Consider the following 57671-nt stretch of genomic DNA (forward strand, 5'->3'; position numbering starts at 1 on the left):
GTGGCTGCATTTAGATTGCTTGCCTACAAGTATAAGGATCTGAGTAATTTTAATCCTGTAGGAGCTATTGCACTGTTTGGTGGCGCATACTTTACCAGTAAATGGAAGAGCTATGTTACCGTATTACTTGCCTTGTTTACTACCGACGTTATTCTTAACTATTTATATACCTCCAAGATAACGATATGGTATGAAGGTATTATAGGAGTATATGTGAGTTTTGCACTGATGGTACTTTTAGGTACTATGATAAAAAAGGTACGTGTAGTAAATGTACTTTTAGCTTCATTAGCATCGGTTTTGATACATTGGTTAATTACCGATCTGCCATGGCTTTATACAACATCTAATCTTTACCCGCATACCTTGGCCGGTTATGGCACATCATTAGTAAATGCTATTCCGTTTGAGTATAACATGATCTATGGTAACCTGGTGTTTGGGCTTATTTTATTTGGCGGCTTTGAACTGGCTAAAACCAGATACAGCTTTTTACGCACAAAAAAACAACTGGCACTTTAAGCTAAATAACTAATACAGAAAAGCGATTTGCCACCAGGGCAGGTCGCTTTTTTTATGGATATATAATTTTAGATACCAATGAAGAAACTGGTAGTATTAACAGGGGCAGGCATCAGCGCTGAGAGTGGTTTAAAGACCTTCAGGGACAGCGACGGGCTATGGGAGGGTTACAATATAGAAGACGTGGCTACACCGCAGGCATGGCAGCGTAATCCGGCTATAGTACAGCAGTTTTATAACGAGCGCCGCAAATCTGTGCTCGAGGCCAAACCCAATGCCGCCCATTACGCCCTGGCTCAACTCGAAGCAAGATACCAGGTAACCATCATCACCCAAAATATAGATGATCTGCACGAACGCGCGGGTTCCACTAATGTAATGCACCTGCATGGTATTATTACCCGTTCGCAGTCAAGTATCGACCCTGAGCTTACTTACCCCATTGACGGCTGGGAGATCAGGATGAATGAAGTATGCGAATTAGGCTCTCCCCTGAGGGCTCATGTGGTTTGGTTTGGCGAGGATGTACCTATGATAGGTCCCGCGGCGCGTATTTGTGCCGACGCGGATATTTTTATGCTTGTAGGTTCATCTTTGGCAGTATATCCAGCTGCCGGACTGATCAGCTATGTGCGTCCGGAGATCCCGAGATATATTATCGATCCAAAGATACCGGATGTAAGTGTGAGGGGCCAATTGATCAAAATACAGGAGAGGGCTACAGTGGGTGTGCCCACATTAGTTGATCAGCTTTTGAAAAAACAGTAATTCAAAGGGTAGAGCGGGCCCTCTGAAATTGGGTTTACATGGTTTACATAATTTATGGTTTACATTTGTTTATTTAATTGATAGTCAAATAGTTAATTTTTATTTTCGTCAAATATTGGGTTTACAGTGTAAACCATAATATTCTCTGCGAAATACCATTGGGAACAAGGGTTTTTGGAATATAGACTTTGGGAACAAAGAACAAGGACTTTGAGAACAAGCATCCAAGGATAAACACAATGAAGACATTTCAAAAATCCTTGCTCCATATATAAATCGTTAATTAATGAAAAAGTGCATATTCAATTGGAGCGGGGGCAAGGACAGCGCCTTAGCATTATACCATTGCCTGCAAAACCCCGATCTGGAGATCAAATACCTGGTTACGACCATCAATGATGCCGTCGACAGGATATCTATGCACGGTGTGCGTACGGAGCTCCTGATCAAACAGGCCGAAAGTATAGGCATACCTTTATATCAGATCAGGCTCCCCGAAATGCCGGGCATGCAGGAGTATGATGAGGTAATGCACCGGCACCTGACACATTTTAAGAACGAGGGTATCACCCATGCCATTTTTGGTGATATATTTTTAGAGGACCTGAAAGCTTACCGCGATGCCCGCATGAGCGAGGTCGGGTTATTGGGGATATACCCCTTATGGAAACGCGATACCAGCGAATTGATCAGCGAGTTTTTAACTCTTGGTTTTGGTACCGTTATAGCCTGCACCCAGGAGCGCCTGGAACGCATAGTAGGGAAGGAGATCAGTCGGGAGCTGATAGATGCACTACCAGACGATGTAGACGTTTGTGGTGAGAACGGCGAGTTTCACACCTTTACTTTTAAGGGGCCTATTTTTAAAAATACCATACCTTATAAAACGGGGGTGAAGATTTTTAAAGAATACAAAGCACCCCAAAATGCCGACGATTCCTGTGTTTCGCCATCAGACCCAAAACGTTCCGGATTTTGGTATTGCGACCTTATTTTGGCCTGACTTCCCATTTATTTGGCAAAATAGCTCACAAGATATAATTTTTTATATAGTTATAACTAATTATATAACAGTTACTTATTTATAAAATATAAAGTAATTATCCAATTATACAGAAATAATAAATTGTTTTTAGCCCTGAAATGACCAATTTGGCAGAATAAAATTCTGTTTTTAAGCTAATATAAAATTAAGTGACTGTACTTTAGGTAGTTATGAGTTATTTGATTAGTAGTTATACCGGTAGTAAGATTCTTTAAAGTCTGTTCGCATTTGGGTGAAGCGAGTGCCTACCTTTTTTAAAAACTCTTCATCGAGCAATTCAAAAACGCTGTTCACGCCATCAGTCAAATCCATTTCGGGGATCTTGTAACTCTGCTCCAGGGCACCTTGCTCTATCTTCACAATAAACTTTTGGTTCATGTTCAGAATGGATATTTTAAAATCAGGGTGCGGTAGTTCGGCAATAATTCTCATTTTATTAATTAGTGAATTTTGATTTATTGAATTAGTGAATTATATAATGAGCAAAGATTATTGGATTATTGGATCAAGGATCTTTGAATGAAACGCCTTTGTTATTCTGTCTTTTATCCATACTCCTAAAGTCCTTGTTCTTTGCTCTCCAAATCCTTGTTCTTTGTTCCCTGAATCCTTGCTCCCAAAATCCCCAAAGGATCTTTTCCATGGAGCGATCCAAAGCTTTCCAGTAGTTTGAACCTGGCGAAAAGCTCTTCGCTGTACCAGTTCTCGCTTCGGGTAAGTTTGATCACCTCGGCGTGTTCGCGGCTTTTATAGGCGAAGGCTTTTACATCATCCAGGCTTTGCCAAACCGAAAAGGTGGCTTGCCGGTAAACCGGTGCTTCGCCTATACCAAACGAGGTGATGTAACCTGGCGCATTGGTCATTAGGTTAGCTACCTCATCCACATGCGACCAAAAGTTTTTCAACCGGTTCATTCTGATCGTAGCCCGGGTAAGCACAGCTATTGGGCCGGCATGGTCTTTTACTTCCGGGTTACCAAAAGGCTCTTTGCCATCCCATTTACCATGGCTTTGTAAAGGCTCACAGAGTACTGTCCAGCCTTCATAGCCCAATATCTTCCACCAGCTGGAAACAAAGGAGCTGGCCTGAAATCTGTCAAAATCTTCGCGGCTGTCCCAGCAAGCTAATAGTCCCCATTGTTGCCAGTCGGGTTGAAGATCAAAAGTACCGTTATGGCCCGAACCCAGCAACTTATAAAAGCTGCAGCCTTTTTGCAACCACATCGGCAGGCGGTGTATGGCTATGGCCAACAATGCAAAAGGGACAAAAAGTTTCCGGTATCTGACGATGGTAAGGCTAACGATCATGTTTCTGCTAAATAAAACATTAATTATAAAACCCTCGCCAAAAAACTTTTTAAACCTCAAATTTTAACACTTTTCTGATCAAAAACAGGATAAAAACGGATCGAAAATTATCCGTTTTAATAAAGTTTTAATTTCATTTTAGACTTTTAACAAATTTTTGATGGGTTTTGAAAGCTTTAAAAAGTATTAAAAAATTGATAGTTAAATAGCGACACGCCAAACGTTCGGTTTCGGAGAATCAGTAGCTCTAATCCAGCGTCATTGCGAGGCACGAAGCAATCTCTACTTAGGCAAGTCAACTATGCAAGTTTGCTCTGTACAGCTTAGAGATTACTTCGTGCCTCGCAATGACGCGTTTGTTATGAGGCTTCTCCACCCTCTTTGCCGCAAAGCGGGAGAGAGGGTCGCCCAGCGAAGCGTAGGCGGGGTGAGTCGATGCCACGCGCCAGATCGCACCTTTATCCAATTCAACCTAAATATGATATCCGGTTGATGCACTTTCTCCTACACATTGCTATTTTTGTATCATGGCAGAGGATTTAAACATAACCACATCAACCGATAAAACCGAACAATATACCACGCTTATCCCACAGATAGAGGCCTTGCTTTATGGCGAGCCCGACCTGGTGGCTAACCTGGCCAATGTGGCCGCGGCTTTAAAGGAGCAGTTTAAATGGTTTTGGGTAGGGTTTTACCTGGTTAAAAATAATGAACTGGTTTTAGGTCCTTTTCAGGGGCCTGTGGCTTGTACCCGCATAGGCTTGGGTAAAGGTGTTTGCGGCGCGGCATGGCAGCAGGCCAAAACATTGGTAGTGCCTGATGTGGAAGCTTTCCCGGGACATATCGCCTGCAGTTCGCTTTCACAATCGGAAATTGTAGTGCCTATATTTCATGATGGGGAAGTGGTTGCTGTTTTAGATGCGGATAGCGAATTGCTGGATCAGTTTGATGAAACCGATGCCTTGTACCTGGAGCAAATTGTAAAGCTGCTGAACTTTGCATGAGCAGGATCTACCTGATAGCTGGTCTGGGTGCTGATACCCGGGTTTATAACAATATCGACCTGCATGATCATGAAGTAATACCTGTTGACTGGATAGAACCACATCAATCAGATACTTTAAATACATATGCGCAAAAGCTTATCCATCAATATAATATACAACCAAATTCTGTCATTATTGGCAACTCTTTAGGTGGAATGATCGCCGTGGAGATGGCCAAGCAGATCCCTGTAAAAAAGGTGATCCTGATATCGAGTATCAAAACAAGTAAGGAGGCTCCACGGTATTTTAACTTTTTCCGCGGCTTACCTGTTTATAAGATTATCCCTGGAAAATGGGTCACCTCATTGGGTTTTATGATCAAGCCTTTATTCGGACACATGAGCGCCGAGGATGCCTGGCTGTTTAGTGATATGCTGAAAAACTCATCGCCCACTTTTGTAAAATGGGCCATGAAGGCAGTACTGCACTGGAAAAATGATGTTATCCCGCCAAATCTCTTTCATATCACCGGCGACAAGGACCTGGTGTTCTCATTTAAACGCATATCCGATGCTACCATTGTTAAGGGCGGCACCCATATCATGATATTTGATAAGGCAAAAGAGATCAATAAATTATTAAAAAGTATACTTAAAAAATGAAGTTACCCGAAGCGTTTTACCTGGGTACCGATGTGGTAGCTATCAGTAAAAGTTTATTAGGAAAGTATTTATTTACCTGTATTGATGGTATAACTACAGGTGGTTATATTGTTGAAACAGAAGCTTATAATGGTGCTGTTGATAAAGCGGCACACTCTTATGGTAACCGGATAACCCCGCGTACCAAAACCATGTTTATGCAGGGTGGCATCGCCTATGTATACCTGTGTTATGGCATCCATGAAATGTTCAATATTGTAACTTCGACAGAAGGGCATGCCCAGGCTATCCTGATTAGGGCGGTACATCCGACCGAAGGAATTGAGGCAATGCAGGTAAGGCGCAACATGCCGGTGCTTAAACCAACCATTACCGCCGGACCGGGTTCTGTTGCCAAAGCCCTGGGTATAACCCGAAATATTAACGCTATCAGTTTGCAAAGCGACACCCTCTGGCTGGAAGATCGGGGGCTGAATTTTACCGACGAGCAAATAACCGTAGGTCCGCGGATTGGCGTAGCCTATGCCGGCGAAGATGCGCTGCTGCCGTATCGCTTTTATGTTAAAGGCGATATTTATGTGAGTAAGCCGAATAAGTAGTGGTGAGTGGTGAGTCTTAGCAATCGCTTGGCTCCTGCCGAGTGATCAATATTACCCGGCCTCCGGCCGCTCGTTTAATTTGCTTGCTTAATTCGCAGGCCGGAGGCCTGTCGATAATCGTCACTCGGCAGGAGCCGAGCGACTGCGCGGGGGATGATACTAAATTAACCAATTCAGTAAATCAATAATTCAGTAAATCACTAATTAATTATCTTTGGCCGATGAACTATCAGAACAGTTTAGCATTTGCCTTGGAGCAGGATGGACTTGATCCGCTAAAAAATTTCAGGAGCCGCTTTTTAATTCCGCAACATCAGGGTGTCGACGCGGTTTATTTATGCGGCAATTCTTTAGGCCTGCAACCGGCTTCGGCAGGGAAATATATAGCCGACCAATTGAGCACCTGGCAAAATCTCGCGGTGGAGGGTTGGTTCCAGGGGGATGATCCCTGGCTTAATTATCATAAACAACTTTCATCGTCCATAGCCAGTATTGTTGGGGCGCTGGAAAGTGAAGTAACAGTAATGAATTCACTTACAGTAAATCTTCACTTACTGATGGTAAGTTTCTATAAACCAAATGGTAAACGATTTAAAATTATTATGGAAGGAGGGGCTTTTCCCTCAGATCAGTACGCGATGGAAAGTCAAACCCGCTTCCATGGCTTTGATCCAAAGGAGGCTATTGTCGAGATCTTTCCACGTAAAGGAGAGCTTACTTTGCGCACCGAAGATATCATTCAAACCATTAATGAACATGCTGATGAACTGGCGCTGGTGATGTTTGCCGGCATCAATTATTATACCGGGCAGCTGTTTGATATGGAGTCTATCGCCGCTGCGGCTCATAAAGCTGGCGCGTATGCAGGTTTTGATCTGGCACATGCTGCAGGTAACGTTCCATTAAAATTGCACGACTGGGGCGCTGATTTTGCCTGCTGGTGCTCGTATAAATATATGAACTCAGGTCCGGGTGGTATCAGTGGTGTTTTTGTGCATGAAAAGCATTTCGATAATCAGGAATTGGATCGCTTTGCGGGCTGGTGGGGTTACCGGGAAGATAAGCGCTTTTTGATGGCGCCGGGCTTTGAGGCGGCCAAAGGTGCTGATGGCTGGCAGGTAAGCACAAGCCCTATATTGCTCCTGGCTTTATTTAAGGCTTCTATGGCTATTTTTGATGATGCGGGCGGTATTGGTATTCTGCGAGAGAAAAGCGTGGCTTTAACGGGCTATATGGAGTTTTTGATAAATGAGTTGAATAGAGTGCAGGGCGAGGAGGTATTTAAGATCATTACACCAACAGATCCGCAGAAGCGGGGTTGCCAGTTATCGGTAGTTTGTAAGCGGGATGCCAAAGCCATTTTTCAATGCCTGGCCGATAACGGCGTAATAGGCGACTGGCGCGAACCCGATGTGATCAGGCTAAGCCCGGTGCCGCTTTACAACAGTTTTCAGGATGTTTATCAGGCTGTACAGCAAATGGCTGAAGCTTTAAAATAGTGATGCCTGAACGAGGGAAGGACCCCGAAAATTTTGAATTTTGAATTTTTCACATCTTTGTTGTTTTAATTAAGGTGTTCAAGGATGCTTAGCAGTTTTTACTTTTGACTTAACAAAAATGGTTTACTATAATCCAAAAGAGTGGTTTTCTTTTATTTTCAAGGTTAATAAGGCCGATACCATGCGGGAGTTGTTTCCGCTGATGCTGGCCGTGGGTGCATACGCTGGTATTGTTACTTACCTGCTGATAGATTTCTGGCATCTGCCGGATACCAGTCTGCTCCGGAAGGTGAGCTACATTCATCAAACCATTGGTTTTGTGTTTTCGTTATTGCTGGCTTTTCGTATCAACTCAGCGTATGACCGCTGGTGGGAAGGGCGTAAGATCTGGGGCAGCCTCACCAACAACAGCCGCAACCTGGCCATTAAACTGAAACACCTGGTTGGCGAAAATGACGCCGCGTTTTTTAACTATACCATACCGCTTTATGCCCGTGCGCTCCGGGATCATTTAAGGGATAAGTATGTACCCGAGGAATCCGGGTTTATTACTATCGATCCGCAAAAACATGTGCCTAACCAGGTAGCCTCTGCTATTATCGAAAACGTGTACAAGCTTAATAAAAGCGGTGTAATTAACCCGGAGCAATTGTTTAGCATTACGGCAGAAATAACTTCATTTACAGATATTTGTGGTGGTTGTGAACGGATCAAAAAAACACCTATTCCTTTTTCTTATAATGTGTTCATCAAAAAGTTCATCTTTACCTATATCATGACTTTGCCCTTTACCTGGGCCTTTGATCTAAAGTATTTTATTATACCCGTGATTGCTTTTGTATTGTTTGTTTTTGCCAGTATTGAACTATTGGCCGAAGAGATTGAAGACCCCTTTGGCTATGACGCGAACGACCTGCCGCTCGACAATATCTGTGAGAATATTCAGAAACATGTGGGGGAGATATTGGCTTAACTGGGTATGTTCAAGGTAGCTTACGACCCCATATACGCGCACCCACTTCCCGAAGGGCATCGTTTCCCGATGCTGAAGTACGAGCTGATACCGGCGCAATTGTTGCATGAAGGCGTGATCAGCCGTGAAAACCTGTTTTCGCCTGATATGCTGACGGAGGATATCATCCTGCAAACCCACGATCAGGATTACTGGCACCAGCTACGCGACCTGACCTTGCCGCTAAAAGAGCAGCGCCGCATTGGTTTTCCATTATCCGCCCGGTTAGTAGAGCGTGAGATCAGGATAGCTCAAGGAACTATTGATGGATGCAGGTTTGCTTTGGATAACCGCATCGCCTTTAATGTGGCCGGTGGTACGCATCATGCGGGCAGTAATTGGGGTGAAGGTTTTTGCTTATTGAATGATCAGGCTATTGCAGCTAACTGGTTATTAAATAATAACCTAGCGTCATCTATCTTAATCGTTGATTTAGATGTGCACCAGGGTAACGGCACTGCTCAGATCTTTGAAAACGAGCCACGGGTGTTCACTTTCTCGATGCATGGCGCAAACAATTTCCCTTCGCGCAAGGAAACATCTGATCTGGATATCCCGCTGGCAGATGGGGTTGAGGATGATGAATATTTAAGCATCCTGTACGATACTTTGCCCGGTTTGATCCAACAACAAAAGCCCGATTTTATATTCTACCTGTCGGGTGTTGATATCCTGGCTACCGACAAACTCGGTAAGCTGGCCCTCAGTAAAGAAGCCTGCAAAGCCCGCGACAAATTTGTGTTTGAGCAATGCATTGCCAATAACCTGCCGGTGCAGGTAAGCATGGGTGGTGGCTATTCGCCCCAGATCAAAGACATTGTGGAGGCGCATTGCAATACTTTTAAGATGGCAGCTGATCTGTATTTTTAATCCCTCGCCAATATCGGTATCGTATTATCGCGACGGTGCTTTTTGCTGATGATGTTAAAGCGGATAAATAACAACACTGAGGCTGTTGCCAATCCCAAAGTTAAACCATACCAAACACCGTTAACCCCCAGGTTAAGCTTGATGCCTAACAAGTAACCGACCGGTAAACCTACCACCCAGTACGCCAAAAATGTAAAAATGGTAGGGATGTTTACATCGCCCATGCCGCGAAGTATACCGAGGCCTACCACCTGGGCACCATCAAATAGTTGAAAGAATGCTGCGATGATAAGTAGCTGTGCTGCAATATCAATAACTGCCTGATCCGAAGTAATTATCCATGGTAACAGGTGCCTGCCAAAGGTAAATATCAGGGCCGTAACAGCCATAAATGCCAGCACAATATGATAGTTAGAGATAGCCGACAACCGGAGATTTTGATGATGACCTGCACCAAAATAGTTGCCTGATTTAATGGCCGCCCCGGCAGATATACCACTGGCCATCATGTAGGTCATGGCGGCCAGACTGATAGCAACCTGGTGCGCAGCCTGCTGATCGAGCCCGATAACACCTACCAAAATAGCAGCGCCACCAAAAGCGCTTACTTCAAACGTATACTGCAAAGCTACCGGCGCGCCGATCTTCATGATCTGGATACCCCGCAAGCGGTCGATATTTTTAATGGCAAAGCTTTTCAGGTACTGCTTAAATATAGGCGACCTTAAAACATATATAGCCATCACAATAGCCATCACGCAACGATCAATCAGGGTGCTATAACCTACACCTTTGATCCCCATGGGATGTACACCAAATAAGCCTTTTACAAAAATCACCCCAAGGCATATATTCAGTAAATTACCCCATATAGAAATGAGCATGGCTTGTTTGGTAAAGCCCAAGCCTTCGGCAAATTGCTTAAAGGTATTGAATATCAGCAACGGGATGAGTGATAAACTGAGCAGCAGCAGGTAAGGCTTAGCCTCTTTAACTACCTGCGGTGATTGATCCAGATGACCGATGAGCAGCATGGTACCAAAGTAGATACCTGCAAACAGCAGGATACCGCTCAGCATATTTAAAAATAAACTATTGGAAAGGAGCAGACCGCATTCTTTAAAATTTCCCCGACCATTATTTTGCGCGATGAGTGGTGTTAAGCCATAAGAGATACCCATGCCGATAACCAGCGGGGTCATGAAGAGACTATTCACCAGTGACACCGCGGCCAAAGAAACCGTACCTGCAAAATGGCCCACAATAATAGAATCGGACATTTGAACCAGCGTATGCCCCAGCTGTGATATCACTACAGGGATAGCCAGTTTAAGGCTTTCGCCATAATAAGGTTTGTATTTCAGGAAAACGCTTTTCATTTATTGAGGTACAGGAGAGCAGAAAGCTTAAGGCCGAAAGCCAAAAGCTGCATTGCTGATTATTAGCAAACTTAATATAAATATTTTACGCTCCGGGTCAATCGCCGGTAATAGTTTGAAGTTTTTGTAGCTTTCTGCCTTCGGCTTTTGGCTTTAAGCTTATGAACTTACCGTATAAAACTCTTCCTTTTCAGTGGTATTAATACGGATAAGGCCCGATAATATCAGATCGACAAGAATACGCTGAGCCCGTCGGCGACCAATCTTTAGCAGTTCGGCACACTCTTTAATGGTGATGCGGGTATTTAATTCGAGGTATTGCAACAGCGATTTTTCATTTTCGGAGTATTCAATCAATACGCCTTCATCGCTTGATGATCGTTTAAGCACTTCTAGCACAATTTTGCTGGCCAGTACGCTTTTGTCCTTCACCCTTACATAGGCCCACCATTTGCCGTCTTCGGCCAGGGCGTAGTGCGGTTTCAGGTCGCTTGCGGGGGTATCCACAACCAGTACCAGTTTGTCGTCGACATAAACTTCATCAAATACGGGTTCCAAGGCAGGCCTGGCAAACATGTGCGCCGCTTTGGTGATCATATAGCGCTCCTCGTCTTCAGATTTTACACCTTTAATACTACCGTCATCGGCAACGCCTATCAATAGCTTGCCACCCTTGTTGTTGGCAAAGGACACCATGGTACGGGCAATTTTTTCGCAGCTGGTAATTGTTTTTTTAAAGTCGAGTGTTACACCTTCGCCCTCAAATATCAATTTTTTGATATGGTTCATGTTAGCGCTGTTATCCTGTCTGTTAAACTGATTACTGAGGTTTAATATAGGGGGTATGTATTTCCATCCATCTTTCAGCATGGATTATTGGGGTAAACCCAAACTGGCCATACAGGCCCTGCGCATCAAGCGTAGCTAATGACCATCTTCTTAAGCCTTGCAGATCGGGGTGTTTAACAATGGTTTGCACCAACCATTTGGACAATCCTTTTTGACGGAATTCGGGCAAAATAAAAACATCACACAGATAGCCAAAAGTGGCATTGTCGGTAACTACCCGTGCAAAACCAGCCTGAACATCTTGCTGATAAACGCCAAAGCACATGGAATTGGCAATGCCCTTTTCCAACACATCGCGACGGATACCCTGCGACCAGTAGGAGTCGTCATTCAGATAATTAAAGATCACATCAACGTTTAGTAAGCTTTTATCGGTAGATATCAGGAAGCCTTTTTTGATAAAGACCTCATCGTTCATATATGTAGTCATTAAGATAGAATTATAAGCTTGTATTGGTAAAATTTAAATTGCGCAAATACACCTCGTTCATTACTGATACGCATATTTCGCCATCTTTATTGTAAATATCAATAGGGTGGTGTGCCATATATTTGCCTTCGGTGTTTAATATCATTTCTGCATGTTCAATTTCTGCGTCGGTTAAAGTGATCGAAAAATAAAGATCGGATGCGCCTGGTTTTAAATAATGTATGGATGATGATTTTGACCATACCTTTAATTTATACCCCTTTTGAATAAGCAACTGGTGAAACAATACCGGGTAAAACGGATCGGCAGCCGAAAAAATAGTGCCGCCGAAAATGGCATTGTTATAATTTTTATTCAGGATGCTTTTGATGATCCTAACCTGAACACCTTTAAATCCCTTATCAAATTTCACCACCCAGATACGCTGCAACAAAAGAGGAGGGTAGAGACGCATCGCCCACGTTAACATTCGTTCAGATACTACCATAGCCCTTAAATATCTGAAATTTATAAGAAATTAATTGCATTTGTTATGTAAAATTAGCTTTGGGCTTGCTCTTTGATTACCTGATAAAAATTTAACTTAAACAATATTGTTCATGTACGGTTAATAGTATGTCTGAACAAAAAATGACAACTAATTCAAATACAGATAAAATGAAAAAGCAAATTTTAAGTCTGGCACTTGTCGCGACGATGGTAGGTGCAATAGTAGCCGGTTGCAGTTCTTCAAAAACAACCAGCGGATCAGATAGCACCAGCACTGATACCTCAAAAATGGCCCCGGCGGCAACCGATACAACTAAAAAGGATACCTCCGCAAAACCCGACACAACTAAAAAAGACACCACCAAAAAACCTGTTCACTAAAACAGGTTGATCAATAATCCCCGGATGAGTTGCTCATCCGGGGTTTATTGATTAAAACGCGCTCTTGATAACACCACCGTCGGCCCTTAACAAAGCGCCATTGGTTGCTGATGACAGCGGACTTGCTATATAAGTAACCAGGTTGGCGATCTCATCACTTTCTGTAAAGCGCTGAATGATGGATGTGCCGCGCATGTTTTTAAAAAACTCCGTTTCCATTTGACCGGCGGTCAGGTTTTTCTCAGCTGCAAGCTTGTCAATAAAGCCGCCTACACCTTCAGAACGGGTAGGGCCCGGTAAAACAGAATTTACGGTTACGTTGGTACCTTTGGTCAATTCGGCCAGGCCACGTGCAATGGCTACCTGCGCTGTTTTGGTCATGCCGTAGTGGATCATTTCCTCAGGGATCTGTATGGCCGATTCGCTGGAGATGAAAATAATGCGGCCCCAGTTTTTTTGCAGCATTTGATCAAAATAAGCCCTGGAAAACCGTACACCGCTCAGCACGTTCACTTCATAAAATTTAAGCCAGTCTTCGTCGGTTATATCTTTAAATGCTTTGGGTTCAAAAATAGCTACGTTGTTGATCAGGATATCAACTTCGGGTAGTTTGCTGATGATTTGATCGATATCGCTCTTGTTGGCCATATCACCGGTCAGGCCGTATACTTCGTTGTTACCGGTGTCCTTTTTGATCTGGTCTACCGCGGCTTTAACACGCTCATCTGTACGACCGTTCACATATACTTTTACACCTTCGGTGGCTAATGATTTAGCTATGGCGTAACCAATACCAGCAGTTGAGCCGGTTACTAAAGCTACTTTGTTTTTTAGTTGAAGATCCATGTTTTTTCTATAGTTGAATTGATGATTAAAAGTACCCAATGTTTCGTCAGCATATATCATTACAAACAAAAGATGGAATGGTGCTGACAAAATTGAAATTCTTCATTGAATAGAAGAGCGAGTATTTATTTAAAACTGTGACAATCCGATTATAATAAATAATACCAATCGGTATATTTTTGTTTTCGTAAATGATCGGTTGATCATTTGAACAATAAAAACCAACATGAAAGCAATTCAATTTAAAGAATACGGAGCATATGAAACCCTTAAATTAGTTGATCTGGATATCCCGGAACTAAAAGAAGGACAGTTATTGGTTAAAATAACAATAGCCGCGGTTAACCCGGTAGATAATACAATCAGAAAAGGCTTGATACCGCTGGCTAAAAAGCCACCCATGGTTTTAGGAAATGAAGCCGCCGGGGTAATTGTAAAAGGTAACAACGAATTTCCGGAAGGGACAAGGGTTACAATTTCGCCCTTTTCACCAGATGGCTCGATCAGGGGGATCATCATCGACGGAACCTGGCAGGAATACCTGGCCTTATATCCGCAGGAAGTGATCAAAACGCCGGATCATGTATCGGATGAAGAAGCTGCCACATTTCCGGTAGCCTTTTTCTCGGCGCAGGCCAGCTTAAATAAAGGCGATTTTACCAACAGCAAAAGTGTATTGGCATTAGGAGCGGGTGGCGCTGTTGGTAATGCCGCTATTCAATTGGCATTAGCTTATGGCTCGCCCTTGGTGATCACTACGGCAGGATCCACTCAAAAGGCAGAAGCTGCACGATCTGCAGGTATCGAAAATATTATTGATCTGTCCAAAGAAACCATCAGTGAAGGGGTATTAAGAATAACAGAAGGAAAAGGGGTAGACCTGGTGATTGACAGCATCGGCGGAAATTTAACCGGAGAGGCGCTTCATTCCCTGGCCCGTAATGGCATATTGGTTACCATTGGTTACTCAGCAGGTACACAATTTACAGCCAATGTAACTGATTTTGTATGGAAGGGTTTACAAATGAGAGGACAAAGTCTTTCCGGATGGTTCAACGCCGAAGAACAAAAACAGGTATGGGATCAATTGCTGCCATTGTTGGCCGAAGGCAAAATAAAACCCATTGTGGCTAAAGTATTTGATATTGCTGATGCTGCCGAAGCACAGCGTTACTTAATTGAGGACAGGCCTTTTGGCAAAGTGCTTCTGAAGTTTTAAGAAGAGCTTGTTAGTCAAATAACAAGGTGTTTTGATAGAGGAGGGGGAGCTTTATTTATATAAGGTATCCCCCTTTATTTATAAATAGCAAACGTTTGTGTGAAGAAATATGATTGAAATACAAACCATTCACCGATCAGGATGATATCTTCATACTATAATGAAGAAGATATTTATACTGATAATAACTTGTTTGGCTTTTAGCCAGCTCCAGGCCCAGGAGTACAGCCAGGTTCAGCAATTGATTAACCGGCAATTTCCTTTTCTAAAAGGGAAGATACAATTCCAGAAGATAACGGCAAAAGATAAGGGGGATGCATTCAGGCTTTATCAGCATGGCTCTTCGTTACTTATCGAGGCCAATACGGTATCTGCCGCTGCTTACGCGGTAAATTATTACCTGAAAAACTATGGCCATATGTCGCTTTCGCACTATGGCGACAATTTGAAGCCTATAACGAAACTGCCCCTTGTTACCGATACCGTCAGTGTAAATACGCCTTTCCAAATCCGGTATGCATTAAATTATTGTACTTATAATTATACCTATAGCTTTTATAACTGGAAAGATTGGGAGCGCGAACTGGACTGGATGGCCCTTAACGGGGTGAATACTATGCTGGCTCCCATAGGGACAGAAAAGATATGGCAAAAGATGCTGACCAATTTGGGCTATACGGATAAAGAAATCCGCGCTTATATTCCGGGGCCGGGATTTAATGCCTGGTGGTTGATGGGTAATATGGAAGGCTGGGGAGGCCCGGTGAGCGATGGCATGATCAATAAATGGGTGCTTCTTCAACAAAAAATATTAAAACGGATGCAGGAGCTGGGTATTCAGCCCGTGTTGCAGGCATTCACTGGTTTGGTGCCGGATAATCTGGCCCTTAAATATCCAAAAGCCAAAATAGTACGGCAAGGTAAATGGGCAGGAGGTTTTCAACGCCCTGCATTTTTAGCCCCTTCGGATAGTTTGTTCATTAAAATGGCCCGTGAGTATTACACCGAAATGAAAGCGCTGTATGGCAATGATATCCACTATTTTGGCGGCGATCTGTTTCATGAAGGTGGCAAAGCGACGGGTATTGATGTTCCGGTTGCAGCAGGCGATATCCAGAAGATCATGCAGCAATATTATCCCAACAGTACCTGGGTTTTACAAGGCTGGCAAGACAATCCGCATAAAGAACTACTTGCGGGACTTAAAAAAGAAAATGTGCTGATTCTGGATTTAAAGGGAGAGGAGTTTAACGAATGGGAAAGCAGAAACGCTTTTGAGGGGACACCCTATGTTTGGGGTTCGGTTAACGACTGGGGCGGTAAGATCACCATGATCGGCGATCTGAAACGATTGGTGACTGAGCCACACCGGGCTTACCAATCGGCACAGGGTAAATGGATGAAAGGGATCGGTGTTATTCCTGAATCGATAACAGCCAATCCTGTTGCTTTTGATCTGGCATTGCAAACAGCCTGGTCGGAGCCTGGAACCGATATCGAAAATGTGATCAGAAAATATATAGGTTATCGTTACGGGGCCTATAATCAAGATGTTGATGAAGGCTGGAAGCTATTGCTCAATTCCTTATATGGTGTACCGGATTCCAAAGGAGCCGAGGCTATATTTTGCGCCCGGCCTTCAGAAAATGTAACTAATACATCAACCTGGGGATCTGATTCGACGCAGTACGATGCCCAGAAACCGGTAGAGGCATTACGGCTTTTCCGCAAGGCTGCAGTGCAGTTTCAAAACTCTGCGACTTATAAAGTTGATATGGTCGATCTGGCCAGGCAGGTGATGTCCAATCGGGGCAGGGTAGTATATGTCAATTGTATGAAAGCTTATAAGGCAAAGGATGAAGTAGCTTACCGTAAATGGAGAGATCTGTTCCTACAGATGATACGCCTGCAAAACGAATTATTAAATACCGAGCCCAATTTTATGCTGGGGCAATGGCTGGAGCAGGCTAAGGCTTATGGTATTACTCCGGAAGACAAAAAACTTTGCGAATGGAATGCCCGGGCACAAATAACTTACTGGGGGCCGGATGATAATCCGAAAACCGATCTGCACGAATACGCCAATAAAGAGTGGGGAGGGATGCTGGATAGTTTTTATCTGCATCGCTGGGAAATGTTTTTCCAGGAACTGGATAACCGGCTAAAAGGCCAACCCGCCACAACGGTTGACTATTTTACTTTCGAAAAGAACTGGGCCAGGCAGCAAAATAGCTATCCCACCAAAGGAACTGGTAATTTTTTAATGGAGGTTGATAAAGTAATCAAACTCATCGGCCAATAATAGGGCATTTTGATAGGGAAGGGGGGATATAGCTCATGATTAGGTATTTGTCCAAAAAGGCTGTCATGCTGAGCCTGTCGAAGCATGGTGGGGAGAGGTTTCTACCCTTCGACGGAGCTCAGGGTGACAGTCCTCCTTTCTATAAATAAACTATTATAATATGATGGAATATTTATGAATAACAAACGTTTGTGTTCTATTTTTCGCGGATAATCATGTATGTCTGAATTTTTGGTATATGGATATTCGGTATTAATAAATAGTTTTTGATAAATAATGGGTATTAGGCATTTATTTGAGCCCGGTTAAATAAAATCAAATTTGCTTTCCCGGCAATTAAAAGATTTAACACAAACGTTTGTGTTAAGAAAAGAAATGTTTCCCGAACATTTAATTTTTACCTTGTTGTTGTAAGCCAATAAATAGCTGAATATTAATTGATTGTATCGTGTTGTGGAAACATTGTTTTGTTTTCGCGTGTGTTGAATTTGGTTAAGCGTCATTGTTTAACTCCTGGTGATATACGGTCTGGATTTTAGGTATCCATTGGTTTGTAGAATCGTCTTTTTCTATGAATAACACATATTAAATATTAACAAACCAATTAAATTACCAGAATCACTATGAAAATGATGTTAAACAAACTCACAACAATTGTATTATTGTGCGGGGCTACGTTTGTTTGTTCCTGTAAAAAAGATCTGATCAGGACGCCGGTTAATGGAACGGATAAACCAGGATCGAATCTGCAGCCAAAGGTAATAAGCGGCGATTACACCTCAGAAAATGCTTACAGCCTGAATGTGGTTTATTTTGTGCCTTCAGACCGTACGGCCATTACCGATTATCAAACCCGCTTAAGTAAATTATTGCGCTGGGGGCAGGAGTTTTACCGGTCGAACATGATCCGTAACGGTTACAATTCAACGTTCGGTATGTTTGTGAAAACTGCTGATACCTCATCCGTTCGTATCGTCGTTATTAATGGGCAAAGTCCGGCAAGCTCCTATACTTATAGCAATAAGGGTACGGTTGAGCAGGAAATAAACAGTTATTTTACGGCTAATCCAAGCCTTAAGGCAAGTGACCATTATTTGGTTATTATGCCTGTGCCCGATATTAATGCTGCCGACGTGCCTTTTTACGGAACCGGCAGATTTTGCTACGCGCTGGATTATGCCAAATTTGATATCCAGTATATGGGCCAGGCAACAACCGACGGTAATTTGCTCACCAAATGGTTTGGTGGTATGATGCACGAGCTTGGTCACGGCTTAAACCTGCCGCACTCACACGAAACCAATACAGAACATACTACTTTAGGTACCAATTTGATGGGATCCGGAAATTATACGCTGGGTTCGGCACCTACATTTATAAACCGTGCGGGCAGCGCTATTTTAAATAATTGCCAGGTGTTCTCTAAAACTGTAAAAACATTTTATAATACATCTTCGGCATCATTGACCTCCTTAAACGGTAGCGTAAGCGGTGGAAATTTTATAGTTTCCGGAACTTTTACCACTACAGATGCCATTACCGCGGTTAATGTGTACCAGGACCCGGGACCTACCTATGGTGAGCCCAACAACAATTACGATGCTGTAGCCTGGTCGGTTAACCCTACAGGCAATTCATTTACGGTGACCATGCCTATTTCGGAGCTTCAGAATACTACGGGTAATTACGAGTTATTCATATCATTAATTATGAGTAACGGAAACCGGACTACGGTAGGTTATTTGTATAATTTCACCAATAATTTACCGGTGATCAACTTTAATTTTGATCAGACAACTGCACTGACCGATGGCATATATGAACTGAAAGCAGCCTGCGCACCCGGACGCAACCTGGATGTTACCAGTAGCGGAACGGCCAATGGTACCAACGTAGCGGTTTATACCGACGGAAACACCAGCAATCAGCGCTGGCAGGTAACCAGCCTGGGTAACGGATATTACAAACTCGCTCCGCAACATACCACCGGAAAAGTGCTTGACGTAACTGGTGGCAGCAGTGCTTCGGGTGCCAATGTGGATATTTACACAGATAGCGGTTCCAATGCGCAAAAATGGAAAATTGTGAGTGTAGGCTCTGGCTATTATAAATTACAGCCGGCCTGCGCGCCAACATTGTGCCTGGATGTTACCAGCGGAACAGATGCCAATAACAATGTGGAGATATATACAGATAATGGGGGAGGTGCGCAACAATGGCGATTTGAAAAGATCAATTGATCCATGAGTTAATTAATCTTATAAATAAAACGCGGCGCTTCTCCAATATTGGAGAGTCGCCGCGTTTTTTCTTGTCCCAATACAGCATCACGCAATCTGCTGAACCCATTGACTTCGCCAGGCCGGCGCCTCAAAGGAATCCGCGAAATACTGTGTTTCGTGCACCACTTTACCATCGCGGAACTCCATAATGCTCACGGTGTATGCTGATTGCTCCTGGTAGTTGATGGTGTATTCGGTGATCCAAAGATCGCCTTTCCCGATAATTCGCTTAACCTGGAAGCCCGAAGGTTTGCCCGGATGATGGCTCCGCAAGGCCTGCAAATTGTTTCGCCCGAGGATTCGCTCGCCCGACTGGGGATAGTCACAGATAGCATCGTCATGGTAAATATCATGTTCCGCGTTTACATCGCCCAAAGCCGATGCATGCCAGTGTGCGTTCAGGGCTTCGCGAATTTGTCCGTCTTCCATATTCTTGGTTTTTAGTTTTTAACTTGTGGAATGAACCCAGGGACGCCAGTCTTCACCACTTCATTGAGCCTTTGCCTGGTCTCAATGCGGTTGATTTCATCAAAGGCGTCATCCGGCAGGGGAGAGATGTCGAAATTCTCTCTGGCGCGTGCCGCGGTTTTAGGTGTGGTAAGTAAAGCCGTACCGCGCTGGAGGGCCCAGGCCAATAGTACCTGTGCCGGCGTTTTACCAACTCGTGAGGAAATGGACAAAATAACCGGATCTTCCAACAGCCCGGGGCTTATTCCATGACCCAATGGCGCAAAAGCCAAAAATACAATGCCATTCTCCTTGCAGAATTCCAGAAGCTCCGTTTCCGGCAGATACGGATGTGATTCTACCTGTACTACCGCCGGCTTAATTCGTGCTGCTTCGTAGAGGGGTGCCAGATCCTTCAAGGTAATGTCAGACAGTCCGATAGCCCGGCATTTGCCACTGTCTACAAGGCTCTCCATAGCTCTCCAGGTATCGAGCAAAGTCACGTCGCGATCGTAAATAACATGACCGTTTTGATCCCGTGGATCCTGATTATCTCCAGGCTGAAATGCATAAGGAGTGTGAATGAGATAAAGGTCCAGATAGCTGAGTCGCAGTCTATCCAAACTTGCCTCGAATGCCGGTTCCACGCGCTCGGGCCGGTGATTGGTGTTCCACAATTTGGTGGTAACAAAGATGTCTTCACGGGCAATACCTCCGGCGGCAAGACCTGCCTGTAACGCTTCGCCCACCTCGTTCTCGTTCCGGTATCGTTCCGCAGCATCAAAATGCCGAAATCCGGCTTCCAGCGCGTCTCTGGTTGCACTTATCGTTAAAGCCTTATCGGGGATCAGGGTACCAAACCCGAGCCAGGGCATATGAATGGGGTTATTTGTTGGCTTCATTGTTATGATTTTTAGATTACACAACAAAATACGGCAGAAAATGTAAGGTGATCGCGTGACTTATATCACATTTTTATGAATAATTCAATGAGCATTTTCCGCAGATGCGGCATCGAGCAGTTCTCCTAATTTGATGAGTGCCTTTTCTACCTTGTCTTCCCAAAGCTTCGAATAACTGAGGCGGATGTAATTTTGATACCCGCTCTTTGAGGAGAAAATTTCTCCAGGGGCATAAGAAATATCGTGCTCAAATGCCTTTTCAAGGAAGTCGGAGGTATCGATCGCGCTTGGTAACTCTAACCAAAGGTAAATGCCGCCACCCGGCTGTGTTACTTTAGTTCCCCGGGGGAAATATTTTTCGATGGTCGCTACAAATCGATTCTGATTCTTTTGCATTTCCAACCTGAATTTCTGAAGATGTCTTTCAAACACCCCGGTTGTAAGCAATTCCAGGATAACGCGCTGGCTAAAACTGGAGGTTGAATGATTCAACATTGATTTAATTCGGGCAACATCATAGGCGAATCGCCCGGCTGCGGCCCAACCAATTCTAAATCCTGGAGCCAGTGTTTTTGTAAAGGAACTGCAATACATGATCCATCCATCTTTATCATATGTTTTTATGGTATCGGGGCGTCCTCCTTTAAAGAAAAGGTCGCCGTAAATATCATCTTCTATGATCGGTAAATGAAGTGTATGAGCTAACTCGGCAATTTGCTTTTTCTGTTCAGTGCAGATACTTGCACCATCCGGGTTATTAAAGTTGCTTACGAAAATACAGGCTTTAATGGTTAGCCTTTGACATGCTTCACTTACATTTTCTGCCGAAATCCCTGTTTCAGGGTGCGATGGTATTGTCGCGACCTTCAATCCCAGGCATTCCAATATTTGCATAATACCGAAAAAGCAGGGCTCCTGCACTAAAACAGTGTCTCCGGGTTGTGTCACAGCTTTTACGCAGCACAGGATAGCCTCTGTTGCTCCATTAGTTATAATTATCTCATTGGCATGGATAGAGCCCTTCCAATGCATGGATCGTTTTGCAATCTCTTCACACAGCAGCTTATTTCCGTGCCGGCTCTCTAAGCCCAAATAACTGCCGCTGACATCCCGCGAAGCTTGCTGGATTGCGCGTTTGATGCTGTTAAATGGTAACAACCTGTTATCCGGAAGTGCATTGGCAAATGAAACGAATGCTTTACTGGTTCGATCGACAGGTATTTTTTGTAGCAACTGATCAATATGAACACTCCTTTCTGATAAGGAAACCGATAATACTTGCGGTAGGGGTAACCTCTTAGTGAAATTGTCGTTAACGTAATAACCCGATTTTTCCCTGGAGATCACGATGCCCTTGTCTATTAAATAATTGAAAGATTGCAGTATAGTTCCTATACTTAATCCTTTTTTCTTGTGCAGACTTCTTAATGATGGCAGTTTTTCTCCTGGCTTGAAGGTTCCTTCATCAATCATTTTGGCCAGCTTATTGGCAAAACTAATGTAGGCCGGTTCCTTCATAAGCGCTCATCTGTTATAGTTAAATTAATAAAAAAGTCAATCTGTCAAAAGTAACAAATGATCCCATATCTGTTACATAATTTATTTCAGAATCTGTATCTGTTATAGGTTTATTTATATGAATAACTTTGCAATTCAATTTAAACAAGATAACGACAAACAAAATGGAAACAGAAATTTCAGAACATTCACCTTCAACGCCGTGGAATAAAGATAGGAAATTACGAATCGCGTATATCGAGGAACCACCTTTTTACTGGACTGACGAAAACCATCTCGTCAAGGGCGCGGACATCGAACTGGCTGAAGTAGTACTACGGGCAATTGGTGTGAAGTCCATCGAATATCAGCTCACTACGTTCGAGGAGCTTTTACCAGGTGTCCGGGCTGGGCGTTGGGATATGAACGTGCCCATTTTCGTTACGCCAGAACGTGCAATGAATGTGGCTTTCAGCATGCCGGTATGGTCGCTTGGTGATGGATTCCTCGTGTGCCAGGGCAACCCGAAGGCACTCACGAGTTATGCAACAGTTGTGAAACGCAGCGATGCGCGAATAGGACTCATTCCTGGCCAGGTGCAGTTCGATGCTGCAAAGTCGGCGGGGGTGAGGGATAGCCAAATCGTGATATTCAATAGTCAGCCAGAGGCCGCCGCAGCATTGCTGGCCGGCAAGATTGACGCGTTTGCAGCCACGGCGGTTGGGAACTATGCCACGGCCGCTACCAATCCGGGATTGGTAGCAGTCCCTTTCAAGAGTAGCAAAGATGGAAAAGCACCTGTTGGCGCCTTCTCATTTAACAAGAACAATCGCGGTCTTCTGCAGGCTGTGAATGCACAACTTCAGGAGTACCTGGGTTCGGCCGATCACCGTACACGAATGGTGAAATACGGAATCACTCAAACCGAGATCGACAGCGTAGTAGGGGGCAAGGGGCTGAAATAATAGATCCATTGAAAAAATAGAACCACTATGACAGATCAAAAAGCAAAGCTCAAATTCAATGATATTTCGCAATATGGTTATTCAGAATATGTTGAGATCGACCTGGGAACGACTAAAATGCTGGTTTTTTCGGGTCAACTGGCCCTTGATGCCGAAGGTAATACCATTGGTTTAGGAAACTTCGAACAGCAGGCCGAGTATATCTTTTCAACTATCAAAAAAACGCTTGAAAAAGCCGGAGGTTCCATGAAGGATATCGTAAAACTGAATAACTACTTTGTTGATATCTCTAATCTTCCTTTGTACCGAACAATAAGGAATAAATACATTGGCACTACGCAACCACCGGCACAAACATCGGTTGAAGTGAAGCAGCTTTTTAGTCCGGAAGTGTTACTGGAGGTTGAACTGACAGCAATAATAATTTAATAGGGGGCCATGGGAATTTGAGATCTATGATTTAATTTCAACCTTTGAAAGGAAAGAAATTATGAAGCTTCTTCTTACTTCCGCCGGCATCAGCAACCCAAGCATCCGGAATGCGCTGGTTGAACTCCTGGGCAAACCGATTGCTGAGGCCAGCGCCCTTTTTGTCCCAACGGCAATATATGGCATAGCCGGCGGTGCCGAGATATCACGAAAAGTGATCTGCGGATCATTAGGTGACCCTTTTTGTGATTTGGGATGGAAGTCGTTGGGAGTGCTGGAGCTAACGGCTCTGCCCAGCATCAAACAAGAGCTTTGGGTTCCCATGCTCCAGAAAACTGACGCCTTGTTGGTTGGAGGCGGCGACTGCCAGTATCTGTGTTACTGGATGCAGCAGTCCGGACTGGCAGACCTATTGCCGTCGCTACTAAGCAAGACAGTCTATGTGGGATTGAGCGCCGGAAGTATGATCATGACCCGCTTTGGAACCACCTACGGTAACCATATACTGCCAGCCGAAAGCGATAAGGCATTGGGATTGGTTGATTTTGCGCTGCATCCGCATCTGGATTATGAGTTATTTCCGGAGAATTCCCTGGCCAACCTGGAAAAGCTGGCGGCTACGATATCAGTACCGTCATATGCGATTGACGATCAAACCGCCATTAAAGTAACTGACGGCACTATAGAAGTTATCTCCGAAGGACATTGGAAGTTGTTTAGCCTATAGTTTGTCGCGCGTTTACGCTCGGCTTTATTGAAGTATATTCGGGAATCTTATCAGCTGTTATTAGTCATCTATAAATTTTAATATATAGGATATTAACGATTCTATTCTATCATGCAGATTTTTAATCTTAACCTCATCATAATCAACATAAGTATGAGCATGTTTCATCTTATGAAATCGCACAGTACCCGCAGGCAATTCTTTTGCTCCATCCTCTATTGATAAATAGTAGTGTGCAAAAATATTCCTTTCCTCAATAACTTTTTTTATCTCGTTAGCCAATTTAGGATAAGAGGAATAAATCTTCATATTCTTACTTTTTATTAAAAACTGAAAGGCATCCAGTTTTCCGCTAAAAGAAATCTTTTCGTTAGCAAGTAAGATTAAAATAAGTTCATCTTGTTTCTCCGAATCGCTGCAAAAATACGCAGAAAGAAAAAAATCTATAAGTCGCTCTAAAGTAAAAAATCTATAAGTCGCTCTAAAGTAATAGAGTGGTTAATAATTTTTCCTCTATATTCAATAGCGGTCTTTTCAATATTAGCTATTACATCATCCATTTTAATGATATTTATTAATGAGTAGTAATTTGGAAAAAAAGTTACAATAACAACATAAATAACTTCGCAAGTTGTTCAGATGATATTGGTGGAGCACTTTTAGTCTGAGAAGTTTCATTCGCAATATGCCAGGAATAACTATCATTATTTAAATTAGCCACAATCTTAAATTTACTATCATAAAGCGTTAGCATAGACAGATTAAGCGGAAAACTCAAAAAACACAATTCATTTGTTGCCGGATTAAAAACTTTAATTAAGCGAATATTAGAAACTGTTGTATCTCTTTTGACAACAAGAGTTACAGGAGCATGCTTTAAATCATTCAAGATCAATTGTGGGTTATTGATATCTTCACGATTCACTATAAAAGTAATAGATTTAAAATCGTTCCGGTCTGGTGATGCAAATACAATTTGAGCACGAGCAGATATTGCGCTGAAAATCAGTAACGCAAAAACTAAATATTTCATGACAAGGTTATTTTAAATAATGTCTACCAAAGTAATATTTGTAATCCGAATAATCAAGGGTGTACTTTATGGAGCTGAGACAAAACTTTCCCTCTGAAGACCTCTTTTTATATTTTTCACATAATTAACATTATGTTAAGTAATAGAATTAAAAAGAGAGGCTTTTTAATAAAGCCCCTCTTCTGTGGTATATCTTATTGACCGTTCAATGCGTCAATTTTCTTTTTGGTTGCTTCTGCATTAACGTTATCTTTTTTACCTAAGTAATAAGTTCTAAGGTTTGTTAAAGCATCAATCGATTTTGGGTTCAGATCAGCAGCTTTTACCAGATATGGTTTTGCCAGATCAAATTGTGCATTTGCTTTGGCTATAGCTGCATCATATTCTTTTTGTTTGTTAGCCGGTAATTTATTTGCCGCGTTGTAAGAGTCAATTGCCGGGTTAAGAATTACATAACCTAAATTCAGGTTTGCTTCAAAATAGTTTGGATCTATTTCCAACGCTTTTTTGTACATATCGGCAGCCTTGGTATAATTATCAACTTTTTGCTGTTGTAAGGTGGCTTTGGCTGCAGGGTCTTTTGCTTTACCTTGTTCTTTTATGATGGCTTCGGCTGTTTGTGAATAAGTTAAACCTGCATAGTAATACAAAGTTTTGTTTTTAGGATCGGCAGTTAAAGCAGCTTGTATTTTTTGAATTACTTCTTTTTCTTTTCCTGTTTGCAGACTTATTTCGATCTCTCTCTTGCGCAGATCGGTACTTGAAGGATATTTTACTATACCATCACTAACTGATTTAAGCGCATTAGTGGTATCCTTATTAGCCAAATAAAGTGACGACAGATCCATGTAAACGCCCGCGTTTTTGGAGTATTTAGTGGTAACCAACTTGTTATAATTGGTTATGGCTGCCGGATAGTTTTTGGCATTGGCCGCGGCTAAACCTGTGTAGTAAATAGCGTTGGTGTCTTCAGGTAAAACTGTACGATAGTAATCAAATGAATGATAAGCCTGATCATACTTTTGAGCAGAGTATTCGGCAACACCTTTGGTTAACTGGTATTGAGCCAGGTTTAAATAAGCGTTATCTATTACTTGTTTGTTCTCGCCTTTGGTATCCAGTTCTTTGGCTTTTTTCAATGATTCATCGGCAGTTGTAAACAAAGGCAATGATGTAGCCGCAACCGTGTCCTGAACTGCCAGTGCAGCATAAATGGCTCCTTTTAAAGCAAAGGTTTGCGGTAAGGCGGCTGTTTTTTCATTGGCAGCAGCTTTGTCAATAGAGGTTCTAGCCGTTCCAAGGCTTTTAGTAGCAACGGCTAAGGTAGCTTTTGATCCCCTTAGTCCTTCGTAGTTGTCATATTCACTTTTTGCAGTGCTTAATTCACCTTTTTGTGCAAACGTTGTTGCTGAAACTAAGCCTAACAGGCCCGCCATCAAAAGTTTGATTTTCATAGTTTAGTTAGTTTGTTAACTGTTTTAGTTTACTGTTTATTTTGTCAAGTTGATCTTTATTACCGGTTTTAGCATAAACCAGTTGTAGTGCTTTCAGGCCCTGTACGTTATTAGGGGATATTTCATTTGCTTTTTCAAGCCATTGTACAGCGCGACCTATGTCCTGATCTTCACTCCCCCCCTTCGCGTTGGCACTTTGTTTTAAATAAAGCAAGCCTAAATTAAAAGCGGGGTCATAAGCAGAACTGTTTAATTCAATAGTACGCAGATAAAGTGACTCCGCTTTATCAAATTTATTTAAATGGTCATAACAATTAGCGGCCACAAATGCAATATCGGCGTTATTTGCATTAATATCAAGTAAAGGGCCTATTAATGGCTCCAGGGCTTTATAATTTTTTTGATTGTTGTAAATGTTAGCCTCGTCAAGCAATAAAAAACGGTCGTTAGGTAATACCTTCCTCCCCTTTTGAAGTATCTCTAAAGCTTTGGATGTATCGCCCAATGATTTATAAATGCTGGAAGCGGTTTCAATATATTCGGCCCTTCCACTATCAACGGCTAATAATCTGCTATAGTATTTAGCCGCATCAACCAGATTACCGGCCTTATTGTTTGAATAAGCGATATAATCGTTAACCGCTTTAAAGTTCGGGGCATATTTGCGTGCATTGTCAAATGATTCCCTTGCTTTGGTAAAATCTGAGTTGTTGGTATACTCAAACCCTTTGCGGATGTAAACATTCGCTAAGCAACGCTTGGCATAATCAATTTCCGCCTGAAACTTATACTCTTTTTTATTGGCCGAAAGTTTATCAACCAAAGTCGAAGTTTCGGGCAGCAATTTCTCGGGCTGGCCTAGTTTATTAAGCGAATCTATATACAGAATGCTCGAATTAACCAGTGCCCGGTAGGTATTTTTCTCCAGATCGGCTGTATCTGATCTGGTAATGATCAGGCTGTCAGCCGATTTTTTGGCTGCTGCCAGATATTTCAGATCATTTTTCTGCTTGTAATAAGCCAGATTATTAACTACAACCTTTAGCGCTTCGCTTTGAGCAAAGGCAAAGGTTGTAGTCATTGATGTTATTAAAACCGCCAGGATAATTTTACGGTAACCCATATTGTTTATTCAGTAGTTTCGGTAGTTGATTCTTCGCTGTCATTAGCTGTGTCATCACCATCGCCTGCGTCATTTACTGCATTTTCATCCAATTCCGCTTCTTCATCCTCGTCATGCTCAATTTTCGCTACAGAAGCTATTTCATCATTACCTTTTAAAGTAATCAATCTAACACCCTGTGTGGCACGGCCCATGGTTCTTAGCTCGCTAACCGCAATACGTATAATAATGCCCGATTTGTTGATGATCATCAAATCTTCTTTATCTGTAACACCTTTTATGGCCACAAGGTTTCCGGTTTTTTCAGTAATGTTTAAAGTTTTTACACCTTTACCACCACGATTGGTTACCCTGTAGTCGTCAATATCAGTACGTTTACCATAACCTTTTTCTGATACTACCAGAACGGTTGTTTCCGTATCATTGATACTGATCATACCTACTACTTCATCATTATCGCTATCCAATGATATACCACGAACACCGGTAGCGGTACGTCCCATCGGTCTAACAGTCGACTCATTAAAGCGGATAGCCCTACCCGATTGTAATGCCATTACTATTTCGCTGCTGCCAGTTGTTAAGGTAGCTTCCAGTAATGAATCGCCCTCGTTGATGTTGATGGCATTGATACCATTAGCACGCGGACGTGAGTACGCTTCTAACGATGTTTTTTTGATGGTACCTTTCTTGGTACACATGATAATGAAGTTATTTTCCAGGTAGTTCTGGTCTTTAAGGCTGATCAGTTTGATGTAAGCCTTAATGTTCTCTTCCTTAGGGATATTGATGATATTCTGAATGGCGCGTCCTTTTGACGTACGTGTGCCTTCCGGAATTTCAAATACCCTGAGCCAGTAACATTGGCCCGACTCGGTAAAGAACAACATATAGTTGTGGTTTGATGCCACCAGCAAGTGCTCAATAAAGTCGGCATCACGGCTGTTGCTGCCGAGCGAGCCTTTACCACCCCTGCCCTGACGACGATATTCGGTTAAAGGCGTACGTTTGATATAGCCTTCGCGCGATATGGTAATTACCACATCCTCATCCTCAATAAAGTCTTCAGTTTGCATCTCGGCCGATGAGTGAACCATTTCTGTTCTGCGCTCGTCGCCGTATTTATCTTTAATTTCTAACAGTTCATCTTTAATGATCTGCATCCTTAAGCCTTCGTCATTTAAAATTGATCTTAAATAATCAATCAGCTTCATTAACTCCGCGTACTCATCTTTGATCTTATCGCGTTCAAGTCCGGTTAACCGGCGAAGCGTCATATCCAATATGGCACGGGCCTGTATGTCGGATAAACCGAACTGGCCCATTAAGCCTTCCCGTGCCTCATCAGGTGTCTGTGATGCACGTATCAGGCGAATCACTTCATCCAGGTGATCAAGGGCGATCAGTAAACCTTCTAATATATGGGCGCGTTTTTCCGCTTCAGAAAGCTCAAACTTGGTACGGCGTACCACAACCTCATGCCTGTGCTCCACAAAATGATGGATCAGATCCCTCAGGTTAAGCATCATCGGGCGGCCATTAACCAGCGCGATATTGTTTACACTGAATGAGGTTTGCAGCGCGGTATATTTGAACAGGTTGTTCAATACAATAGCTGCATTGGCTTCCCGTTTAATTTCATAAACTATACGGATACCCTCACGGCTTGATTCGTCCCTGATAGATGATATGCCTTCCAGTTTTTTATCGTTCACAAGGTCGGCAGTACGTTCGATCATCAGGGCCTTGTTTACCTGGTAAGGTACTTCGGTCACGATGATACGTTCGCGATCGCTGCCATGTGTTTCAATTTCTGCCCGGGCACGGATCACTACCCTGCCACGACCTGTTTCCAGCGCTTCGCGGGGACCTTCAAAACCATAGATGATACCACCTGTAGGAAAATCCGGACCTTTAACATATTTCATTAACTCAGCAACCTCTATCTGGCGGTTATCGATCAATGCTATGGTAGCATCAATTACTTCCGACAGGTTGTGCGGCGCCATATTGGTAGCCATACCTACCGCGATACCAGATGCTCCGTTAACCAGCAGGTTAGGGAATTTAGATGGCAATACGGTTGGCTCCTGTAGCGAGTCGTCAAAGTTTAACTGGAAATCAATGGTATCTTTATTGATATCGGCCAGCATTTCCTCAGCCAGTTTTTGCAAACGTGCCTCAGTATAACGCATTGCCGCGGGCTCATCACCATCAATAGATCCGTAGTTACCCTGGCCTTCAACCAACAGGTAGCGTAAGCTCCACTCCTGGGCCATACGAACCATGGTATCATATACAGATTTATCACCATGCGGGTGATATTTACCCATCACCTCCCCTACAATACGGGCAGACTTTTTATAAGGTTTGTTGTTATTTAAACCCAGATCAAGCATGCCGTATAACACACGCCTGTGTACGGGTTTTAATCCGTCTCGAACATCGGGTAATGCCCTGGAAACGATCACCGACATTGAATAATCAATGTAAGCGGATCGCATTTCTTCGTCAATATTTATCGAAATTATTCTGTCTTCCTTGCTTGAATTATCGTTTTCTGTTCCTTCGGCCATTTTTATTAATTTGTGGAATCTTCTCTTATAATTGTGCGTTAAAAAGTGTTTTTTAAACGACCTGCGAAGTTAAGAAAATAGTTGGTTATTGTGCCATTTTTTTGCTCCATTAGTTCGTTAGTGTCTTTGGTTTATAGAACAAGCTTTGCAGTGGTCTTATGCAATCTTTTTAGCCACCCACAAAGAATCATATTGCCGGTAATACTCATAGGCTAAAGAATTCATCACTATATTTTGTATCACATAGGTAGGGCCCAATTCATCACGTGTTTTATCATAATCATGGAAAGCAATATAGCCACCTATAGCAACTTTGGGTGAAAATAGGTCAAAATCCAATTTACAACCTTCTATCGAATGGTCTCCATCAATAAAAAGCACATCTATTTTATCAAATTCATCCGGGAATTGATATGAATATCCTTGTTTTGCAACGATCTTTGATCGTACTTTAAGCCTGGTCATGTTATCGATGAACTTATCATAAAGGTTATCAGTGCCCTTTTTTGCAGCATATATTTTTTCGCTATCCTTATCCAATCCCCCATCAGCATTAAAAGGATCTATCGCATAAACTTTCCCTGATCTAAGCCCTTTGGATAAACAATAAGTGCTTTTACCTTGCCAGCTACCTATTTCAACTATCTTAGCATTACGCGGTGCTTTAAAAGCTAAAAGAAACAATCCCATAGCTTCGCGCTCGGTAAGCCAGCCGTCCAGGTCTTTAAAATCGCTAATGTATTTCAGGATCCTGCCTTTTATCCATTTTTTAATCATAAATTCTATTGGTTCATTGGTGTCATTTGTTCATTGGTTTGTACCGGGTCATTTGTTCATTAGGTTTTTCCGATAGTCCTTTATAAACTATTCACCAATGATACTAATGAACCTTCACCCAATGGTCTTCGATCTTGTTGCCGTTGGGTAAGGTAGCCAGTAATTTAAGCGTATCATTACTCAAGTTATAGATGTATTTTACGGTTTTGCCTAATAATTTTGAGGGCTGGTTACAATAGGTCTGGGTTTCAAAACAGGTATCTGCCTGTAGCTTATAATCGCCTTTTTCGTAAATAAAAGTTTTCTGTCCTTTTTCAATTACTCTGGCCTGGTAATGCAAATCGTCATACGTGCGCTGCAGTTTATAGCTGGTTGATACAGTATCTTGTTTGCCATTGAACAGACCTCCCCTATACTCCCAAAGGCCCGTCAGCGGACTTTTACTCCTGGTAAAGCCACACAACAGGGTTATAAGTAATAAAGGGAAGATCGTTTTTTTCATGAGTAAATGTTTTTTGGTATCGAGGTTAGTATCAAGTAGCTAGTATCAAGTATCAAGATTTTTTGTAATTCTAAATATCGCGTTTAAGTAGTCGTGATACTTGATACTAGCTACTTGATACTAAATCTACGCCCAGTTAATACCTTTTTTGAGTAAAGATAGTGTTCTTTCCTCTTCGCTGCCCGCCACCGGCTGATAGTTATAGAGCCATTTGGCAGTAGGCGGTAAACTCATCAATATGGATTCGATACGACCATTGGTTTCCAGGCCAAATTTGGTACCTGCATCATATACCAGGTTAAATTCGGTATAGCGGCTGCGGCGCTGGTATTGCCAAAGTTGCTGTTCTTCGGTAAAGGCAGTGTTGCGGTTACGATCAACCAGTTCGGTGTAAATTGGTATGAACGACCGTCCTAATGCCTTTGAAAACTCAAAGATGTTATCCCATGACAATTCATCATTGGCCGTTAAGCGATCATAAAATATGCCGCCTATGCCGCGGGTTTCGTTACGGTGTTTAATATAAAAATAGTCATCGGCCCAAAGTTTAAACCGGTGATAAAAATCGTGGTAGTAAGCATCGCAAACCGCTTTGATATTACTGTGGAAATATTGGGCATCCGCATCAATAATATAATGCGGTGTAAGATCGATACCTCCGCCAAACCATCGGATGGGTTGTTGTTCGCCGCTAAATGACGATGGCATTTCAAAATACCGGATGTTCATGTGGATGATGGGCACCATGGGATGATTCGGATGGATCACAATGGATACGCCGGTTGCAAAAAAGTCGTCAGATTCCACCTGCAGGGCCCTCTTCATATTTTCGGGCAGTTGGCCATGAACGGCAGAAAAGTTTACACCACCTTTTTCAAATACATTACCGTTTTGAATGATGCGGGTACGTCCGCCGCCACCGCCTTCACGTTCCCATATTTCTTCTTCAAACCTGGCTTTGCCATCGCTTAGCTCAAGCGCCGCGCATATCTCGTCCTGTATTTGCTGATAATCGGTGGCTATTTGTTCTTTGCTAATCATAAGATGTAAAAGTAGTTTTTTAGTATTTAGTAGCGAGTATCAAGTATCAAGATTTTTTGTAACCCTAAATGCCGCGTTTAAGCAGTCGTGATACTTGATACTAATTACTTGATACTATCACTTCTAGCTTATTTCAACGTAATCCAGATCTTTGCCAAAAGTTTCTTTGAGTTGACTTAATGCAAATAATGAAATTACGGTTAATATCCCCATCATAATATAACCACTGGTGATCATGCCGTTATGTTTTACTAAGGCATCAAAAGCCCAGTTGATGGGAATTAAAGAGCCGCGCACAAAGTTAGGAACGGTTGTAGTAACTGTAGACCGTATATTGGTGCCAAACTGCTCGGCTGCTATGGTAACAAATGTGGCCCAATAGCCAACGGTACATCCCATAAAAAAGCTTAGCCAAACAAATTGTGAAGATGTAATTCCTTTACAGCTCAGATATGCTGTAACACTCACTAATGACAGTAAAAGAAACACAGCCATCGTTAGCTTTCTTGACTTGGTAATTTGAGCCAGCAAGCCGGCAAACAGATCACCGACAGCTATACCCACATAGCTATATAAAATGCCTGAGCCTGCGGTTAATACTTCTTTTGAACCCAATGCTATCCCAAACTCTTTGGCCTGAGTTATCAATATGCCTACTACATACCAAAGCGGTGCGCCTATTAAAATGCAATACAAATATTTTCTGAACCGTTTGCCATCATTAAACAGCATCAATAAATTTCCTTTAGATACCTTGCTGTCGGCTACATTTTTATACATGCCCGATTCAAAAGTGCCTAATCTTAGTAACAGCAATACAATACCTAAACCGCCGCCAACAAAATAAGCGTTACGCCAGCCGTATTTGGCAATGGTGGCAGCGGCTACGGCTCCAAAAAGCCCAATCACGGCAACTATCATGGTGCCATAACCACGTTTTTCTTTACTCAATGTTTCGGTTACCAGGGTAATACCGGCGCCTAATTCACCGGCAAGACCTATGCCTGCTATTAAACGGACAATAGCATAGGTATTAATATCATGTACCAAGCCATTCGCGAAATTTGCAATGGAATACAGCAGTATCGACCCAAATAAAACCTTTATGCGCCCGAACTTGTCGCCAATAACACCCCAGATAATGCCACCCAGCAGCAGGCCAAACATTTGCATATTGATAACATATACACCCTGCGCGCGTATATCAGCTTCGGAAATGCCAATGCCCCGTAAGCTATCGATCCGTACGATTGAAAAGATAACCAGATCATAAATATCAACGAAATAGCCAAGTGAAGCAACAAGAACCAGGAAGATCATGTTCCTTGTAGCTTTGGCGGAGGTAGCTGTAGCTGTTGTCATAAGTTTTTTATAGGCGTTTGAACGGCTAAAGTAGCAGAATTATATAAAATCAAAAATTTAAACATAAAAAAACCCCTGTGTATGCAGAGGTCTTTTTTTTAAGAGCTTTGGTTAACTATGCTTTTTTTACGTTTACTGCTTGCAGTCCTTTTCTTCCTTCTTCCACTTCGTAAGTTACATCGTCGTTATCTTTAATGGCGTTTACGCCGCCTTGTACGTCTTTAAAGTGTACAAAAAGATCTTTACCGTCTTCGGTAACGATGAAGCCATAACCTTTTTGTGTGTTAAACCATTTTACTTTTCCAGTTTTCATAATTATAATTATCGTATTAAAAAAAAATTCGTGTATAAGATTAATAACTAAAGCCAAACTGAAAATAAAATGGTTTTAATAATCAGAAGGAATAGATAAATCCACCTTTCCCAAATATATAAAATTATTAATAAACCAAATAAAATTATTTGTTTGGTTGCGGAGTTATCCTTAAATAGGGTTTAATAGCTTTATAACCCTTTGGAAATTTGGCCGGGATGTCTTCTGTTTTTATAGCCGGCACAACAACAACGTCCTCTCCATCCTTCCAATCGGCCGGTGTGGCAACACCATAATTGGCTGTTAATTGTAAAGAGTCTATCACCCTTAAAATCTCCTGGAAATTACGACCCGTTGATGCCGGATAGGTAATAATGAGCTTAACGGCTTTATCCGGACCGATGATGAATAACGACCTTACTGTAGCGTTAACAGAAGCATTTGGATGAATCATATCATAAGCTTCAGAAATTTTGCGATCCTCATCGGCAATGATCGGGAAGTTTACCTCTACCCCTTGTGTTTCGTTGATATCCCCTATCCAGCCGTGGTGTGATTCTACCGAATCGACACTCAGTGCCAGTACTTTTACATTGCGTTTGGCAAACTCGTCTTTTAAAGCGGCTGTTTTACCCAGCTCGGTTGTACAAACCGGTGTATAATCGCCGGGATGCGAAAAAAGCACGCCCCAGCTGTCGCCAAGGTATTCGTAAAAATCAATATCACCTGCTGATGTTTTTGCCTGAAAATTTGGGGCTTTATCGCCTAATCGTAAACTCATGACTATGTTTGTTTATATATAATAAATGACTACTAAGTTACTATACATTAATTGATAAATCAAAATGTAAAAAGATAATCGGTGGCAAAATTTACAGAATGATGAAATGTGTAAACTTTGGGGTTGGTAATGGGTACGCTTCAGATGCCGCGCGGTGTCGACTCACCCCGCCTACGCTTCGCTGGGCGACCCTCTCTTCAGCTTCGCTGGATGTGAAAAATAACGTCATTGCGAGCGCAGCGTGGCAATCCCCAATAAGCAAAGCCGCCCTGCACAGTTAGGGATTGCCACGCTGCGCTCGCAATGACGCGTTTGTGCCCCCCTCTTTCCGCCATAGGCGATGACAGGGTGAGTCGATTCTGCGACAATTTGAAAATGAACGGACTTCTAATTGCAAAGGCCGCAAATATTTTGTATATTTATATATAAGAAATAACGGCCCTGCTTACTTTGAAAAGTGTAAGTGGGGCCGTTTGCTTAAAGAGCTTAAAATAGGCTAAAAATTAGTTTTATTTTAATTAAATAGCTTTAAATCAATATTTTAATACTTTTTAAAGTTTTCAAAACCCATCAAAAATTTGTTAAAAAGTGTTAAAATCGATGGTTTTGAATGATTTTTCAGTAGTTTTTGACTCGTTTTATGTCCATTTTCGATCAGAAAAGTGTTAAAATAAGGGTTTAAAAAGTCCTCCGCTCCTATTTTATTGTTTGAATTTTATAATAAGGTTTTAAACTTAAAATCAATTGTGAAATGGGTTCAGTTTGTGCATTGAAATTTTACCTCAACATTAAGCCGCAAATATTGTTGAACCTATTGACTAAGCACAAAATTGAATGAGCAGACATACCTATGAGACCGGAATAATTGGAAATTGCGCCTTTTTGGCCCACATTAATAAAAATACCAATGTGGATTGGCTGTGCTGGCCTAAATTTGACAGCACGTTTATTTTTGGCGGTTTACTAGATAAAACCAAGGGTGGCGAGTTTTCTATTCGCCCTGAGGGAGAATATACTTCGGAACAACATTATCTTGAAAATACCAATGTGCTGATAACCGAGGTAAGTCCTAAAAGTGGTGGTAAATACCGCATCACCGATTTTGCGCCGAGGTTTTACCAGCACCAGCGGTATTACAAGCCCTTAATGCTGTTCAGGAAGATTGAAGCTATAGAAGGCTCGCCGAGGGTTATTGTGAAGTGTGAACCGGTATCTGAATATGGCGCGGTAAAATTAACCGTTAACCGGGGAAGTAATCATATTCAATACCTGGGCGGTGAGGAAAATATCAGGCTTACAACCAATATACCCATTAGCTATGTTTTTGATGAGCAAGCCTTTGTATTGAATGAAACCAAATACCTTGCCCTAACCTATGGCGAACCCCTGGAGGCTGCCCTGATATCCACAGCCGACCGTTTTTTGGCCGAAACTGTGCAGTACTGGCGCACCTGGATCAAACACTCCTCTATCGCTACGTATTATCAGCCATTTGTGATCCGCTCGGGACTGGCTTTAAAAATACACCAGTTTGAAGACACAGGGGCCATTATAGCAGCAAGTACCACCAGTTTGCCCGAATCACCGGGTAGTGGCCGTAACTGGGATTACCGGTATTGCTGGCTGCGCGATACTTATTATGTGATCATGGCCCTGAATCACATCGGGCACTTTGAGGAAATGGAAAAGTACTTTGGCTATGTTACTGATATTTCCTTTTCTGAAGACGAACGCTACCAGCCGCTTTATGGCATAACCGGCAAAAAGAATCTGGTTGAAGAGATATTGACCGATTTGGATGGATACATGGGTAACAAGCCCGTGCGCATTGGAAACCAGGCCTATGAGCATATACAGAACGATATTTATGGGCAGGTTATGATATCCCTGCTCCCGCTGTATACCGATCATCGTTTTGTTTTTTCGGAACGTAAGGATTCTGTACGCTGGATAGAGTCGTTATTGAATAAAATTGACCGTACCATTGATGAAAAGGACGCCGGGATCTGGGAATTTCGGAATATGGCCAATATACACTGCTATAGTAACCTGTTTCAATGGGCCGGAGCTTCGGCAGCTGAAAAAATGGCGCGCACCATCGACAATAAAGAACTTGTTGACAGGGCCATAGAACTGAAAGAACGTGCTGCCGCGCATATCGAAAGTTGTTACGATCCGGTAAGAAAAGTATATACCAATTCGGCCGGCAGTTCTAACCTCGATGCCAGTACGCTGCAATTGATCATGATGAATTATCTTGATCCGGAATCGCAAAGGGCAAAGGATCATTTACTGGCATTAGAAAAAGAGCTAAGGACACCTAATGGGTTATTTTACAGGTATTTATATACCGATGATTTTGGTAAACCTAAAACCACTTTCCTGATATGCGCGTTTTGGTATGTAGAGGCACTGGCCAGCGTTGGCAGGCTGGATGATGCGCAGCGCGAGTTTGCCAATCTTCTGCAATATTCCAATCACCTGCTGTTATTTAGTGAAGATGTTGATGAACAGGACGGCAGTCAGTGGGGTAATTTTCCGCAGGCGTATAGCCATGTAGGCTTAATGAATGCCGCCTACCGTATAGCCATAAAGCTGGATAGACCAATATTCTTGTAATCATTATTGAATTAGTGATTTAGCGAACCTGATTTAACTCAGTAATTCACTAAATCACTAAATCGCTAATTAACCCACCTCAACCGTGGTATGCTGGGTAAAGCTGGTCAATAATTTGCGTACCTCTATCGGGTTACGGAGATAAAACTTAGCTGCCGATAAATTGCTGCCTACTTTGATGGTAATGGCAGTTTCAGGTAAGGCTTTAAATATATCTTCGTCGGTATAATCGTCGCCAAAGGCAATAATAAAATCATAGTCTTTACCTTCTGTGAGTGTTAAAGCGGCCTTACCTTTATTGATATCCATGTTCTTTACTTCCAGTACCTTATCCCCTGCTAATAGCTGTAAACCTTTATCGCTGGCCAGGTATTTCAGGTTGTTCATCAGTTCGCTTGCTCTAAGCTCTCCTAAGCCATTTTGTGACTTGCGATAGTGCCAAACCAGCGAATATGTTTTTTCTTCGATAAAGGAGCCCGGAGTGCGGTCTACGTAAGTTTCCAGGATAGGATAAATATCATGCTTCCATTGATCGCTCAGGCCCGATATTTTATGCCAGTTAGTACCGGGTTTTTTAAACCAGGAACCATGTTCGGCAATCAGGTAAATGTCGGTATGACTAAACCATTGGTTCAGGTTTTCATGTTTACGACCGCTGATCAGTACTACCTGGTTGGCCGGGTCTTCAGAAAGTTTGTTAATGATACTATATAACTCTTCATCCGGACTGGCCTGCTCAATGTTCGATTTGAAGTTTACCAGGGTGCCATCATAATCTAAAAAGATGATCCTTTTTTTGGTTTTAATATACCGGTTAATGATAGATTGCTCCGTAGCAAAACTTACGTGCCTGGCTTGCATGGAGCGTTGCATGAGCTTAACCTCTTTTAAACGATCAAAGAAAATTTTAACCCAATGAGAGATGTTAAATTTAGAGACCAGTTGCCGCATCGCGATCATCCGTCTTTGCTGCTCTTCCAGCGGCATGCTGATGGCTTGTAATATCGCCCTACAGACTTCGCCGGTGTTGTTGGGATTGACAATGATGGCATCAATTAATTCTTTAGATGAACCTGCCATCTCACTTAATATCAATACACCATCGTTGTTGGTTCGGCTGGCAATATATTCTTTACTTACCAGGTTCATACCATCGCGCATGGGGGTTACCAGGCATACGTCGGCGGTGTGATATAAGGCGGAGAGTGTTTCGATCGGGAACGACCGGTAATAATAATGGATGGGTGTCCAATCCATGGTACGGTATATAGAATTGATATTACCTACCCTTTTATCTATTTCATCGCGCAGGTGAGCGTATTGCGGAACGGTATCTCTCGAAGGCACAACAATCATATAGAGTGTTATTTTTTCAATACACTCGGGGCAAAGCTCCAGCATTAGCTCAAAGGCCTGCAGGCGTTGCAATATTCCCTTGCTATAATCAAGACGGTCTATAGAAAGTATGAGTTTTGTATTTATAAAACTATTTTTTATCTGTTCAATCTGCTCTTTTACATCGTCTTGCAGCGGTAAAGTAGCATATTTTTGTTCATCTATACCCATTGGAAATGATTCCACCACGATAGAACGTTCATCCATGGTAATGATGTTTGAGGATGTATTTACCGGTAAAATGCGAGAGGTTGCACCTAAAAAGTGCCGTACATCGTCAAACGTGTGAAAGCCGATGAGGTCGGCACCCAGCATGCCTTCCAACAACTCAGATCTCCAGGGGATAAGCCGGAACATCTCGTGCGATGGAAATGGAATATGCAGGAAAAAGCCGATAGAAACATCGGGCAGCTCATTCCTCACCAGAGCCGGTAAAAGCAGTAGCTGGTAATCATGGATCCATATAATATCACCAGGTTCGGCAATACTTAAAATGATATCTCTAAATTTTTGATTTACGGCCTGATAATAATCCCAGTTGGATTGTTTGTAATTAGCGTAAGTAGAGGCGTAATAATGAAACACAGGCCATAATACCTCGTTCGAAAAGCCTTCGTAATACTGGTTGATCTCTTCCTGATCAAGAAAAACAGGTATAAGGCTTAGTTCTTTTAATTGATGGGAAACGTGATCTTTATCCTGCTGCTCGGTAATCTCGATGCCGGGCCAGCCTATCCACACATTATTTCCTTGTTTATATATCGAACCTAAACCGGTTGCTAAACCTCCTTCGCTGGGCGATAAAATGTATTCGTCCTCTGCTTTTGAAATTTTGATAGGTAACCGGTTAGATACAATGATGGTCTTGGGCATATCTGTAAATTATATTAATAATATTATACTTATTAATAAAGACAGAAAGCCCCGATTTGTTTGCTTAATAGTTACAATGGATGGCAAAATAACAAGCTTGTGACATAAAAAAAGCCATCCCGATATATCAGGATGGCTTTTTATGAAAACTCTTTTAGAATTATCTTACTTGTTGGAAAAACTCAAGGTTAGCTTGTTGAGTGATCCTTACCAATACTTCATGAGCATCGTTTTTAAGGTCAACAAAGTATGAAGTTGGATCGATGTTGTCGTTCAGGTCGGTATTAGCCTGGTAAACGATAACCTCACCTATTTCGTAACCTTTGTAATCTTTAGCAATTTGTTTTAAAGTTTTTGCTGGGATAGCTTTAGCGTCAACTCTTTGAGTTACACCTAAAAACTCACCGTTAAGATTGTAGAAAGCAGTTTTCTTAACACCATCAATGGTGAAAGTAGCTTTCTGGCAATTTTTGGTTACTGTCCAGTTTACTTCTTTTGCATCAGCAAAGTCAACTGTAAAACCGTGTAAAGCAATGTATGAAACATTAGTTCCACCATCTACTACTTTTTTAGCGCCATCGGCAGCAAATACATTAACACTTAATAAAGCGGCAATTGCGGTAGTTATAAATATCTTTTTCATGTTCGTTTAAATTTTAAATCCATAACAAAAGTATGCTAAGATTAGCAATGTGACAAATAAAATTTAACTTTTATGAATATTTTATAATTATATGACTTTTATGATGAAAAATTTAAATTTTTACAATCTACTTAGTGTATAATTTACAATATGTAAATTTAAAAATGCATAAAAAAATCGGTTTAGGACTAGCTAAACCGATTTTTCACATTTTTTTAATCTCAATTTAACCGTTATCCGCGAAACCCGGATACAAAGTCATGCCACCATCCATAAAAATGGTGGTACCGGTTATATAATCGGCCTCGTCTGATGCCAGCCAGGTGGCCAGTTTGCCAATATCATCGGGCTTGCCAATGCGGTTATAAGGTATGAGCGTAAGTAGTTTATCTAATGCTTCGGGCGTGTCCCAGGCCGCTTTATTTATGGGGGTTTGTATGGCACCCGGCCCAATGCCTACTACCCTTATTTTATGCGGGGCCAATTCCTGGGCTATACTTTTCATAAACATGCTGATGCCCCCTTTACTTGCGGCGTAATTAACATGCCCCGCCCAGGGAATCACTTCATGAACACTACTCATGCAAATGATCTTGCCGGCTGCACGGCTTCGCTCTTCAACTACTCCCCTGCGTATAAATTCCCTTGTCGCTTCACGTGAACATAAAAACTGACCGGTAAGGTTAATGCTGATCACCGTATTCCAGTCATCCAGGGTCATGTCTACAAACCGGGAATCCTTTTGTAAACCGGCATTGTTTACCAGTATATCGATGGTGCCATACTGTGCATACATTTGAGCAAACATTGCCTTTACCTGATCTTCATGACTTACATCGGCCTGTACAGCAAATGCTTCGCCGCCGGCCGCTTTTATTTCGGCAACAGTAGCCTCGGCAGCATCATGATTGTGAGCGTAGTTGATAACCAATTTTGCACCTGCAGCAGCCAGAGCCATGGCTACGCCTTTACCAATACCGCTATCGGCACCAGTAACCAGGGCTGCTTGTCCTTTTAATGATGGGTTCATTGAGTTACAATTTAATTGTTTTAATATAACCAATGTATTTTATACCAGAAGGTTTTACAATATTAAAAATGTGTAAACAAAAAGGGACGCGGATATGCACTTTTTCATTAATTAACGATTTATATATGGAGCGAAGATTTTTAGAACAAGGAGCAAGGATTTTTGAAATGTCTTCATTGTGCTTATTCTTGGATGCTTGTTCTCAAAGTCCTTGTTCTTTGTTCCCAAAGTCTATATTCCAAAAGCCCTTGTTCCCAATGGTATTTCGCAGAGAATATTATGGTTTACACTGTAAACCCAGTATTTGACGAAAATTAAAATTAACTATTTGATTATCAATTAAATAAAGAAATGTAAACCATAAATTATGTAAACCATGTAAACCCACTTTTGTAACAAAATGGCCCCCTGTGCAAGGATTATGCTTTATCCGCTGGCTGTATCCTCACTGCCGGCAATCCGCATTAAATAAAAAGCCGCCTGTGAGGACACAGGCGGCGATAAACTTATTTTGAAGGCTTTACTTACAACGCCTTTATATAATCCAAAAACATGTAAAGCGCTTTCTTTTTCTCATCGGTAAGATCGAAGTCAATTTTGTGCATCAGGTAATCCTGTATGTCAAAATCATCACGCATCGGTATTTCCTTAAAAAGCTCTGCCCGATGGTCGAGACCATATTTCAAAGCCGCGTTAAACTCATCCATAAAATCCTGCGGAATGGGCTTGTTGGCTATCCAGCCTGCAAACATAAAAGGGAGATCTTTAAAATTCTGCCATTCTTCGGCAAGATCGTAGGCATATTTGTATTTGCTCTTTTTGCCAAAGGTACGGTCGCCTATTTGTACAAAAGCGGTATTGGTTTCTGTGGATTCGCTGTAGTCGACAGCATCTTTAATCAATTCCGGGTAGACCTTCCAATAGTTTTTTAGTAAAACCCGCGCCAGGTTATTGGATGAACGAGATTGCGGATCAAGTTGCAGGTATTTGATGTCTTTTACATCGCAATTACTAAAAATAAATACGGAGTTTACCGCGCCAACCGCACCAATACAGTATTCAGATACTATTTCCCAATGTGGTAAATTCAGGGTGGCGGCTACGGGAATGAGGCCGATATCAACCACATCATCAATTAGTTTTTGAGCGCAGTCTGAGGGCATATCCAGGCTCAATTCAATTTTATCTAAAATTCCACTATGTTGGATGCCGTATATAAAGGGTTTGGTATTAGTGTAGCTTACAGCTGAAATTCTTATTTTATTCACAGAAACGCTCTCTTTCAGGGTTGTTTTAAATGTTCGGAGTTATTAAAATCGACGATCTCAAATTTTTCGCCGTCATATATTACTTTGTATAAAACCAGGTTTTGATGCGGAAAAGTATCCATTTCGGTAAGGGGTTTTCCGCTCAGAATACAAAGCAACAAGCGCATGGCGCGGCCATGCATGCATATTAGTATGGTTTTTTCTTCGGGATGGCTCATGATCACGTCAAGCGCTTCCCGCTCGCGGATCTCCACCTCGTTCGGGCTTTCACCTCCTTCAAACTTGCTGTCTAAACGGCCATCAAGCCAGTCGCGCATGATCTGTAGAAAGGCGGCTTTGTTTTGGACTGTAGCAGGTTGTCCCTCATGTATTCCCCAGGCCAGCTCATCCAAACCAGATAGTTTTTGATACGGAATGCCCAGATCAATAAAAGGCTGAATACTTTGCTGAGTACGCTTTAGAGCCGATATGTATATTTTATCAAAGGGTATGTTTTTGTACGCTTCATAAAATTGGAAGGCCTGCTTACGCCCTTCATCATTTAAATCGGTATCCATTCCCCGGCCCTGTACAACGCCTAGTCTGTTAAGCTCTGTTTGGCCGTGGCGTACTATATATAAGGTTTTTTGTATCATTCAATTTTAAGCTGAAAGCTCAAAGCCGAAGGCTTAAAGCTTTATCTGCTTGTTTTTTATGGCTTTAGGCCTTTAGCCTTCTGCTTTTTAATTAATTACCGGTAGCTTGTAATATTGGGGTTTGGGCTCAGTCTCCGGGAATTCAAAATTAGTAAAGTCGGTTACCACATTATATAATGTGTCGCGCTCAATTGGTTGCCGGCCTACATTTTTTATCAGTTCTACCAGTTGTTTGGTACTCATGCCCGGGTGTTGTTCTTCGGCACCAGCCATGGAGTATATTTTGGTAGTATCATCAAGCGTACCATCAATATCATCAACCCCAAAGTTCAGGGATAGTTGTGCCGTGGTACGACTGATCATGGCCCAGTAAGCTTTGATATGATCGAAATTATCCAGATAAATACGCGCCACAGCATAATTACGCAGATCCTCAACCACAGTTGATTCGGGCACATGAGACATCTGGTTATCCTGATTGCGGAATTTGAGTGGTATAAAGGTTTGGAAGCCCCCCGTTTTATCCTGCAGCTGGCGCAGGCGTTCCATATGGTCAACCCGGTGCCAGAACTTTTCGATATGACCATAAAGCATGGTAGCGTTAGAACGACCACCTAATTTGTGCCACTCCTCATGTATAGCCAGCCATTGGTCGCCGGTACATTTATCTTTTGATATCAGGTCGCGTACCTCCGGATGGAAGATCTCGGCGCCACCACCAGGTATGGACTGTAAACCGGCTTCCTGCATCAGGCGCATGCCCGTAGCATAGTCAATTTTGGCCTTTTTAAATATGTAGTGATACTCAACTGGTGTTAACGCCTTGATGTGCAATTCCGGACGATGGGCGCGGATACGACTAAAAAGCTCCTGGTAAAAAGGCACATCGTATTGTGGTAAAACACCACCTACTATATGTACTTCGGTTACCGGTTCACCATCGTATTTAGTCACCATGTTAAACATCTCGTCCATGGTATACTCCCATCCTTCTGATTTTTGCTTCAGCAGGCGCGAGTATGAGCAAAATTTGCAGTCGTAAACACACAAATTAGTGGGCTCGATATGAAAATTACGATTGAAATAAGTTTTATGACCATGCCGTTTTTCGCGGATGTAATTGGCTAAAACGCCCAGATAACCCAAGTCGCCCTGCTCATACAATATCACGCCCTCATCAAAGGTGACGCGTTCATTGTTGAGCACTTTTTCGGCAATGTGCTTTAAATCAGCGGATAGATCCGGATTTTGTAATAATAACTGTAAATTACCTTCAGCTTCCATGAAAAAAACTTTGCGCAAATGTACTAAAAAGCATAAAACTATGCTTTATGAGATAATTCATTGCAAAGTTGATGGAAGTAAATGACACTAAAATTGCACAGAGGTAATCAGGCTTATGGTTATGCCATTAAAACAATCATCCTGGCAACCTTTAGGAACAAAACCGCAGCTGGATATCATGCCGCTGTTTTTTGTTTCAAAATAAATGTCGTTGGTTTTCTTATCGGCTTTAAGCCAAACAGTTTTAGCTTTCTGGTAAACATCGTCTAAAGTAAGTGATTCGCCAACATCGTTAGGGTGTGTATTGATGTGACTGGCGTCTTCATGCCATTGCTTTATTGTATCTATTTGAGAAGTGCCGTTTCGTTTGAGTTGGGTTGATATAAAATCCCGCCAGGTAACTTTGCCGTTAATAACGCCTGTTTTAACCTCCGCACCATAACCGAAAACAGATCCAAAGCTAGTAGTATAGAGATACGTATTGTGTGCAGTGCTTTTGAAACTTAACCAGGTTTTATAGCTTTTGTTAAACTCGCTTTCATTGGCGATGTCATCTTTTTTGCAGGCGGTTACCAAAACTAAAATAATGATGGCAGATAAGTATAGAGATTTCATGATACAGGTTTTAAAATATTACGGAAAAATTATACCCTCCGCTACACCGTATAAAAATAATCTTATTTAATTTGGCCAAATGAAGATTGAAACTATAGCCATACACGCAGGAAATAAAAAGGATGAGTCGTCAAAAGCTGTTATACAGCCTATTATATTGTCAACCACATTTGAACGCGGTATTGATGGTGATTTCCCTGGCGGGCATATCTATAGCCGGTCGTCAAATCCTAACAGGGCATCTTTGGAAAATCTATTGGCTCAATTGGAGAATGGTGCTGATGCGGCCTCTTTTTCATCAGGAAACGCGGCAGGTATGTCAGTATTCCAATCGTTGTCCCCGGGTACGCATATCATCGCGCCGGACGATATGTATCATGGTTTACGTAATCAACTTAAAAACCTGTTTGCTGGTATTTTAACTTTTGATTTTATTGACGTAAATGACACGGAGGTATTGCTACAGCATATTAAACCCGAAACAGGGCTGATCTGGATAGAAACGCCATCAAACCCCCTACTTAAAATAACCGATATTAAAAAGGTTGTCGCTATTGCCAAAGCCAGGGGAATTAAAGTGGTTTGCGATAATACTTTCGCCACGCCGATATGCCAGCAACCGCTTGTTTTGGGTGCCGACCTGGTGATGCACTCGGCAACTAAATATTTTGGTGGCCATAGCGACTTGATGGGTGGCGCATTGATCACTGCTGAAAAAAGTGATTGGTGGCAAAAAATACGCCAGGTACAGGAAATGGGTGGTGCTATCCCCTCTCCAACCGATTGCTATTACCTGGCTCGTAGTATTAAAACATTGCCTTATCGCGTTAAGGGCCATGTGCAAAATGCACAGTTACTGGCTGAGTTTTTAGAACAACACCCTAAGGTTGAACGTGTGCTATACCCTGGCTTGCCATCGCATCCACAGCATGCCATAGCTAAAGAACAAATGCTGGCTTTTGGCGGTATGTTATCCTTTATTGTGAAAGGTGATGAAAACGATACACACAACATCATTAACAAACTCAACTTATTTACCCGTGCCACCAGCCTGGGAGGTGTTGAAAGCCTGATCGAGCATCGTGCAACTGTTGAGGGGCCTGATACTAAAACACCAAGAAATCTGCTCAGGGTATCTGTTGGCTTAGAACATATAGATGATCTGATCGCTGACTTAAAGCAAGCCTTATTATAAGCTAAAAGCACAAAGCTAAAGGCTGAAAGTGATAACCCACTTATCAATTAAAGAGGCTTTTTGCTTTCCGCTTTGAGCGTTAAGCTTCCTCTTTTAAAATTTAATTTGGAATTTCAATATATATCACCCTATATTTGCAACAATATTTGGTAGCGATACCATTGATCAATTCTCCGCGATAGTTCGGGTTTTGATTTATAAAGAAGCGGCGAGAGATCAGGCTCAATGACCCGCTGGCAACCCTCCAAAATTGGAGAAGGTGCCAATTCCTGTCCCGGAAAATAACCCCGGGGAATATAAATTTATAACCATGAAAAGTTTAATTAAATTTAATCAGTACAGTATTTTTAACACCTCAAACGGTAGTATACAACATATTAGCTTAAATATTAGCAGTATTTGTATGTGTTGCTGCTGCTGATCGATCTGACACGTACTCTTTTTCCGATCCCGAAAAATACACGTGTTGCCACAACTGGTAAGGTCATTTACCAGTCCAGTTAAAAATCCATCAAATCGTTAAAAAATTAATTAAACACATTTCAATCTTACAACTATGTCTGCCAACAATTTAAAATTCGAAACCCTACAATTACATGCCGGTCAGGAACCTGATCCAACAACAGGTTCACGCGCTGTGCCGCTTTACCAAACCACATCATACGTATTTAAAAATGCGGAGCATGGGGCCAATCTTTTCGCGCTGAAAGAGTTTGGTAATATATACACCCGTTTAATGAACCCCACTACGGATGTGTTTGAAAAACGTGTAGCGGCTTTAGAAGGTGGTGTTGCGGCTTTGGCCACAGCATCGGGCCAGGCGGCGCAGTTTTTGACCTTAAACAATATACTGCAGGCCGGCGATAACTTTGTAACCTCCCCTTTCCTTTATGGTGGTACTTACAATCAGTTTAAAGTAGCTTTTAAACGTTTGGGTATTGATGCCCGTTTTGCAAAAGATGATACAGCCGAAAACCTTGAGGCTTTAATTGATAATAAAACCAAGGCTATTTACCTGGAAACCGTTGGTAATCCGGGATTTGCCATAGCTGACTTTGAAAAAGTAGCTGCTTTGGCAAAAAAGTACGATCTGCCGCTTATTGTAGATAATACATTTGGCGCTGCCGGATATTTATTCCGCCCGTTGGAGCATGGCGCTCATATTGTTGTAGAATCAACCACCAAATGGATAGGTGGTCATGGTACCAGTATTGGTGGTGTTATAGTTGATGGTGGTAATTACAATTGGGGTAATGGTAAATTTCCGCAGTTTACAGAACCATCTGAAGGCTACCATGGGTTGGTATTTGCCGATGTATTTGGCATAGGCGGCCCATTTGGCAATATTCAGTTTATTATACGTGCCCGTGTGGAAGGTTTGCGTGATTTTGGCCCGTCACAATCGCCGTTTAATTCCTGGTTGAATATCCAGGGTTTAGAAACCTTGTCGTTGCGTGTACAACGCCATGTAGATAACGCGTTAGAACTGGCTAAGTGGCTGGAGCAGCATCCACAGGTAGCTACTGTTAGCTATCCAGGGCTTCAATCATCACCATACCATGCACTTGCAAAAAAATATTTAAAAAATGGTTTTGGAGCAGTGTTATCATTTGAGATTAAAGGCGACAAACAACAGGCAAGTAATTTTATTGACAGTTTGCAGCTGGTAAGCCATTTGGCTAACCTGGGTGACGCCAAAACGCTGATCATTCAACCATCGGCCACAACACATCAGCAGCTATCTGACGAAGAACAGTTATCAGCAGGTGTTACACCAACATCATTAAGAATATCGGTAGGTATTGAACATATTGATGATATCAAAGCCGATTTTGAACAGGCATTTGCCAAAGTAAAGCAGCTTGCTGCAGAGTTAGTTTAATAGTAAGTGGTGAGTAAGTGAGTGGTGAGTTGAAAATAGAAACTCACCACTCAAGCTTAAAACTCGAATAATAGAATAATGAATACAGAAATATTTAAGTACACAGAAGCATTTGAATTCGAATCGGGCCAGGAAATACAGGATCTGGAAATTGGTTTTCATACCTATGGCAGGCTAAATAAAGCAAAAGATAATGTGATCTGGATCTGTCATGCACTTACAGCCAATGCCGATGTATTTGATTGGTGGAAAGGTCTGGTAGGTACCGGGTTCCTTTTTAATCCCGAAGAACATTTTATTGTGTGTGCAAATATTTTAGGTTCACCTTATGGAACAAGTAATCCTTTGAGTATAAATCCCGTAAGTGGACAGCCTTATTACCAGGCATTTCCGCAGTTCACTATCAGGGATATTGTAAAAGCTCACCAGTTGCTTGCTGACCATCTCCAGATCGATAATATACATATCCTTATAGGTGGTTCACTTGGCGGGCAACAAGCTGTTGAGTGGGCTATTATAGAGCCAGAACGGATCAAAAACCTGATCCTGATCGCTACCAACGCGCGTCATTCACCCTGGGGTATAGCGTTTAACGAGTCGCAGCGTTTGGCTATTGCTACTGATCGAACTTTTTATGCTAATACACCTGATGGTGGTCAAAAAGGACTTAAAGCGGCAAGAAGTATTGCCCTGCTCTCCTATCGTGGATATAAAACCTATTCCATAACCCAGCAGGAAGAAAGCGATGACAAAACGGATGATTATCGTGCATCAACTTATCAAAGTTACCAAGGACAAAAACTGGTGAACAGGTTTAATGCCTACAGTTATTGGTATTTAACTAAAACCATGGATTCGCATAACGTGGGGCGCGGCCGTCACGGGGTTGAAAAAGCACTGAGCCAGATCAAGGCCCGCACCCTGGTGATCGGAATCCATTCAGATGTGTTGTTCCCAATCGAAGAACAACAATACCTGTTCCGGCACATTTCTAAATCAGCCTTTGCTGAGTTGGATTCGTTTTACGGTCATGATGGGTTTTTAATTGAAACAGAAGCATTAACAAATATTATCACATCGTTTTTTAAAACTGATGTAAAAGGAAAAATTATAGAATTACAACGTACAGCGTAATGAGTAAAAAGTTAAATATCGGATTATTTGGATTTGGAGTAGTTGGGCAGGGACTTTATGATATCGTTAAAACCAAAAATTTAAACATTGAAATTGTGAAATTTGCCATCAAGGATCCGCACAAAGAGCGTTCCTTGCCAGCACATTTATTTACTACGGACCGGGACGAACTGCTGAATAACCCGGAGATCAATACCATAGTTGAACTGATTAATGACACCGAAGCTGCCTTTGAAATTGTATCAAGAGCGCTAAAGTCTGGTAAAAATGTGGTTTCGGCCAGCAAAAAAATGATCGCCCTTCATCTGGAAGAACTGATCGAGTTACAGCATAAATACGGCACATCTTTATTATATGAGGGTGCGGTTTGTGGTAGTATCCCGATCATCCGTAACCTGGAAGAGTATTATGATAATGAATTACTGCACTCTATCAGCGGTATTTTTAACGGCTCATCAAATTATATCCTTTCAAAAGGCTTTATTGAGGGGCTGGATTATGATAGCGCCCTGAAACAAGCTCAGGATCTTGGCTTTGCAGAAACCGACCCAACCAGTGATGTGGGTGGTTTTGATGCCAAATATAAATTGGTAATAGCGGCAGCACATGCCTATGGCGTAATTGTAAAGCCCGATGAAGTATTCAACTTCGGGATACAAAACCTCGGTGCACAGGACTTGCAATATGCTCGCGAAAAAAATCTGAAAATAAAGCTGGTTCCTGTAGCCAAAGAACTGGATGAGCGTAATGTTGCTTTATTTGTGCTGCCTAAATTTGTAAACGAAACAGAGTTTCTATACAACGTAGAGTACGAATATAATGGGGTAACCGTGCAGGCAGCGTTTGCCGATCAGCAATTCTTTTTTGGTAAAGGTGCAGGCGGTCATCCTACCGGGTCGGCGGTATTATCAGACATCGCTGCTCTGCGTTACAATTATCAATACGAGTATAAAAAAGCTAAAGAAAAAACTGATCTTAACTTTACCAATAATATTGAACTGAATATTTACCTGAGATACGATGACGAAAGCCTGGTTGAAGCTTTAAACTTTAAGCATATACAGGAACGTTATTACTCAGGCAGCTATAAGTTTGTAATCGGAAAAGTTAATCTGCAAAACCTGATTGATAACCAGGATCTGATCACGGAAAGCAAAGCCTTCATCGCTTTTGCTGATCAGCTAACCGGGGTGACTTTAGCATCCGCAAAAAAACTAACTGCCGAAGCTGTATAAGCTTATCTGCCGTAATAATATTAAAGGCTCCGGGAACGGGGCCTTTTTATTTAGACTTTAGCAAAGTAAGCGGCAATGCGTTTACCAAACGCAACCGTGATAATGCCTATAAACAACCTTGAGCAGGAAGATATCACACTTTGCTGATCAGCAGCATTGGTCAGGTTATATATTTTGTAGATCAGATCGGGCAATGTATTAACGATCAGCAAGCCTCCAATGATCAGGAGCGCCATTTCATAGATCACTTTTCTGTCGGCAAATAGTTTTACGTTTTCCTGGTAGTCGGCAGCATTGGTAACTACGCGGGTAATAAACTTTGTTTTAGCGATCAGAAAAATAGCTAATATGAGCAATAAGGCAAAGCTCAGGCAATTGATCCATAATGCGTTGATTTGCTCTGCTCCTTGTTCGGGATTCATAGTACCACTATGCGAGCTTAAAAAGGTAAGTAAACCCGGTAATTTTGAAATATCCGCCACCAAAAGATAAATACCAAGAATTTTTATGGTAATTTCATACACATCAGACTTTTTCATTTTTTAAGCGGAGATAGGATTTATAATGCAACGAATATAAACAAATACCGTACATATAAAAGGGAAACTATAAGCCCGCTGGGTTAATCCAGGTAATAGTGTCTTATCTGGTTTAAACCCTCATCAAGTTCGTACACCCAGGGTGTAGCAGTAGGTATTTCGAAGTTGGTCACCTCTTCATCAGTCAGGCAGTCAATGTATTTTATTAAAGCGCGCAGACTATTTCCATGGGCAACTACTACTACCTTTTGATTCCGTCGCATGGCTTTCACAATACGTTCGTTCCAAAAGGGTAAAACACGGTCCATGGTTTCGCCCAGGTTTTCGGTTAAAGGCAATTCACGCTCCGTAAGGCTTTTGTAGCGCAGATCATGTCCAGGGTAACGCGGGTCATCCCGTGTAATAGCTGGCGGGTGTTCGTTGGGATCACGCCGCCATTTATGCACCTGCTCCGCTCCATATTTGGCTATGGCATCATCTTTATTCATACCCTGTAGCGCGCCATAAAAGCGTTCATTCAGCCGCCATGATTTCTCAACTGGTATCCAGAGGTGATCCAACTCTTCCAATACCAAATGAAGCGTTTTGACGGACCGTTTCAGGTACGATGTAAAGCCAACATCGAAATTGTAATCATTTTTTTTAAGTATACGTCCTGCATTTCTGGCCTGCTCATAGCCATTTTCAGACAGATCAACATCTTCCCAGCCGGTAAAACGGTTCTCCAGGTTCCATATACTTTCGCCGTGGCGTATCAATACTAATTTTTGCATAGGTAATTACTTAACGCAAAAGTGCCCCTTGAGTTGTAAAAATTTGCTTAATATTTATAAATCTGTTAGATTGCAGTGAACCAAATAAAAATCTAACCTATTATGATCCCTACAACACCCGTAACTGTTAAAGATGGCATTGCCAACCCCGCTCCTCTTGGTCTTTGTGCCTTCGGTATGACCACTGTATTATTAAACATCCACAATGCCGGTTTTTTTGAAATGAATACCATGATACTGGCCATGGGGATATTTTACGGTGGACTGGCACAGGTAATTGCCGGTGTAATTGAAGCCAAAAAGAATAATACCTTCGGCTTAACGGCTTTTACTTCCTATGGTTTCTTCTGGCTCTCTTTAGTTGGTTTAATAGTAATGCCTAAACTGGGTTGGGGTGCAGCACCATCAGAGGGAGCTATGTGTGCTTATTTAAGCGTTTGGGGGGTATTCACTTTCCTGTTATTTTTTGGAACATTAAAACTAAACCGGGCACTACAGTTTGTATTTGCATCCTTAACCATATTATTCTTTTTGCTGGTAGCCGGTGATGCTACAGGTAACAGCAGTATAAAGCATCTGGCCGGGTATGAGGGTATCATCTGCGGCGCGTCGGCTATATATACAGGTATAGCTAATGTATTGAATGAGATTTACGGCAGGACTGTATTACCCATTGGCCCTGTTAATGTTTAATTTAAAAGCTAAAATTAATTCTGCTAAATTGCGCAGGTGAAAGATTTTAAAAAATATTACAGCATACCGGCCACTCCTGATGAGATCTATATGGCCTTAACCAATCCTATTACTATAGAATTATGGACAGGCGAAACTGCCGAAATGTCGACCGAGCCTGGTTCCGAGTTTTCTATGTGGGATGGCAGTATTACCGGAAAAAACGTGGAATTTGAGCCAGGAAAAAAAATAGTACAACAATGGTATTTTGAGGGCGAATCTGATAATTCTATTGTGACCATTAAGCTGCATCCTGATAAAGGAGGATCGTCTGTTGAACTAAGACATACCAACATTCCGGATAGCGACTTTGATGATATGGTTGATGGCTGGAATAACAGTTATTTTGGTGGCCTGATAGATTTTTTTGAAGGAGAATAAAGTAAAGAAGAATTTAACAAAATATAAAGTAAAACAGCAAAGCCGCTCAATGAGCGGCTTTGCTGTTTTATAGATCGTATCTAAACTGAAATTCAACTATTAATATAGTGTGAATTCAACCCTACGGTTTGCCTGACGGCCCGCAGCTGTTTTGTTAGATGCAATTGGTTGTGTTTGACCATAACCTGTAGCCTCAATACGTGATGCATTAGCACCTTTACTTACTAAGTAAGATTTGATTGATTCTGCACGGTCTTTTGATAACCTCATGTTCAGGTCTTTAGAACCTGTGTTATCAGTGTGGCCTGCTAATTTTAAGCTGAAGTTTTTGTTGATCAGTAAGTTAGCAACCCTGTCTAAGCTCGGTAATGAATGGTCACGAATAGTTGATTTACCTAAATCAAACTCCAGGTTTTTGATCGCGTCTTTAACCACTCTCCTGTCTTCTTCGGTTACAACAATAACCGGTTTAGCCAATGGGCAGCCTGAACCATCTACTTTAGTGCCAGAAGGTGTGTTTGGACATTTATCATTAATATCCAAAACTCCATCGCCATCACTATCAACTGTTAATTTGGCAAGGTTAGCATTAGTAGTGTTCAAATCATTTCTTAACTGGTCGTTTTTAGCTTTTTCTGCATCAATTTGTTGTTGTAATGCGGTTTTGGTTTGTTGATTTTCCCATAAGTATTCTTTACGCATTGATGATACAGGGTTGTGTGTTGCCATTTGAGGCTTTTTACGGCTACCTAAAGCAAATTCCAAACCTACGTGGGCATAAGAAAATCTGTCGTTACCTGATCCGTAGTTATTAGCATCAAAGTTGTCAGATTGTACAAAGTTAACCTGGTAACCCAAATCAAGGTTTACGCCTGGAGCAATGTCAAATTTCAAACCTAATCCAACTGGGATGAAAACTTCTTTGGTAGATTTTCCGTCGGCTCTGAAATTGGTTTCCTGACCGCCTGCCGTGGTGATTTTTTGTTTGTAGCTCATATACCCACCACCTACTGTTAAATAGGGCTGAATAAATGGTTTGTCATGGCGCCAGTTAATGTTAGCCAATGTAATGTTAGCGCTTAATGCCGCAGACCAGTTAATATTGGTAGTAAATGAGCTGTAAATAGAGTTACCTGAAGCATCTACCTGGGCGCTGTTGTTACCTTTTACCTTACCACGCAAGAAATCGGCTTGGATGCCTAATGATGGTAAAATCTGGTCTTTAATGTAAGCACCGTACCCTATTTGTTCTGTCGGGTTTTTAAAATCCTGTCTGCTATTGGTACCAAAAATAGTGTAAGGGGTTAACATACCACCGTGCACACCTACCGACCAGGTGCGTAATTTATCGCCACCTGAAAAAGGTTTTACATAATCGTAGCTTGAAGCTGTTGTGTCAGGTGATTGGGCAAATAGTTTACCACCTACCATAAGTCCTGTTAGCAGCAGCGTGGTTTTTTTTAAATTTGATTTCATATCGTTGTGTTTAATTATTGGTTTACTGTTCAATAAACCATACCCCCCTTAGGCAACATTAATGCCAGCAGGGTTTTCCTGAAACACGTGTACGGGGTAAAATTTGGCTATTTTTTTAAATTTTAGAGCTAAAATTTAAGTATAAACTACTGATAGAACTCATTTTAAGAGATGTAAAAGGACAAAAGAAAAACCCGTGTTTTAACGGGTAACAATTGTTGCATACTAACTTTTTGTATCAAATAGTTAATGAGTTAAAAATAGTACAGTCTGTATTAAAAAACTTATTTTTGTATATATTAAGCTATACAATAATTAACTATAAGTATATTGTTAATAAAAGTTGAAAATCCTGAAGATGAAATTTAGATGAAATTTGAGTTTTATAAGGATTTTTTGATTTATTATTCAATGTCAATAGCAGGTGCATATAATATGTTATTATAATATAATAATAACCACGTATGGTCAGGCCATCACCGCGATGGTGTCAAATACTTTTTCTGCCAATTTGATATTACCCTCTAATATTGAATTTTGTATGCCAATTTCAGGTGTAATAGCCTTGGTGAAAAGCTTCCAGGCAATATCAGGGTTGATGCTTACTTTGCAATCAACCACTTTATTATTTTCAGCAACAAAGCCCCACGCGTCAACTCCTTTTTGAAGATACCAGTTATCACCGGCTTCGCTTTGGATTGTTATTTTAATTAAAGTATTTTCCGGTGCCTGCACATGGCGGTAAGTGTGCGGTAGCGCATACATAAAAGTGGCTATGCAAGGATAAAAGAGTTCCCGGTGCATAATACCTGGTTTGTTTACAGCATCACGTATTTGCTGTTGATGGTGCCATTTTTCGGTGTATTCCCTGGCTATATGGAACCAGTTGGCCGATTGCTCCTCTCCTGCCCAGGCCACAGAAAACCTGGCGTTGGCATAAGGGTCTAAAGATGCTAATTCGTCGGCAAATTGTTTGCCGGTTGTTTCGAGCAGATGTATCAGCAGATCGGGGCTTACTCTTTTCATGGCTTTTACCCAGGTAGCATTCAGCTCATTCAGAAAATTAACCAGGTCCTGGTAACTATTAATTACGGGCGGAATATCCTCGGTAAACTGCTGCCTGGCTGATATCGTACGTATATTGGTATCCAAAAGATGGGCGACAATATCCTTTACGGTCCAAAGTTTGGCTACGGTAGGTTTATTCCAATCATCGGGTGATAAGGATCTGAGCAGTTCAATAAGCAATTGATCCAGGACCGGAAAAAGGTGTATCGTTGATATAGGTATGGAGTTCATAGTTGATGGTTCATAGTTCATGGCAGCTGCATCCTGAATCCATACGGTTCATAGTAACTGCATCTTCAATCAGTGTCCATGAACTATGAACCATCAACTATGAGCTATCAGCTAAACAGCAGGATGTACAAAAACTTTTGATTTAATATCAGCGCCGGCCTTACCTAAGGTAGCTGCAACGGAGCAATATTTGGTTAACGACAGTTCAACTGCACGGGCAGCTTTATCCTCGTCAATATCACCGTATAAATGAAATTCAATTTCAATATCCTCCCATAATGAAGGCTCTTTACCTGCTTCGCGCTCACCGTTAACTACCATTTTATAGTCTGTCACTTCCTGGCGTTGTTTTTTCAGGATGCTGATCACATCAATGGCCGAACAGCCCGCAAGGCCCATTAAAAGTATCTGCATAGGGCGAACACCAAAGTTTTCACCACCGCTTTCGGGGCTGCTATCCATTTTTACGGTGTGGCCATTGGCATCAACTGCTTCAAACCCGAAATCACCATGTACACGTTTAAGTTCTATTTTATTAGGCATATTGAATATATTGTAACGCTAAGTTATGTATTTGTAAGCGCTTAGTAAAGTACACTTAGGTCGCTTTGTATTGTTTTTAATAAAAATGATCTTAAACTGATGGTTTCCTGTCTTTTACAGGTATCACTAATTTTAAACCCGACCACGTTTCATCAACCGCGCAAATTTTAATATCAACCAGTCCGCTTTTGAGAGCGGTACCCCTAACCAGATCTTCTGTTACATCGGTTATTACTTTGGAGGCTTTTTTAGGCCAGGAAACCCAAATCATCCCATCGCGTTTGATCTGCCCCTTTAATAGCGGCAGCCTGATCAACAACTCATCTTTGTTTAAAGTAAAAAAATGTATAAGATCCTTTTCCGGTCCTGGTGTATCGTCAAAATATAGCTCAGATGGCAGATCGGTAAACAAGTCCATATAATGATCGGGTGCGTTGATCAGTTTAATTCTGAACCCGGGTTTGATGCCCAGTTTTTTGGCGAGCGGTGTTCCTGAATATCCGGCCATGATATGATTTAATTTAGGTGGTGTTTTTAACGATTCGTACGGTGAAAAACTTTTTAAACCTTTAATTTTAACATTTTTCTGCTCAAAAACGGTTAAAAATTGCTCGAAAACCACTCAAAAACATCGATTTTAACACTTTTTAACAAATTTTAACACGATTTTGATACGTTTTGAAAGCTTTAAAAAGTATTAAATAATTGATTACCAAATAACTATATACCAAACGGTCGGTT

At 41.8% G+C, this 57671-nt stretch carries 57 protein-coding genes and 1 riboswitch (1 of these 58 cut by a window edge); of the genes, 23 read left to right on the forward strand and 34 right to left on the reverse strand.

Features of this window, described 5'->3' with window-relative positions; genetic code table 11:
• The 3 genes from AC57BQ_RS07330 to AC57BQ_RS07340 all read left to right on the forward strand — a co-directional run.
• A protein-coding gene (locus AC57BQ_RS07330; protein WP_496405652.1) for a DUF6580 family putative transport protein crosses the window boundary here: on the forward strand, nt 1–522 show its 3' portion. It extends 57 nt beyond the left edge of the window; the window shows 522 of its 579 coding nt (coding positions 58–579); the start codon falls outside the window, past its left edge; it ends in the stop codon at nt 520–522.
• Between the two features lie 78 nt (nt 523–600).
• Complete coding sequence (locus tag AC57BQ_RS07335) at nt 601–1290, forward strand: SIR2 family NAD-dependent protein deacylase (RefSeq protein WP_496405653.1); 690 nt, start codon at nt 601–603, stop codon at nt 1288–1290.
• Nucleotides 1291–1576: 286 nt separating this feature from the next.
• Nucleotides 1577–2293, forward strand: coding sequence for a Dph6-related ATP pyrophosphatase (locus AC57BQ_RS07340; RefSeq protein ID WP_496405654.1), 717 nt, complete (start codon nt 1577–1579; stop codon nt 2291–2293).
• 225 nt (nt 2294–2518) lie between these two features.
• On the opposite strand, the gene AC57BQ_RS07345 is transcribed toward AC57BQ_RS07340, so the two are convergent.
• Nucleotides 2519–2767, reverse strand: a complete 249-nt coding sequence (locus AC57BQ_RS07345) for a hypothetical protein (protein WP_496405655.1) — start codon at nt 2765–2767, stop codon at nt 2519–2521.
• Nucleotides 2768–2892: 125 nt separating this feature from the next.
• A complete protein-coding gene (locus AC57BQ_RS07350; protein WP_496405656.1) occupies nt 2893–3642 on the reverse strand; it encodes a DUF3291 domain-containing protein in 750 nt (249 codons plus the stop codon).
• A gap of 527 nt (nt 3643–4169) precedes the next feature.
• Between AC57BQ_RS07350 and AC57BQ_RS07355 the strand changes: the two genes are divergently transcribed.
• The 6 genes from AC57BQ_RS07355 (at nt 4170) to AC57BQ_RS07380 (ending at nt 9273) form a co-directional block, all read left to right on the forward strand.
• Nucleotides 4170–4649 (forward strand): GAF domain-containing protein, encoded by a 480-nt coding sequence (locus tag AC57BQ_RS07355; RefSeq protein ID WP_496405657.1) that lies wholly within the window; start codon nt 4170–4172, stop codon nt 4647–4649.
• Nucleotides 4646–5293, forward strand: a complete 648-nt coding sequence (locus AC57BQ_RS07360; protein WP_496405658.1) for an alpha/beta fold hydrolase — start codon at nt 4646–4648, stop codon at nt 5291–5293. Before AC57BQ_RS07355 ends, AC57BQ_RS07360 begins: the two co-directional genes overlap by 4 nt.
• Nucleotides 5290–5892 (forward strand): DNA-3-methyladenine glycosylase, encoded by a 603-nt coding sequence (locus AC57BQ_RS07365; protein ID WP_496405659.1) that lies wholly within the window; start codon nt 5290–5292, stop codon nt 5890–5892. The genes AC57BQ_RS07360 and AC57BQ_RS07365 overlap by 4 nt, the downstream gene beginning before the upstream one ends.
• A gap of 221 nt (nt 5893–6113) precedes the next feature.
• On the forward strand, nt 6114–7391 hold the full coding sequence (gene kynU / locus AC57BQ_RS07370) for a kynureninase (RefSeq protein ID WP_496405660.1): 1278 nt from the start codon (nt 6114–6116) through the stop codon (nt 7389–7391).
• A 118-nt stretch (nt 7392–7509) separates the two neighbouring features.
• Nucleotides 7510–8364, forward strand: coding sequence for a bestrophin family protein (locus tag AC57BQ_RS07375; protein WP_496405661.1), 855 nt, complete (start codon nt 7510–7512; stop codon nt 8362–8364).
• A gap of 6 nt (nt 8365–8370) precedes the next feature.
• Nucleotides 8371–9273 carry a histone deacetylase family protein gene (locus AC57BQ_RS07380; protein WP_496405662.1) on the forward strand — a complete coding sequence of 301 codons (903 nt, stop codon included), beginning with the start codon at nt 8371–8373 and terminating at the stop codon, nt 9271–9273.
• On the opposite strand, the gene AC57BQ_RS07385 is transcribed toward AC57BQ_RS07380, so the two are convergent.
• From AC57BQ_RS07385 to AC57BQ_RS07400, 4 genes are all read right to left on the reverse strand, one after another.
• A complete protein-coding gene (locus AC57BQ_RS07385; protein ID WP_496405663.1) occupies nt 9270–10652 on the reverse strand; it encodes an MATE family efflux transporter in 1383 nt (460 codons plus the stop codon). The genes AC57BQ_RS07380 and AC57BQ_RS07385 overlap by 4 nt on opposite strands.
• Nucleotides 10653–10811: 159 nt before the next feature.
• The gene (locus tag AC57BQ_RS07390; RefSeq protein ID WP_496405664.1) at nt 10812–11441 is read right to left on the reverse strand and encodes an RNA-binding domain-containing protein; all 630 of its coding nucleotides are present in this window, start codon (nt 11439–11441) and stop codon (nt 10812–10814) included.
• 31 nt (nt 11442–11472) lie between these two features.
• Nucleotides 11473–11931 carry a GNAT family N-acetyltransferase gene (locus AC57BQ_RS07395; protein ID WP_496405665.1) on the reverse strand — a complete coding sequence of 153 codons (459 nt, stop codon included), beginning with the start codon at nt 11929–11931 and terminating at the stop codon, nt 11473–11475.
• 10 nt (nt 11932–11941) lie between these two features.
• Nucleotides 11942–12385 (reverse strand): DUF4442 domain-containing protein, encoded by a 444-nt coding sequence (locus tag AC57BQ_RS07400; RefSeq protein WP_496405666.1) that lies wholly within the window; start codon nt 12383–12385, stop codon nt 11942–11944.
• 203 nt (nt 12386–12588) lie between these two features.
• Between AC57BQ_RS07400 and AC57BQ_RS07405 the strand changes: the two genes are divergently transcribed.
• Nucleotides 12589–12801 carry a hypothetical protein gene (locus AC57BQ_RS07405; protein WP_496405667.1) on the forward strand — a complete coding sequence of 71 codons (213 nt, stop codon included), beginning with the start codon at nt 12589–12591 and terminating at the stop codon, nt 12799–12801.
• Nucleotides 12802–12852: 51 nt separating this feature from the next.
• On the opposite strand, the gene AC57BQ_RS07410 is transcribed toward AC57BQ_RS07405, so the two are convergent.
• Nucleotides 12853–13647 (reverse strand): SDR family NAD(P)-dependent oxidoreductase, encoded by a 795-nt coding sequence (locus AC57BQ_RS07410; RefSeq protein WP_496405668.1) that lies wholly within the window; start codon nt 13645–13647, stop codon nt 12853–12855.
• Nucleotides 13648–13873: 226 nt separating this feature from the next.
• Here AC57BQ_RS07410 and AC57BQ_RS07415 point away from each other — a divergent pair, with 226 nt between their 5' ends.
• From AC57BQ_RS07415 to AC57BQ_RS07425, 3 genes are all read left to right on the forward strand, one after another.
• Nucleotides 13874–14866 carry a quinone oxidoreductase family protein gene (locus AC57BQ_RS07415; protein ID WP_496405669.1) on the forward strand — a complete coding sequence of 331 codons (993 nt, stop codon included), beginning with the start codon at nt 13874–13876 and terminating at the stop codon, nt 14864–14866.
• A gap of 160 nt (nt 14867–15026) precedes the next feature.
• A complete protein-coding gene (locus AC57BQ_RS07420; protein WP_496405670.1) occupies nt 15027–17168 on the forward strand; it encodes an alpha-N-acetylglucosaminidase in 2142 nt (713 codons plus the stop codon).
• Nucleotides 17169–17791: 623 nt separating this feature from the next.
• Complete coding sequence (locus AC57BQ_RS07425) at nt 17792–19408, forward strand: RICIN domain-containing protein (RefSeq protein WP_496405671.1); 1617 nt, start codon at nt 17792–17794, stop codon at nt 19406–19408.
• 87 nt (nt 19409–19495) lie between these two features.
• Here AC57BQ_RS07425 and AC57BQ_RS07430 read toward each other — a convergent pair whose 3' ends face one another.
• The 3 genes from AC57BQ_RS07430 to AC57BQ_RS07440 all read right to left on the reverse strand — a co-directional run bounded on the left by AC57BQ_RS07430 (nt 19496) and on the right by AC57BQ_RS07440 (nt 22317).
• Nucleotides 19496–19879, reverse strand: coding sequence for a nuclear transport factor 2 family protein (locus AC57BQ_RS07430; protein ID WP_496405672.1), 384 nt, complete (start codon nt 19877–19879; stop codon nt 19496–19498).
• An 11-nt stretch (nt 19880–19890) separates the two neighbouring features.
• Nucleotides 19891–20799 carry an aldo/keto reductase gene (locus AC57BQ_RS07435; protein WP_496405673.1) on the reverse strand — a complete coding sequence of 303 codons (909 nt, stop codon included), beginning with the start codon at nt 20797–20799 and terminating at the stop codon, nt 19891–19893.
• A gap of 84 nt (nt 20800–20883) precedes the next feature.
• Nucleotides 20884–22317, reverse strand: a complete 1434-nt coding sequence (locus tag AC57BQ_RS07440; protein ID WP_496405674.1) for an aminotransferase-like domain-containing protein — start codon at nt 22315–22317, stop codon at nt 20884–20886.
• Between the two features lie 164 nt (nt 22318–22481).
• On the opposite strand from AC57BQ_RS07440, the gene AC57BQ_RS07445 reads away from it, so the two are divergent.
• The 3 genes from AC57BQ_RS07445 to AC57BQ_RS07455 all read left to right on the forward strand — a co-directional run bounded on the left by AC57BQ_RS07445 (nt 22482) and on the right by AC57BQ_RS07455 (nt 24417).
• Complete coding sequence (locus AC57BQ_RS07445; RefSeq protein WP_496405675.1) at nt 22482–23261, forward strand: transporter substrate-binding domain-containing protein; 780 nt, start codon at nt 22482–22484, stop codon at nt 23259–23261.
• Between the two features lie 27 nt (nt 23262–23288).
• A complete protein-coding gene (locus AC57BQ_RS07450) occupies nt 23289–23690 on the forward strand; it encodes a RidA family protein (protein WP_496405676.1) in 402 nt (133 codons plus the stop codon).
• 61 nt (nt 23691–23751) lie between these two features.
• Nucleotides 23752–24417 (forward strand): Type 1 glutamine amidotransferase-like domain-containing protein, encoded by a 666-nt coding sequence (locus AC57BQ_RS07455; RefSeq protein WP_496405677.1) that lies wholly within the window; start codon nt 23752–23754, stop codon nt 24415–24417.
• Nucleotides 24418–24477: 60 nt separating this feature from the next.
• On the opposite strand, the gene AC57BQ_RS07460 is transcribed toward AC57BQ_RS07455, so the two are convergent.
• The 11 genes from AC57BQ_RS07460 to AC57BQ_RS07510 form a co-directional block, all read right to left on the reverse strand.
• The gene (locus tag AC57BQ_RS07460; protein WP_496405678.1) at nt 24478–24726 is read right to left on the reverse strand and encodes a hypothetical protein; all 249 of its coding nucleotides are present in this window, start codon (nt 24724–24726) and stop codon (nt 24478–24480) included.
• A 292-nt stretch (nt 24727–25018) separates the two neighbouring features.
• Nucleotides 25019–25450, reverse strand: a complete 432-nt coding sequence (locus AC57BQ_RS07465) for a hypothetical protein (RefSeq protein WP_496405679.1) — start codon at nt 25448–25450, stop codon at nt 25019–25021.
• A 194-nt stretch (nt 25451–25644) separates the two neighbouring features.
• A complete protein-coding gene (locus tag AC57BQ_RS07470) occupies nt 25645–26904 on the reverse strand; it encodes a tetratricopeptide repeat protein (RefSeq protein WP_496405680.1) in 1260 nt (419 codons plus the stop codon).
• Nucleotides 26905–26911: 7 nt separating this feature from the next.
• Nucleotides 26912–27985, reverse strand: a complete 1074-nt coding sequence (locus AC57BQ_RS07475; RefSeq protein WP_496405681.1) for a tetratricopeptide repeat protein — start codon at nt 27983–27985, stop codon at nt 26912–26914.
• A gap of 47 nt (nt 27986–28032) precedes the next feature.
• Entirely contained in the window at nt 28033–30603 is a 2571-nt protein-coding gene (gyrA, locus tag AC57BQ_RS07480) for a DNA gyrase subunit A (RefSeq protein ID WP_496405682.1), read from the reverse strand.
• Between the two features lie 156 nt (nt 30604–30759).
• Nucleotides 30760–31380 (reverse strand): class I SAM-dependent methyltransferase, encoded by a 621-nt coding sequence (locus tag AC57BQ_RS07485; RefSeq protein ID WP_496405683.1) that lies wholly within the window; start codon nt 31378–31380, stop codon nt 30760–30762.
• Nucleotides 31381–31483: 103 nt separating this feature from the next.
• Nucleotides 31484–31882, reverse strand: coding sequence for a hypothetical protein (locus AC57BQ_RS07490; RefSeq protein WP_496405684.1), 399 nt, complete (start codon nt 31880–31882; stop codon nt 31484–31486).
• Between the two features lie 126 nt (nt 31883–32008).
• Entirely contained in the window at nt 32009–32923 is a 915-nt protein-coding gene (gene hemF, locus AC57BQ_RS07495; RefSeq protein WP_496405685.1) for an oxygen-dependent coproporphyrinogen oxidase, read from the reverse strand.
• 123 nt (nt 32924–33046) lie between these two features.
• Complete coding sequence (locus AC57BQ_RS07500; protein ID WP_176852093.1) at nt 33047–34285, reverse strand: MFS transporter; 1239 nt, start codon at nt 34283–34285, stop codon at nt 33047–33049.
• Nucleotides 34286–34400: 115 nt separating this feature from the next.
• Nucleotides 34401–34598, reverse strand: coding sequence for a cold-shock protein (locus AC57BQ_RS07505; RefSeq protein ID WP_076372898.1), 198 nt, complete (start codon nt 34596–34598; stop codon nt 34401–34403).
• A gap of 145 nt (nt 34599–34743) precedes the next feature.
• A complete protein-coding gene (locus AC57BQ_RS07510) occupies nt 34744–35379 on the reverse strand; it encodes a peroxiredoxin (RefSeq protein WP_076372900.1) in 636 nt (211 codons plus the stop codon).
• A gap of 834 nt (nt 35380–36213) precedes the next feature.
• Here AC57BQ_RS07510 and AC57BQ_RS07515 point away from each other — a divergent pair.
• Complete coding sequence (locus AC57BQ_RS07515) at nt 36214–37998, forward strand: glycoside hydrolase family 15 protein (protein WP_496405686.1); 1785 nt, start codon at nt 36214–36216, stop codon at nt 37996–37998.
• Between the two features lie 69 nt (nt 37999–38067).
• Here AC57BQ_RS07515 and AC57BQ_RS07520 read toward each other — a convergent pair whose 3' ends face one another.
• The 7 genes from AC57BQ_RS07520 to AC57BQ_RS07550 all read right to left on the reverse strand — a co-directional run bounded on the left by AC57BQ_RS07520 (nt 38068) and on the right by AC57BQ_RS07550 (nt 45741).
• A complete protein-coding gene (locus AC57BQ_RS07520) occupies nt 38068–40266 on the reverse strand; it encodes a bifunctional alpha,alpha-trehalose-phosphate synthase (UDP-forming)/trehalose-phosphatase (protein ID WP_496405687.1) in 2199 nt (732 codons plus the stop codon).
• 160 nt (nt 40267–40426) lie between these two features.
• Nucleotides 40427–40909: a hypothetical protein gene (locus tag AC57BQ_RS07525; RefSeq protein ID WP_090470749.1), complete on the reverse strand. Its 483-nt coding sequence runs from the start codon at nt 40907–40909 to the stop codon at nt 40427–40429.
• A gap of 226 nt (nt 40910–41135) precedes the next feature.
• Entirely contained in the window at nt 41136–41939 is an 804-nt protein-coding gene (locus AC57BQ_RS07530) for an SDR family oxidoreductase (RefSeq protein ID WP_496405688.1), read from the reverse strand.
• A 524-nt stretch (nt 41940–42463) separates the two neighbouring features.
• Nucleotides 42464–43207 carry a menaquinone biosynthetic enzyme MqnA/MqnD family protein gene (locus AC57BQ_RS07535; RefSeq protein WP_496405689.1) on the reverse strand — a complete coding sequence of 248 codons (744 nt, stop codon included), beginning with the start codon at nt 43205–43207 and terminating at the stop codon, nt 42464–42466.
• Between the two features lie 14 nt (nt 43208–43221).
• Complete coding sequence (locus tag AC57BQ_RS07540; RefSeq protein ID WP_496405690.1) at nt 43222–43842, reverse strand: histidine phosphatase family protein; 621 nt, start codon at nt 43840–43842, stop codon at nt 43222–43224.
• 87 nt (nt 43843–43929) lie between these two features.
• On the reverse strand, nt 43930–45126 hold the full coding sequence (gene mqnE, locus AC57BQ_RS07545; protein WP_496405691.1) for an aminofutalosine synthase MqnE: 1197 nt from the start codon (nt 45124–45126) through the stop codon (nt 43930–43932).
• 87 nt (nt 45127–45213) lie between these two features.
• On the reverse strand, nt 45214–45741 hold the full coding sequence (locus AC57BQ_RS07550) for a hypothetical protein (protein ID WP_496405692.1): 528 nt from the start codon (nt 45739–45741) through the stop codon (nt 45214–45216).
• 79 nt (nt 45742–45820) lie between these two features.
• Here AC57BQ_RS07550 and AC57BQ_RS07555 point away from each other — a divergent pair, with 79 nt between their 5' ends.
• The 4 genes from AC57BQ_RS07555 to AC57BQ_RS07570 all read left to right on the forward strand — a co-directional run bounded on the left by AC57BQ_RS07555 (nt 45821) and on the right by AC57BQ_RS07570 (nt 51187).
• The gene (locus AC57BQ_RS07555) at nt 45821–46936 is read left to right on the forward strand and encodes a trans-sulfuration enzyme family protein (protein WP_496405693.1); all 1116 of its coding nucleotides are present in this window, start codon (nt 45821–45823) and stop codon (nt 46934–46936) included.
• Between the two features lie 192 nt (nt 46937–47128).
• Nucleotides 47129–47239: riboswitch (SAM riboswitch) on the forward strand.
• A 253-nt stretch (nt 47240–47492) separates the two neighbouring features.
• Nucleotides 47493–48818, forward strand: coding sequence for an O-acetylhomoserine aminocarboxypropyltransferase/cysteine synthase family protein (locus AC57BQ_RS07560; protein WP_496405694.1), 1326 nt, complete (start codon nt 47493–47495; stop codon nt 48816–48818).
• Nucleotides 48819–48896: 78 nt separating this feature from the next.
• Nucleotides 48897–49952: a homoserine O-acetyltransferase family protein gene (locus AC57BQ_RS07565; RefSeq protein ID WP_496405695.1), complete on the forward strand. Its 1056-nt coding sequence runs from the start codon at nt 48897–48899 to the stop codon at nt 49950–49952.
• Nucleotides 49952–51187: a homoserine dehydrogenase gene (locus AC57BQ_RS07570; RefSeq protein WP_496405696.1), complete on the forward strand. Its 1236-nt coding sequence runs from the start codon at nt 49952–49954 to the stop codon at nt 51185–51187. Before AC57BQ_RS07565 ends, AC57BQ_RS07570 begins: the two co-directional genes overlap by 1 nt.
• Before the next feature lie 50 nt (nt 51188–51237).
• Here AC57BQ_RS07570 and AC57BQ_RS07575 read toward each other — a convergent pair whose 3' ends face one another.
• Nucleotides 51238–51726: a hypothetical protein gene (locus AC57BQ_RS07575; RefSeq protein WP_496405697.1), complete on the reverse strand. Its 489-nt coding sequence runs from the start codon at nt 51724–51726 to the stop codon at nt 51238–51240.
• Between the two features lie 83 nt (nt 51727–51809).
• Nucleotides 51810–52499 (reverse strand): 2,3-diphosphoglycerate-dependent phosphoglycerate mutase, encoded by a 690-nt coding sequence (gpmA, locus tag AC57BQ_RS07580; protein ID WP_496405698.1) that lies wholly within the window; start codon nt 52497–52499, stop codon nt 51810–51812.
• A gap of 102 nt (nt 52500–52601) precedes the next feature.
• On the opposite strand from gpmA, the gene AC57BQ_RS07585 reads away from it, so the two are divergent.
• Together AC57BQ_RS07585 and AC57BQ_RS07590 are read left to right on the forward strand one after the other, a co-directional pair.
• Nucleotides 52602–53192, forward strand: coding sequence for an acetate uptake transporter (locus tag AC57BQ_RS07585; RefSeq protein ID WP_496405699.1), 591 nt, complete (start codon nt 52602–52604; stop codon nt 53190–53192).
• Between the two features lie 36 nt (nt 53193–53228).
• The gene (locus AC57BQ_RS07590; RefSeq protein ID WP_496405700.1) at nt 53229–53612 is read left to right on the forward strand and encodes an SRPBCC domain-containing protein; all 384 of its coding nucleotides are present in this window, start codon (nt 53229–53231) and stop codon (nt 53610–53612) included.
• 99 nt (nt 53613–53711) lie between these two features.
• Here AC57BQ_RS07590 and AC57BQ_RS07595 read toward each other — a convergent pair whose 3' ends face one another.
• The 4 genes from AC57BQ_RS07595 to AC57BQ_RS07610 form a co-directional block, all read right to left on the reverse strand.
• Nucleotides 53712–55088, reverse strand: a complete 1377-nt coding sequence (locus AC57BQ_RS07595) for an OmpA family protein (RefSeq protein ID WP_496405701.1) — start codon at nt 55086–55088, stop codon at nt 53712–53714.
• 468 nt (nt 55089–55556) lie between these two features.
• Nucleotides 55557–56408, reverse strand: coding sequence for a maleylpyruvate isomerase N-terminal domain-containing protein (locus AC57BQ_RS07600; RefSeq protein ID WP_496405702.1), 852 nt, complete (start codon nt 56406–56408; stop codon nt 55557–55559).
• Between the two features lie 90 nt (nt 56409–56498).
• Nucleotides 56499–56930 carry an OsmC family protein gene (locus AC57BQ_RS07605; RefSeq protein ID WP_090470777.1) on the reverse strand — a complete coding sequence of 144 codons (432 nt, stop codon included), beginning with the start codon at nt 56928–56930 and terminating at the stop codon, nt 56499–56501.
• Nucleotides 56931–57021: 91 nt separating this feature from the next.
• Entirely contained in the window at nt 57022–57438 is a 417-nt protein-coding gene (locus AC57BQ_RS07610) for a DUF3052 domain-containing protein (protein ID WP_496405703.1), read from the reverse strand.
• Between the last annotated feature and the right edge of the window lie 233 nt (nt 57439–57671).

It is taken from the genome of Mucilaginibacter sp. BGA-UO-ETr-C110, assembly GCF_059567985.1.

Excerpts from the sequence above, each read along its gene's own strand:
- AC57BQ_RS07345 (WP_496405655.1), bottom strand. The coding sequence starts at position 2,767 with ATGAGAATTATTGCCGAACTACCGCACCCTGATTTTAAAATATCCATT.
- gpmA (WP_496405698.1), bottom strand. The coding sequence starts at position 52,499 with ATGCAAAAATTAGTATTGATACGCCACGGCGAAAGTATATGGAACCTG.
- AC57BQ_RS07360 (WP_496405658.1), top strand. The coding sequence starts at position 4,646 with ATGAGCAGGATCTACCTGATAGCTGGTCTGGGTGCTGATACCCGGGTT.
- AC57BQ_RS07425 (WP_496405671.1), top strand. The coding sequence starts at position 17,792 with ATGAAAATGATGTTAAACAAACTCACAACAATTGTATTATTGTGCGGG.
- AC57BQ_RS07365 (WP_496405659.1), top strand. The coding sequence starts at position 5,290 with ATGAAGTTACCCGAAGCGTTTTACCTGGGTACCGATGTGGTAGCTATC.
- AC57BQ_RS07585 (WP_496405699.1), top strand. The coding sequence starts at position 52,602 with ATGATCCCTACAACACCCGTAACTGTTAAAGATGGCATTGCCAACCCC.
- AC57BQ_RS07510 (WP_076372900.1), bottom strand. The coding sequence starts at position 35,379 with ATGAGTTTACGATTAGGCGATAAAGCCCCAAATTTTCAGGCAAAAACA.
- AC57BQ_RS07555 (WP_496405693.1), top strand. The coding sequence starts at position 45,821 with ATGAAGATTGAAACTATAGCCATACACGCAGGAAATAAAAAGGATGAG.
- AC57BQ_RS07415 (WP_496405669.1), top strand. The coding sequence starts at position 13,874 with ATGAAAGCAATTCAATTTAAAGAATACGGAGCATATGAAACCCTTAAA.
- AC57BQ_RS07550 (WP_496405692.1), bottom strand. The coding sequence starts at position 45,741 with ATGAAATCTCTATACTTATCTGCCATCATTATTTTAGTTTTGGTAACC.
- AC57BQ_RS07395 (WP_496405665.1), bottom strand. The coding sequence starts at position 11,931 with ATGACTACATATATGAACGATGAGGTCTTTATCAAAAAAGGCTTCCTG.
- AC57BQ_RS07405 (WP_496405667.1), top strand. The coding sequence starts at position 12,589 with ATGAAAAAGCAAATTTTAAGTCTGGCACTTGTCGCGACGATGGTAGGT.
- AC57BQ_RS07450 (WP_496405676.1), top strand. The coding sequence starts at position 23,289 with ATGACAGATCAAAAAGCAAAGCTCAAATTCAATGATATTTCGCAATAT.
- AC57BQ_RS07340 (WP_496405654.1), top strand. The coding sequence starts at position 1,577 with ATGAAAAAGTGCATATTCAATTGGAGCGGGGGCAAGGACAGCGCCTTA.
- AC57BQ_RS07595 (WP_496405701.1), bottom strand. The coding sequence starts at position 55,088 with ATGAAATCAAATTTAAAAAAAACCACGCTGCTGCTAACAGGACTTATG.
- AC57BQ_RS07470 (WP_496405680.1), bottom strand. The coding sequence starts at position 26,904 with ATGAAAATCAAACTTTTGATGGCGGGCCTGTTAGGCTTAGTTTCAGCA.
- AC57BQ_RS07445 (WP_496405675.1), top strand. The coding sequence starts at position 22,482 with ATGGAAACAGAAATTTCAGAACATTCACCTTCAACGCCGTGGAATAAA.
- AC57BQ_RS07570 (WP_496405696.1), top strand. The coding sequence starts at position 49,952 with ATGAGTAAAAAGTTAAATATCGGATTATTTGGATTTGGAGTAGTTGGG.
- AC57BQ_RS07610 (WP_496405703.1), bottom strand. The coding sequence starts at position 57,438 with ATGGCCGGATATTCAGGAACACCGCTCGCCAAAAAACTGGGCATCAAA.
- AC57BQ_RS07375 (WP_496405661.1), top strand. The coding sequence starts at position 7,510 with ATGGTTTACTATAATCCAAAAGAGTGGTTTTCTTTTATTTTCAAGGTT.
- AC57BQ_RS07350 (WP_496405656.1), bottom strand. The coding sequence starts at position 3,642 with ATGATCGTTAGCCTTACCATCGTCAGATACCGGAAACTTTTTGTCCCT.
- AC57BQ_RS07515 (WP_496405686.1), top strand. The coding sequence starts at position 36,214 with ATGAGCAGACATACCTATGAGACCGGAATAATTGGAAATTGCGCCTTT.
- AC57BQ_RS07420 (WP_496405670.1), top strand. The coding sequence starts at position 15,027 with ATGAAGAAGATATTTATACTGATAATAACTTGTTTGGCTTTTAGCCAG.
- AC57BQ_RS07380 (WP_496405662.1), top strand. The coding sequence starts at position 8,371 with ATGTTCAAGGTAGCTTACGACCCCATATACGCGCACCCACTTCCCGAA.
- AC57BQ_RS07505 (WP_076372898.1), bottom strand. The coding sequence starts at position 34,598 with ATGAAAACTGGAAAAGTAAAATGGTTTAACACACAAAAAGGTTATGGC.
- AC57BQ_RS07355 (WP_496405657.1), top strand. The coding sequence starts at position 4,170 with ATGGCAGAGGATTTAAACATAACCACATCAACCGATAAAACCGAACAA.
- AC57BQ_RS07410 (WP_496405668.1), bottom strand. The coding sequence starts at position 13,647 with ATGGATCTTCAACTAAAAAACAAAGTAGCTTTAGTAACCGGCTCAACT.
- AC57BQ_RS07490 (WP_496405684.1), bottom strand. The coding sequence starts at position 31,882 with ATGAAAAAAACGATCTTCCCTTTATTACTTATAACCCTGTTGTGTGGC.
- AC57BQ_RS07455 (WP_496405677.1), top strand. The coding sequence starts at position 23,752 with ATGAAGCTTCTTCTTACTTCCGCCGGCATCAGCAACCCAAGCATCCGG.
- gyrA (WP_496405682.1), bottom strand. The coding sequence starts at position 30,603 with ATGGCCGAAGGAACAGAAAACGATAATTCAAGCAAGGAAGACAGAATA.
- AC57BQ_RS07600 (WP_496405702.1), bottom strand. The coding sequence starts at position 56,408 with ATGAACTATGAACCATCAACTATGAACTCCATACCTATATCAACGATA.
- AC57BQ_RS07435 (WP_496405673.1), bottom strand. The coding sequence starts at position 20,799 with ATGAAGCCAACAAATAACCCCATTCATATGCCCTGGCTCGGGTTTGGT.
- AC57BQ_RS07575 (WP_496405697.1), bottom strand. The coding sequence starts at position 51,726 with ATGAAAAAGTCTGATGTGTATGAAATTACCATAAAAATTCTTGGTATT.
- AC57BQ_RS07520 (WP_496405687.1), bottom strand. The coding sequence starts at position 40,266 with ATGCCCAAGACCATCATTGTATCTAACCGGTTACCTATCAAAATTTCA.
- AC57BQ_RS07475 (WP_496405681.1), bottom strand. The coding sequence starts at position 27,985 with ATGACTACAACCTTTGCCTTTGCTCAAAGCGAAGCGCTAAAGGTTGTA.
- AC57BQ_RS07540 (WP_496405690.1), bottom strand. The coding sequence starts at position 43,842 with ATGATACAAAAAACCTTATATATAGTACGCCACGGCCAAACAGAGCTT.
- mqnE (WP_496405691.1), bottom strand. The coding sequence starts at position 45,126 with ATGGAAGCTGAAGGTAATTTACAGTTATTATTACAAAATCCGGATCTA.
- AC57BQ_RS07335 (WP_496405653.1), top strand. The coding sequence starts at position 601 with ATGAAGAAACTGGTAGTATTAACAGGGGCAGGCATCAGCGCTGAGAGT.
- AC57BQ_RS07465 (WP_496405679.1), bottom strand. The coding sequence starts at position 25,450 with ATGAAATATTTAGTTTTTGCGTTACTGATTTTCAGCGCAATATCTGCT.
- AC57BQ_RS07485 (WP_496405683.1), bottom strand. The coding sequence starts at position 31,380 with ATGATTAAAAAATGGATAAAAGGCAGGATCCTGAAATACATTAGCGAT.
- AC57BQ_RS07500 (WP_176852093.1), bottom strand. The coding sequence starts at position 34,285 with ATGACAACAGCTACAGCTACCTCCGCCAAAGCTACAAGGAACATGATC.
- AC57BQ_RS07440 (WP_496405674.1), bottom strand. The coding sequence starts at position 22,317 with ATGAAGGAACCGGCCTACATTAGTTTTGCCAATAAGCTGGCCAAAATG.
- AC57BQ_RS07460 (WP_496405678.1), bottom strand. The coding sequence starts at position 24,726 with ATGAAGATTTATTCCTCTTATCCTAAATTGGCTAACGAGATAAAAAAA.
- AC57BQ_RS07385 (WP_496405663.1), bottom strand. The coding sequence starts at position 10,652 with ATGAAAAGCGTTTTCCTGAAATACAAACCTTATTATGGCGAAAGCCTT.
- AC57BQ_RS07430 (WP_496405672.1), bottom strand. The coding sequence starts at position 19,879 with ATGGAAGACGGACAAATTCGCGAAGCCCTGAACGCACACTGGCATGCA.
- kynU (WP_496405660.1), top strand. The coding sequence starts at position 6,114 with ATGAACTATCAGAACAGTTTAGCATTTGCCTTGGAGCAGGATGGACTT.
- AC57BQ_RS07605 (WP_090470777.1), bottom strand. The coding sequence starts at position 56,930 with ATGCCTAATAAAATAGAACTTAAACGTGTACATGGTGATTTCGGGTTT.
- AC57BQ_RS07390 (WP_496405664.1), bottom strand. The coding sequence starts at position 11,441 with ATGAACCATATCAAAAAATTGATATTTGAGGGCGAAGGTGTAACACTC.
- AC57BQ_RS07560 (WP_496405694.1), top strand. The coding sequence starts at position 47,493 with ATGTCTGCCAACAATTTAAAATTCGAAACCCTACAATTACATGCCGGT.
- AC57BQ_RS07565 (WP_496405695.1), top strand. The coding sequence starts at position 48,897 with ATGAATACAGAAATATTTAAGTACACAGAAGCATTTGAATTCGAATCG.
- AC57BQ_RS07525 (WP_090470749.1), bottom strand. The coding sequence starts at position 40,909 with ATGAAAAAGATATTTATAACTACCGCAATTGCCGCTTTATTAAGTGTT.
- AC57BQ_RS07530 (WP_496405688.1), bottom strand. The coding sequence starts at position 41,939 with ATGAACCCATCATTAAAAGGACAAGCAGCCCTGGTTACTGGTGCCGAT.
- AC57BQ_RS07400 (WP_496405666.1), bottom strand. The coding sequence starts at position 12,385 with ATGCGTCTCTACCCTCCTCTTTTGTTGCAGCGTATCTGGGTGGTGAAA.
- hemF (WP_496405685.1), bottom strand. The coding sequence starts at position 32,923 with ATGATTAGCAAAGAACAAATAGCCACCGATTATCAGCAAATACAGGAC.